This is a genomic window from Mycobacterium sp. IDUB_28, assembly GCF_055419285.1.
Genome location: NZ_JBVAXK010000005.1, coordinates 328770 through 386172 on the forward strand (window position 1 = coordinate 328770; position 57403 = coordinate 386172).

Below are 57403 nucleotides of genomic sequence, written 5' to 3' on the forward strand. Positions count from 1 at the left end.
TGAGTTGCTGGCGCTGGGTTCGCTGGTCGCCGAGGGCAAGCTGGTCCGGTTCTCCGGGCAGGACACCCGCCGCGGCACCTTCTCCCAGCGGCATTCGGTGATCATCGACCGCAGCACCGGCGCCGAGTTCACCCCGCTGCAGCTGCTGGCCAGCAACAAGGACGGCACCCCGACCGGCGGCAAGTTCCTGGTCTACGACTCCCCGCTGTCGGAATACGCGGCCGTGGGCTTCGAATACGGCTATACCGTCGGCAACCCGGACGCGGTGGTGCTGTGGGAGGCGCAGTTCGGCGACTTCGTCAACGGCGCGCAGTCGATCATCGACGAGTTCATCAGTTCCGGTGAAGCCAAGTGGGGCCAGCTGTCCACCGTCGTGCTGCTGCTGCCGCACGGACACGAAGGCCAGGGCCCCGACCACACCTCCGGACGAATCGAACGGTTCCTGCAGCTGTGGGCGGAGGGGTCGATGACGATCGCCATGCCGTCCACCCCGGCCAACTATTTCCACCTGTTGCGCCGGCACGCCCTGGACGGGGTGATGCGGCCGCTGATCGTGTTCACGCCGAAGTCGATGCTGCGCAACAAGGCCGCGGTCAGCGACATCAAGGAATTCACCGAGATGAAGTTCCGGTCGGTGATCGAGGAACCCACCTACGACGAGGGCGACGGCGACCGCAGCAAGGTCACCCGGATCCTGCTGACCAGCGGCAAGCTCTACTACGAGCTGGCCGCCCGCAAAGCCAAGGACAAGCGCGACGACATCGCGATCGTGCGCATCGAGCAGTTGGCCCCGCTGCCGCGCCGGCGGCTCGACGAGACCCTGGACCGCTACGAGAACGCCAAACAGTACTTCTGGGTGCAGGAGGAGCCTGCCAACCAGGGCGCGTGGCCGTCGCTGGGGCTGACGCTGCCCGAGGTGCTCCCGGAGAAGCTCGGCGGGATCAAGCGGATCTCCCGTCGGGCCATGTCGGCGCCGTCCTCGGGCTCGTCGAAGGTGCACGCGGTGGAGCAGCAGGAGATCATCGACACCGCGTTCGGCTAGCCGTCTGCTCGTCGGGGTTGATTCTGCGCTCAGGGTGACGAAGTTCGAGTAACGCCCGCCGCCAGCGCAGAATCAATGCCCCGCAGTCACCCGGGACCGCCGGTACCGACTAATCTCTACCCGGAACCGACACGAGGGAGAGTGCCCATGGAGGGGTTTGCCGGGAAGGTCGCCGTGGTGACCGGCGCTGGTTCGGGCATCGGGCAGGCGTTGGCCCTGGAGCTGGGACGCTCGGGTGCCAGTTTGGCAATCTGCGATGTCGACGCCGAAGGACTGGCGCAGACCGAGGAGCAGCTGAAAGCCATCGGCGTGCAGGTCAAGGCCGATCGGCTCGACGTCACCGAGCGCGAGCGCTTCCTGCTCTACGCCGACGAGGTCGCCGAACATTTCGGCAAGGTCAATCAGATCTACAACAACGCCGGCATCGGTCACACCGGTGACGCCGAGGTCGAGCAGTTCAAAGACATCGAACGGGTGATGGACGTCGACTTCTGGGGTGTGGTGAACGGCACCAAGGCTTTCCTGCCGCACCTCATCGCCTCCGGAGACGGGCACGTCATCAACATCTCCAGCATCTTCGGCCTGTTCTCGGTGCCGGGCTACTCCGCCTACAACTCGGCCAAATTCGCGGTGCGCGGCTACACCGAGGCGCTGCGCCAGGAGATGCGGCTGCACGGCCACCCGGTGGGCGTCACCACCGTGCACCCGGGCGGCATCAAGACTGCGATCGCCCGCAACGCCACCGTGGGCGAAGGCCACAACCGCGACGATCTGGCCGAACTCTTCGACAAGCGGTTGGCCAACACCAGCCCGAAGCGGGCTGCGAAGGTCATCCTGCAGGCGGTGCGCAAGAACAAGGCGCGGGTGCTGGTCGGTCCGGACGCCGTCGCCTTGGATCTGATGGTGCGCGTCACCGGTTCGGGTTATCAGCGCCTCACCGAAATGTTCATCAGCCGGGTGATCCCGTCCGAGCGCTGACGCCCGCGTCGATGCTGCGTCCAGGGCGGCGAAGTTCGAGTGCAGCCCGCCGCCAGCGGCGTCAACGCCCCAGCGGGTGCTCGCCCAACCAGGCGTCGGCCACTGCCTGCGGATCGCCCCCGCCGGCCACTCTGCGGCGCATCTCGACCAGCGCGGCGGTGTCCAATACTCCCGCGATCTCATTGATTGCCAGCAACTGTCGCTTGCTCAGCTCGTTGCGCCGGTACAACGGCACCACATTCTCCGCCCGGATCAGCGCAGGTTTGCCGTCCGCCAGCGCAACCAGGTTCGTAGGCACCGCGGGGTCGGCGGTGCTGGCCCAGGCCGCGGTCAGCTCGCCGGCCTGAAGAGCCGCGAACATCGTTGCGCTGTCCGGGAATTCGCGGAGCACGGGCAGCCGGCAGGTTCCCACTGTCGAGGGCGGCTGGCGGTTGGCGACGCTGCCTATCCGCAACCCGTCACAGTGCGCGTGTAGCAGGCCGAGGTCGCTGCCGCCCCACCCGGCCGCGGTCGCCCCGGTGACGACCAGTTCGGGTTTGTCCTCGGCCGCGGTGGCGAAGTCGCCCGCCGCGATCCCTTCGGGCAGAGCCGCATTCATCGCGCGGTAGACCTGGGCGTCGGACTGCGCGGAATCGTCGGACGCGGCCGCGCCGCGGTGCGCCGAGGTGTCCGACCGCCCTCCGGTGTCCGGCGGCGGCAACGCTCCGGGCTGCAGGCTCTGCAATACCGTGCCGGTGAAGGCGGGGACGATGGCGAACGAGCCATCATCCAGTTTGGCCATCGGATCAGTCGCAGTATCGACGCGTGCCGCAAAACCGTAGAAACGCAGCGCCGAAACATACAGTGCCGCAAGAAGTTTCGAGTCGGGGGTGGAACCCACCACCAACTCCCGGTCGGTGGCGCCCGATGAGCATCCGCTGAGCACCACCAGGGCCAGCAGCAGCGCGGCCAGCCTGCCCATGCCTACCCTCAATCGGAGAAGTCGGCGGCCAGAGCCACCGCTTTGGCCACCGCGTCGCCGACCCGCCGGTCCAGCGGACTCGGCACGATCCGGTCGATGGCCAGGTCTTCGCTGGCCACCGAGTAAATCGCCTCGGCCGCGGCAACCATCATCTGCTGGGTGATACGGCGTGCCCCGACGTCCAGAGCGCCGCGGAATATCCCGGGGAAGGCCAGCACATTGTTGATCTGGTTCGGGAAGTCACTGCGCCCGGTGGCGACGACGGCGGCGTACCTGGCCGCGACGTCGGGATGGATCTCCGGGTCGGGGTTGGACAGGGCGAACACAATGCCGTTCGGCGCCATGGTGGCGATCAGCTCTTCGGGCACCAATCCCCCGGACACACCGAGGAAAACGTCGGCGCCGTCGAGCGCCTCGACCAGTCCGCCGGTGCGCCCACTCGGGTTGGTGCGACGCGCCAGTTCATCCTTGACGACGTTCATGTCGTCGCGGCCGCTGTGCACGATGCCGCGCGAGTCGAGCACCGTGATGTCTGAGATTCCGCTCGCCAGAAGCAGATTCGTGCACGCGACACCCGCGGCCCCGGCACCGGAGACCACCACCCGTACCGCGGCCATGTCCCGGCCAAGCACCTTGGTGGCACCCATCAGCGCCGCCAGCGCGACGATCGCCGTGCCGTGCTGATCGTCGTGCATCACCGGGCAATCCAGCGCCTCGATCGCCCGTCGCTCGATCTCGAAACAGCGCGGCGCGGAGATGTCCTCGAGATTGACCGCGCCGAACGTCGGGCGCAGCCGCACCAGGGTTTCGACGATCTCGTCGGGATCCTTGGTGTCCAGCACGATCGGGATCGCGTTCAGGCCGCCGTATTCCTTGAACAGCGCGCACTTGCCTTCCATCACCGGCAGCGACGCGGCCGGGCCGATGTCACCCAGACCGAGCACGGCGCTGCCGTCGCTGACGACGGCGACCAGCCGGTTGGCCCAGGTGTAGCGGGCGGCCAGGGTGCGATCGGTGGCGATCGCGCGACTGACCTGCGCCACGCCCGGGGTGTAGGCGATCGACAACGCACGCTTGGTATCCAGCGGTGCCGTGAGTTCCACCGACAGCTTGCCGCCGACGTGTGCCTCGAAGATTTCCTCGTCGGTGATCACGACCTGCGGTGTTTGCTCGGGAAGACTTGTCATCATGTCAAGCGTCTCAGACACAGCCCTCAGCGTACTCAGCCCGGCCGGCGATCCCCGAACCGCTGTCGCGTACCCGCCTCAAGCGAGCAGGCTCAGATCAGCTTCAACTCCGTGACGGCGTTGCGCTCGTCGGCCAGCTCGCCGGTGGTCGCGTTGATCTTGCCGCGGGAGAATTCGTCGATCTCCAGACCCTGCACGATCTCCCACTTGCCGTCCTTGGTGGTGACCGGGAACGACGAGATCAGGCCTTCGGGCACGTCGTAGGAACCGTCGGAGTACACGGCCATCGACACCCAGTCGTCCTTCGGGGTGCCCAGCAGCCAGTCCCGCGCCGCGTCGACGGTCGCCGATGCGGCCGAGGCGGCCGAGGAGGCGCCGCGAGCCTCGATGATGGCCGCGCCGCGCTTGGCGACGGTCGGGATGAAGTCGTTCTCGACCCAGTTCTGGTCGTCGACCACCTCAGCGGCGTTCCTGCCACCGATCTCGGCGTGGAAGATGTCGGGGTACTGGGTGGCCGAGTGGTTGCCCCAGATGGTGACCTTCTTGATGTCGGTGACCTTGGCGCCGGTCTTCTTGGCCAGCTGGGAGATCGCCCGGTTGTGGTCCAGGCGGGTCAGCGCGGAGAACCGCTCCTTGGGGATGTCGGGAGCATTGCTCAGCGCGATCAGCGCGTTGGTGTTGGCCGGGTTGCCGGTCACCCCGATCCGGACGTCGTCGGCGGCGACCTCGTTGAGCGCCTTGCCCTGGGCGGTGAAGATCGCGCCGTTGGCCTCCAGCAGGTCGCCGCGCTCCATGCCCTTGCTGCGCGGCCGGGCGCCGACCAGCAGAGCCAGGTTCACCCCGTCGAAGATCTTGTTCGCGTCGGCGCCGATCTCCACGCCGGCCAGCAACGGGAACGCACAGTCGTCGAGTTCCATCACGACACCCTCGAGCGCCTTGAGGGCGGGCTCGATCTCGAGCAACCGCAATTCGATCGGGCGGTCCGGGCCCAGCAGCGAGCCGCTGGCCAGACGGAACAACAGGCTGTAGCCGATCTGGCCGGCGGCACCGGTGACGGCGACCTTGAGAGGACTTGCGCTCACGTCGGTTCTGCTCCTTTGACGGATCCTCGTTCGACGGATCCTCTAGACGGGTTTGGCGTCGAAACTAGCGCACCGGCGCCGTCGCGAATCCGCCGGTCCATGCCGTGGCTGGGAATCCGCTGTCTGACCGGCTGTAGGCACTGATGAAAGGCGCCTGAACGCGTACGATGACCACCGCCGGTCAGACCTGTCCAGCGATCGGAGGTCGATGTGTTCCCTGGATTCGACGCATTGCCCGAAGCGCTCAGACCGGTCGCCCGGCAGAAAACGCAACACGTTCACCCGGTCCCCGATCCGCCGGTGCCGACCCTGGTCGACTGCGGTGTCTACGTCGACGGCGCCCGGCTGCCCGGCAAGTGGGCGCCCGCCGAAGCGCTGGCCAAAGTTCGAGAACTCGGACAGTCCGCCTTCGTGTGGGTCGGGTTGCACGAACCTGACGAGGCCCAGATGCAGCAGGTGGCCGACGTCTACGGATTGCACCCGCTGGCGGTCGAGGACGCCGTACACGCCCACCAGCGGCCCAAGCTGGAGCGCTACGACGAGACTTTGTTCCTGGTCCTCAAGACGATCAATTACGTGCCGCACGAGTCAGTGGCGCTGGCCCGGGAGATCGTGGAGACCGGCGAAATCATGATCTTTGTCGGCGCGGACTTCGTGGTCACGGTCCGCCATGGCGAACACGGCGGCCTGCACGAGGTCCGCAAGCGGATGGACTGCAATCCCGAACACCTGCGGTTGGGTCCCTACGCGGTGATGCACGCGATCGCCGACACCGTGGTGGACCACTACCTGGCGGTGACCAGCCTGATGGAAGACGACATCGACGCTATCGAGGTGGTCGCCTTCGCGCCGGAGCGCTCGATCGACGTCGAGCCGATCTATCTGCTCAAGCGGGAGGTCGTCGAGATGCGCCGCTGTGTCGCGCCGCTGTCGGCCGCATTCATGCGGATGCAGACCGACAACAAGGACCTGATCTCCAAGGAGGTCAGGCGCTACCTGCGCGACGTCGCCGATCACCAGACCGAGGCCGCCGACCAGATCACCAATTACGACGAAATGTTGAACTCGCTGGTGCAGGCCGCGCTGGCCCGCGCGGGCATGCAGCAGAACATGGACATGCGCAAGATCTCGGCCTGGGCCGGTATCGTCGCCGTGCCCACCATGGTCGCCGGCATCTACGGGATGAACTTCCACTTCATGCCGGAGTTGGACTCCAAGTGGGGCTACCCGTCGGTGGTCAGTCTCATGGTGATCGTCTGCATGTTCCTCTACTTCAATTTCCGGCGCCGAGGCTGGCTGTAACCCGAGCTAATTGGGTTGCGCGGCAGGACGATTCGGGTCCAACACGTCGACGCCGTCGCTGAACCAGGCCTGGCGCATCGCTTCGGCACCTTTGAGCCGCACCCAGGCAGCCTCGGTCGCGGTGACCGGCGTCGCGGAAAGGAATTCCACCGGCGCCCGCGGTGCCTGCAGCGGCAGGTCGGCAATCTCGCTGTGCCCCAACAACACCGCGGTGAACGGCGCGCCCGACCACAGTGGCGCACCCAGGTCGATCAGCGCGTCGGCCACCAGCACCATGCCTTCCACCGCCGGGGTCGCGGCCACTATGGCCAGGCTGCGCGCCAATCCGGCGACCGGTCCCGGATCACGCAGCCGCAGCACCACTTCGGCACGCGGGCCGCGAAGCTGGTCGGTGACCAGCTCGGTCGGATCGGTCATCGCAGCCCGCGAACATCCCAGGGTGACGTAGTGCGTCACGCCGGCCGCGCGGAACCGCAACACCTCGATGGGTTCGGCACCGAGGAAGGTGACACTCGCCGAATCCGGTTCGATACCGGCGAAGTGACTGCGCAGGTGGCCCCGCACCGCGTCGAGTGTCACTTGACGCGCGGCAGCGTGAGGTTCACGCCGGTGTCGGCGTCGAACACAGCGATTTTGCCGGGATCGAAGGCCAATTCGATCTGCTCGCCCATGGCCGCCTTCGATTCAGCGGAAACCCTTGCCACGAACTGATTCTCGTTGACCTCCGATTCGGCGGCCACTTCGTCCAGCCGGGCCGAGTGAACTTCGGGACCGGCCGTGGTGAAGTACACATACTTGTCCGACCCCAGCGATTCGACCAGGTCGACGCCGGCCGGGAACACCAGCGAACCGATCCGCTGATAGCCGTCGATCAACGCGGCATCGGCGATGTGCTCGGGGCGCACCCCCACGATGACGTTGTCCGGTGCGGCGTGCGATGCGATCACATCCTGCACCTCGGGGGACAGCGTCACCTCGCCGAACGGCAGCTTCAGCCCGAGGGTCGTCAACGTGGCAGGGAAGAAGTTCATCGCCGGCGAGCCGATGAAGCCGGCGACGAACAGATTCGCCGGCCGCTCGTAAAGCTCAGTGGGCGTACCGATTTGCTGGGCCAGACCGCTGTGCATCACCACCACCCGGTCGCCCAGCGTCATCGCCTCGGTCTGATCGTGGGTGACATAGACGGTGGTGGTACCCAGCCGCTTCTGCAACCGGGCGATCTCGCCGCGCATCTGCACCCGCAGCTTGGCGTCGAGGTTGGACAACGGCTCGTCCATCAGAAATGCCTTGGGGTGGCGCACGATTGCCCTGCCCATCGCGACCCGCTGCCGCTGGCCGCCGGAGAGCTGCGCGGGCCGGCGATCCAGCAGGGCAGTCAGATCCAGGATCTTCGCGGTCTCCTCGACCTTCTGCGCGATGTCGGCTTTCTTCAGCTTGGCCAGCGTCAGCGGAAACGCGATGTTCTGGCGCACCGTCATGTGCGGGTACAACGCGTAGGACTGGAACACCATGGCGATGTCGCGGTCCTTGGGCGCTTTCTCGTTGACCCGCTCCCCACCGATACGCAGCTCGCCCGACGAGATGTCCTCGAGTCCGGCAATCATGTTCAGCGTGGTGGTCTTTCCGCAGCCGGACGGACCGACCAGGATCAGGAATTCGCCGTCGGCGATGGTGATGCTCAGGTCCCGCACGGCCACGTGACCGTCGGCGTAGCTCTTGTGCACATGTTCCAGCACGATCTCGGCCATCGCGTCAACTATCCCTTCACAGCCCCAGAGGTCAACCCGGCGACGATCTTTCGCTGAAAGACCAGTACGAAGACGATGATCGGAACCGTGATGACGATCGCTCCCGCCGCGATCGATCCCGTCGGCTCCTCGAACTGCGAACTGCCGGTGAAGTTCGCGATCGCCACCGGCGCAGTCGTCGCAGCCTTGGTGGCGGTCAGCGACAACGCCAGCAGCAGGTCGTTCCAGGCGAAGATGAACACCAGGATGGCCGCGGTCACCAGGCCGGGTGCCGCCAGCGGCGCGATCACCTTGACCAGCGCCTGCGCCGGGGTCGCGCCGTCCATCTTGGCCGCCTTCTCCAAATCCCACGGGATTTCCCGGAAGAACGCCGACAGCGTGTAGATCGCCAGCGGCAGCGCGAAGGTGATGTAGGGCAGGATCAACCCCGGCCAGGTGTCGAACAACCCGATCGCCCGTTCGATGTCGAACAACGGCGTCACCAGCGAGATCGCCGGGAACATGGTGATCAGCAGCGTCATACCGATCAGCAACCGCTTACCTGGGAATTCAAGGCGCGCAATGGCATACGCGGCCATGGCACCGAGCAGCACCGCGATCACGGTGGTGATCAACCCGATTCCGATCGAGTTGATCAGCGCCGAGCTGAAGATGTCGCCGCGGAAGATGCCCCGGTAGTTGTCCAGCGTCACCTGGGCCGGAATCAGCTTGCCGTCCTTGACATTCGATGTCGGTTTCAGGGAAAGACTGAAGATCCACAGCACCGGCAACAGTGCGTACACCAGCACCAGTGCGTCGACGACGACCCAGAAAGCGACGCGACGGCCCTCGAACCGTTCAACGGCCATCGGCAGCACTTCCCGGAGCCGCCGCACCGAACAGCTTGATGAAGGTCAGCGCGATCATCCCGACGCAGGCGAAGATGAGCACGCTGATCGCCGAACCCAGGCCCAGATTGAAGCCTTTGAACAAGTTGTCGTAGCCCAGGATCGACACCGAGCCGGTGTTGTTGTCGCCCGCGGTCAACACGTAGATGTTGTCGAAGATGCGAAATGCGTCCAAGGTGCGGAACAGCAGCGCGACCACCACCGCGGGCTTGATGATCGGCAGGGTGACCTTCGTCAGCCGCTGCCAGGCGCCCGCGCCGTCGACGTGCGCCGCCCGGAGCAGGTCCTCGGGGACCAACGCCAACCCGGCCAGCAACAGCAGCGCCATGAAGGGCGTGGTCTTCCACACCTCGGCGAGCACCACGATGCCCAGCGACGGAATCTGATGGGTCAGCGGCGCGCTTCCGTCGGGCAGCAGACCGGCCAGGTAACCGGTGCCCGGCGTCCACGCGTAGTACCAGCTGTACGACGCGACCACCGTGACGATTCCGTACGGGATCAGCACCGCGGTGCGCACCAGCCCCCTGCCGAACAGGGTGCGATGCATCACCAGCGCCAACGACAGACCGAGGATGAACTCGACCGCCACCGAGACCACCGTGATCCCCAGCGTCACAGCCAGGGCGCTCCACCAGTACCGGTCGGTCAGGACGGTCTGATAGTTCTCCAGGCCCACGAAGACGGTGTCCTCGGGCGTGGCCAGGTTGTTGCGCTGCAGGCTCAGCCACATCGCGTAACCGATCGGATAGGCCGTGACGGCCAGCATCATCGTCACTGCCGGCGCGACCAGCAGGTACGCCAGCCGCCGCTCCGAGGCGGTCACGGCAGCAACCCCTTGCCGTCGAGGGCCTTCTGCACTTCAACCACCAGGTCGTCGGCGGTGCGCTCGGGGTCGATCGCGGTGATGGGGCTCAGCGCCGACGCCAGCCGGATGGACAACGCCTGGTAGGCGGGGGTCGCGGGCCGCACCGCGGCCTCGGTCAGCTGTTGGCGAATGATGCCGTACATCGGGTACTTCGCCTGGAACTGCGGGTCGGAGTACAGCGAGACCCGCACCGGCGGCAGACCGCCCTCCATCGACACGTACTTCTGGTTCTGCAGGTCGCGCAGGCACCGGACCGCTTCGAAGGCCTCAGCCCGGTGGCGGGTGGTCGACGCCACGGCCAGGTTCAATCCTCCGATGGTGACTCTGGCCGGGCGACCGTCCAGGCCGGGGTAACGCGCAAAGTCGAACACCTTGCGGCTGGCCGCGTAGGCGGTGCGGAACTGCTCGTCGCTGGGTGCGAATGTGCCGAGCTTGTTGACACTGCCGGCCAGCTCGGGCAGCCGGTCCAGGCGCAGGAACGGCACCCCACCCTTGACCGCATTCTCCAGTAGCGACGCCAGGACGTAGGGCCAGTTGACTTCCAGTGCGGCGCGGCCCTGTTCGACCGCCAGGCGCGCGGTGCCCTCGTCGCTGCGGGTGATGGACGGGTCGGCCCCCGGCGCGGTGGCCACCGATTTCATGATCCGCAGCGCGGTCACGGTGGCGGCGCGGTGCTCGGGGGTGTCGGTCAGGGTGACGTGCTTGCCGTCCTCGGCGAGCACCCGACCACCGGCGCTGGCCAGCAACGTGTTGAACCACACCACCAGACCTTCGCCCTCGTTGCCCTGGCCGGCAATCCAGCTGGGCTGGCCGGCTGCGTGCAAGCGGGCCGCCTCGGCCAGCATGCCGCTCCAGTCGCGCGGCGGCTGCACCACCAAATCTGCTCGGTACCAGAGCAATTGAGTGTTAGTGGTCAGCGGCGCGGCGTACAGCCGATGATTCCAGGTGGCCGTCTGCAGCGGGCCCGGCAGGGTATCGGCCACCGCGTCGGACTCGGTCAGCCCGGACGGGTCCGCCGACAACGGCAGCGCCCAGCCCGCCTCGGCGAACTCCGCGGTCCACACCACGTCGAGGCCCATCAGGTCCAGGGTGTGATCGTTGCCGGTCAGCCGGCGGGCCAGCTGCAGGCGCTGTTGGTCGGGCGACCTGGCCAGACTCACCTGAGCGATGCGGTAGCGTCCGCCGGCTTGCGCCGTGCATCGCGCCGCCATCGCGGTGTAGGTAGTCCCGTCAGTGGCCGGGGTATACAGGCTGATCGCCAGGCCGGAATTCCCAGAGCCGCACGCCGCGGTCACCGACGCGACGGTGAGCGCCGCCAGCGCGGCCGCCCCCCAACGCCGCAACAGCAACCTTCCGCCCCAGCGTCAGATCGCCAGGCGCGCCAGCAGGTCTCGTGCCTTCTCCGCGTTCTGCGGATCGCAGAGCACGTCGTAACGCCCGGCCACCAATTGCATGGTCGAGCTGAAGTCCCTGGTCCCGCGCGCCATCGCGTAGGGCACCGCTGAGGTGATCAAACCGAAGAAGACTCCGGCGACCAGGCCGGTGACCAGCGCACCCCACGGGTTCGGGCTGAAGAAGCCCAGCACCAGCCCGATGAACAGCCCGAGCCACGCGCCGCTGAGCACGCCACCACCCAGCACCTTGCCCCAGGTGAGCCGCCCGGTCACCCGTTCCACCTGCATCAGGTCGACGCCGACGATCGTCACCTGCTGCACCGGAAACTCTTGATCGGACAGGTAATCGACGGCGCGCTGCGCCTCAGCGTAAGTGGGGTACGACCCAACCGGCCAGCCGTTGGGCGGGGTGGGCAATCCGGGCACATTGCGCCGACCCGCGGCACCACGGCCCGCCGCGGGCCCGGGTTGTTCGGGCTGGAATGGGCTAGTCATCGGTCCTCATTCTTTCACGTCCCTGGTCCACGCACTATGCAGCGGGCCCGGCCGCGTCCGCAACGGTCCGGATATCCCCTGGCCACCGGCCCGTGCGCGGGTAAAGTCGACCACCATGACAGCTCCCCGCGACGACGGCGCGGCCTACGGGGGATCCTCGTCCCCGTACGACGAAACCCAGTGGGCAGTGCCAGGGTCCTCGCAACCGGCCCCGAGCTACCCGCCCCCCTACCCGTCGACGCCGCCGCCCGGCTACGCACCTCCGCCGAACTATGGCGCCATGCCGTATCCCGCTGCGCCGCCTCCTCCGGCCTACCCGGCTCCCGGTTACCCGCCCTATCCGGGACCGATCAGTCCCTACTACCCCGCCGCCCCCGGCAACAACGGCATGGCCCTCGCGGCGCTGATCACCTCGATCGTGGGTGTGGTGATCGGCATTCCGCTGATGTTGTTCTGCTTCATCGGGGCGGCGCTGCCCATTACCGCCGTGGTGCTGGGCGTCGTCGCACTGAACCAGATCAAACAAACCCAGCAGCCCGGACGCGGCATGGCGATCGCGGGCATCGCGGTGGGTGGGACGACGCTGGGGCTCGGCGCGGTGTTTTTCATCATCTACCTCGTCGCGATGGCCGCTGCCAGCCGCTGATCGCACACCCCGCGCGACCCGTTCGGCGGACTCGCCACGCGTGACCGCCGAGGGCGCTCCTAGGCTCTTATCTATGGGATCCGTCAACAGGGTGTACGTGGCGCGGCTGCCGCGCATGATGGTGCTGGGTCCACTCGGGGAATCCTTCGGACGGGTCCGCGACGTCGTGATCGGCATCAGCATCGTGCGTCAGCAACCCCGGGTACTGGGGCTGGTCGTCGACCTGGCCACCCGGCGCAGCATCTTCATCCCGATGCTGCGAGTCGCAGCAATCGAGCCCAGCGCGGTCACGCTGAGCACCGGCAACGTGTCGCTGCGTCATTTCGAGCAGCGGCCGGGTGAGGTGCTCGCGGTGGGCCAGGTGCTGGACACGCAGGTCAAGGTCAACGATCCCGACCTGCCGGAGTTGGCCGGACTGGACTTCGTGGTCGCCGATCTCGGGATCGAGCAGACCCGGACCCGCGACTGGGTGGTGAGCCGGGTCGCGGTGCGCACTCATCGCCGGCTACGACGGCGCGGGCCGGTGCACGTAGTGGACTGGCAGAACGTGCACGGCCTGACGCCGTCGGCGCTGGCGATGCCCGGGCAGGGTGTGGCTCAGCTGCTGGACCAGTTCGAAGGGCGCAAGGCGGTCGACGTCGCCGACGCCATCCGTGGCCTGCCGTCCAAACGCCGCTACGAGGTGTTCAGTGCCCTCAACGACGAGCGGCTGGCCGACATCCTGCAGGAGCTGCCCGAACTCGACCAGGCCGAGGTGCTGTCCCAGCTGGGCACCGAGCGCGCCGCCGACGTCCTGGAGGAGATGGATCCCGACGACGCGGCCGACCTGCTCGGCGTGCTCAATCCCACCGACGCCGAAGTGTTGCTGACCCGGATGGATCCCGACGATTCCGACCCGGTGCGACGGCTGCTCAAGCACTCCCCCGACACCGCGGGCGGTCTGATGACCTCCGATCCGGTGGTGCTCGCCCCGGACACCTCGGTCGCCGAGGCGCTGGCCCGGATGCGCGACCCCGACCTGACCGCCGCGCTGGCGTCGATGGCGTTCGTGTCGCGGCCACCGACGGCCACTCCGACCGGGCACTACCTGGGTTGTGTGCATCTGCAGCGGCTGCTGCGCGAGGCGCCGGCCGAACTGGTCGGCGGAATCGTCGACAGCGATCTGCTGACCCTCACACCGGAGACCCCGCTGGCCGCGGTGACCCGGTATTTCGCTGCCTACAACCTGGTATGTGGACCGGTGGTCGACGATCAGAACCATCTGTTGGGTGCGGTGACCGTCGACGACCTGCTGGATCACCTGCTACCGCATGACTGGCGGGTGGACGTGCCGCAGCTCGACCCGGCCGGCCGGCCGGCACGACCCGGAGGTTCATCGGAGTGAGCAAGTCCTCGACCCCGCGGGGCCTGTACACCCCGCGCACGTCGCGCCGATTCACCCCCCGGCTGGATCCCGAGGCCGTAGGGCAGATCACCGAATCCATCGCCCGGTTCTTCGGCACCGGCCGCTATCTGCTGCTGCAGACGGTGTTCGTGATGATTTGGATTGCCCTGAATCTGTGGGCCGTGCGCTGGCGGTGGGACCCCTATCCGTTCATCCTGCTCAACCTGGCGTTCTCCACCCAGGCGGCCTATGCGGCCCCGCTGATCCTGCTGGCCCAGAACCGGCAGGAGAACCGCGACCGCGTGGCCCTGGAAGAGGATCGGCGCCGCGCCGCCCAAACCAAGGCCGACACCGAGTACCTGGCGCGCGAACTGGCCGCGCTGCGGCTGGCCGTCGGCGAGGTCGCCACCCGCGATTACCTGCGCCACGAACTCGAAGATCTGCGCGACATGCTCGCGAATCTGGCGGCCGGGGCGCCGGACGGTGACGCCGTGCGGGTGCCCGACGGTGCCGAGCGGCGAGCTAAGAAATCGAGCTGAGAAACCTCTGAACCATTGCGCAACTCCCGTTACAAGAGTTATGTATGGTGATCTAGTTCACGAAGCTAACAAGACGCTAACAATCAGGTCAGCTTTCCCGGCGGCTCATGAATCGAGGACGGTCGAGGTGCGCATAGGGGGACGCTGGGGTGTTGGCCCGGCCGTCGCGAAAGTGCGGCAGGGGGCACTTCACGTGACGAGGACGCCGGCTTTCGGCGTCGTGATGATCTCCCCCCTGATCTTCGCCGGCGCGGTCAGCGGCGCGGCGCCCGCGATGCACGGCAAGCTGCCGTCGCGCACCGCGATCGCACCGGTCGCCGCAGTGGGCCCGGCTCCGCACGTCGACCTGTCCGGCCCGACGGTCATCTCCGTGCAGCGGGTGCCGACCAGCTTCCACGTCGCCGCCGCGCACAGTTCCGCGCCACCGCCCCCGACAGTCGTCAATTCCCCTGGCGCTCTTGGCATTCCGATCATGGCTTTGTCTGCATACCGCAACGCCGAGCACAAGATGTCCACGCTGGAACCCAATTGCGGGGTCAGCTGGAATCTGCTCGCCGGGATCGGCCGCATCGAATCCGGCCACGCCGGAGGCGGCGCCGTCGATGCCCGCGGCACCGCAACCAACCCGATCTACGGTCCGTCGCTGGACGGCTCCCTGCCCGGCAACGAGGTGATCGTCCAGAGCAACCAGGGCAACCGGGTGACCTACGCCCGCGCGATGGGACCGATGCAGTTCCTGCCCGGCACCTGGGCGCGTTACGCCATCGACGGTGACGGCGACGGCATCCCCGATCCGCAGAACCTGTTCGACGCGACCATGGCCGCTGCCCGGTATCTGTGCAGTGGCGGGCTCAACCTGCGGGACCCGGCGCAGGTGATGGCCGCGATCCTGCGTTACAACAACTCGATGTCCTACGCCCAGAACGTGTTGGGCTGGGCCGCCGCCTACGCCACCGGTGTGGTCCCGGTCGACCTGCCGCCGATCACCGGGCCGCCGCCGCCCATCGGCGATGCTCACCTCGAGCGGACCGAAGGCCTGGGACCCAACCTGCCGCTGAATGTGACCGGACTGGGCGTGAACGACCCGCTGGGGCAGCACATGCCGTTGATCGACTTCGGTCAGCCGCAGATCGTGGCGCAGTACCCCAACCTGAACGGTCCGCCGCAAGCACCGGCGTGGCCCTGGCTGCCGCCGGCCCAACAGCCGGCCCCGCTCCCGACGAACACCCCGGGATGCACGCTGATCTGCATCAGCTCGCAGAACCCCGAGGCTGTTCAGCCCGGGATGGCGCCGGTTCCCAACGGGGGCATCGTGCTTGCGCCGGCTCCGCCGCCGGCCGCGCCGCCGTTCCCGGACCCGTTTGCTCCGCCCGCCGCCCCGGCGCCGATGGCACCGCCGACCCCGGCCGCTCCGGCCCCTGCCGCTCCGGCCCCGGCAGGCCCGGCACCGGCCCCGCGGGCGCCCAACGCGTCGCCGTCGCCCAAGCCGGCCGGTCCGCAGCAGCCCAGCCCGCCGGCGCCCGGCGAGCCGGCGCTCGGCCCGGTCAGCTGACCGTCCGGGAGCCCGCGCCGCACGCCGCCTAGACTCGGCGGTGATGTCCGGAACCCGAGATGACGCCGACGATCTGACCACCGCGATTCGCACCGCGCTGGCTAGAGTGATCGACCCCGAACTGCGGCGCCCGATCACCGAACTCGGGATGGTCAAAAGCATCGACCTCGGGCCCGACGGTGGCGTGCACGTCGGGATCTACCTGACCACCGCCAGCTGCCCGAAAAAGTCCGAGATCAGTGCCCAGGTCACCCAGGCGGTCAACGACGTGCCCGGCACCGGCGCGGTCCAGGTGAGCCTGGACGTGATGAGCGACGAGCAACGCACCGAGTTGCGCAAGCTGTTGCGCGGCGACGCCGCCGAACCCGTCATCCCGTTCGCCCAGCCCAGCTCGCTGACCAGGGTGTACGCGGTCGCCTCGGGCAAGGGCGGGGTCGGCAAGTCCACCGTCACGGTCAACCTGGCCGCGGCGATGGCCGCCCGCGGGCTGTCCGTCGGCGTGCTTGACGCCGACATCCACGGCCACTCCATCCCCCGGATGATGGGCACCACCGACCGGCCCACGCAGGTGGAGTCGATGATTCTGCCGCCCATCGCCCACGAGGTGAAGGTGATCTCGATCGCCCAGTTCACCCGGGACAACACGCCGGTGGTGTGGCGCGGGCCGATGCTGCACCGCGCGCTGCAGCAGTTCCTGGCCGACGTGTACTGGGGTGACCTGGACGTGCTGCTGCTGGACCTGCCGCCGGGCACCGGTGACGTCGCCATCTCCCTGGCCCAGCTGCTGCCGAACGCGGAGATCCTGGTGGTGACCACGCCGCAGGCCGCCGCCGCCGAAGTGGCCGAACGGGCCGGCAGCATCGCCATCCAAACCCGGCAGCGCATCGTCGGCGTGGTGGAGAACATGTCCGGGTTGACGCTGCCGGACGGCACCACGCTGCACGTATTCGGCGAGGGCGGCGGCCGGCAGGTCGCCGAACGGCTGTCACGTGCCGTCGGCGCGGATGTGCCGCTGCTGGGTCAGATTCCGCTGGATCCGGCGCTGGTGAGCGCCGGCGACGCGGGGGTGCCCGCGGTGCTCACCGCGCCCGACTCCGCGGTAGGCAAAGAACTCGGCCGGATCGCCGACAGCCTGTCCTCGCGGCGGCGCGGCCTGGCCGGCATGTCGCTCGGGCTGGACCCCACCCGGCGCTGACCACGGGGCTACGTCGCGTCGGTGTCGAACGGGGTGCGTTCGGGCGGAGGCGGCGGGGGCGTCTTGTTGGGCTCCGGCGTGCTGGCGGGTTGATCGAAGTTACCGGTGAAGATCGAGTCGTCGCCGTCGAGCAGGTGTTTGGTCAGCGCCGCGCGTGGGGTCATGCCGCGCAGCTTCTGCAACTCCCCGATCTGGCCGCGCAGATCGTCGAACTCGGGCCCGATGTCTTCGCGCAGCTGGTTGGTCATGCCGCTGAGGTAATCGCGGGCCTGGCGCAGCGCGCCGGTGGTCCAGCGGATGGCGCCGGGCAACCGTTCGGGTCCCAACACCACCAGCCCGACCACGAGCAGGACGAGCATCTCGCCCCAACCGATGTTCGCGAACATCAGCTGAGACGGTGATGACCCGCGGCGCCCGGCTGCGCCGCGCTTGCGATCATCAGGGTCGAATGGTGATGACCCGCGGCGCCCGGCTGCGCCGCGCTTGCGATCATCAGGGTCGAATGGTGATGACCCGCGGCGCCCGGCTGCGCCGCGCTTGCGATCATCACGAGCTCGTGTCGGCGTCTGGTTTGACGGTCAGGGTGACCGGGCGTCCGTCGCGGACCACCTCGATCTGAGCGTCCTGGCCGATGGTGAGCTGCCGGACCGCCACGACCGCCTCGTCGGAATCGGCGACTTTGCGCCCGCCGATCTTGACGATCACGTCGTTCTCCAGGATGCCGCCCTTCTGCGCGGGCCCGCCCGCCTTGACATTGGCCACCTGGGCGCCCGAGGCGATCGCGTTGCTCACCGAGCGGGTGCTGATCCCCAACGTCGGGTGCTGGATCTTTCCGTCCCTGATCAGGGTTTCGGCCACCAGCTTCATCTCATTGACCGGGATGGCGAAGCCGAGCCCGCTGGCGCTGTCGGACAGCGACTTGCCGGCGCTGTTGATACCGATCACCTGGGAGTCCATGTCGATCAGGGGCCCACCGGAGTTGCCGTGGTTGATCGAGGCGTCGGTCTGGATGGCGTCGAGCACGGTGTCGGTGTCCGAACCCTCGCCGGACAACGGCACCGGGCGGTGCAGCGCGCTGACGATGCCGTGGGTGACGGTGCTGCGCAGGCCCAGCGGCGCGCCGGCCGCAATCACCTCATCACCCACCCGCACCTTGTTGGAGTCACCCAGCCGCGCCACGCTCAGGTTGTTGACGTTGTCGACTTTGAGCACGGCAAGGTCGGTCTTCGGGTCGCGCCCGACCAGGCTGGCCGGCACCTCTTTGCCGTCGTTGAAGACCACGGTCAGTTTGAACTGGCTGGGATTGTTGGCGGCCTCGGAGATCACGTGGTTGTTGGTGACGATGTAACCGCGCCCGTCGATGACGACGCCGGAACCCTGCATGCCCTCCTGGTCGCTTTTGGCTTCGATGGTCACCACCGAGTCGGCCACCGCGGCAGCCACCTTGGTGAACCGGCCGGCCGGTTCCTCGGCGTTGCCGGCGGTCGACAACGTCACCTTAGAGGTGGTGAACGCCTCGACCACCTCTGCCGTCTTGCGGCCGATCACACCACCGAGCGCGCCGATCACCAGCGCGATCAGCAGCAGCACCGCCAGCGCGAGGTAGGACACCTTGCCGCCGAACAGCACGTCGCGCACTCCGAGCTTGCCGGTGTGCCGCTGCTCGGCGTGTGTGACGACCGGCGGCAGCGCGGGGGTGCCCAGCGCTGCGCCCGCCGCGGGGTCGCGCCACGGATCGTCGGGCTCGTCGTCCCCGTCGCCGTTCTTCTCGGCGGCCAGCGCGGTGGCGTCGATCGGATGCCGTTGCAATGTTTCGGTGGCACCGAACGGCCGGCCGAAGGCGTCGGCCAGCACCGGGTCGGTGGGCCGGTCGTGCGGCCGGAACTCGGACTGGTCCCGGTACTTCGGCGGGCGCACCCGCTCGGCCACGAAGGATCCCTGCTGACCGGCCGGGCGGCCGAACGTCTGACGGGAGGACGGGTCGACCGGCGGCCGGTAGATGGGGCGCGGTGCCAGCCGTTCGGTGTCCTGGCCGATGTTGTTGCCTTCGTCGGAGGTCACAGTTCCTCTTCTAGATCCATTGCTGAGCCCGACACGGGCATGTCCGCATCCACCCTAGTATCCACGCGTCACCGCGGGGCGGCGTGAACCGCGGCAGGCAAAGCTCAAGCTAGCTGCGCTTCCGCTGATCACCGGGGTCGGCGAACGGGTCGGAAAATGGCGCCGAACCCTGGTGCGGACTGTGCGGGATCTGCGACAGCAACCCGAGTAGCGAACTGGGGACGCGGATCGGGTGAGAGTCGCGCAGCGCGGCGCGCGCGCGAGTGTGATCGTCGACCTCGGCGGCACATTCCTGGCACAGCGACAGATGATGCGCGGCGCGCAAGTGTGCGTTCATCCGCAACTCACCGTCGACATAGGCCGCGATGGCCTCGATGGACAGGTGCTCGGTGGACCGGAACTGACGCGGCGCACCGATCGGGGCGTCACTCTGGGAGGCGAACTGAGCCGGCAGCCAGGAGAACGCGCGCCGGAACACATGCCCCCGGTCGGTCATCACTGAATCCCTTCGCACCCACACTAGCCCTCGATACCTCGAATGTAGCGCGGCGCGGTGCTCGATAACCATGTTCAGCCCTTATAACCACCGGATTCGGAACCAGTTGGCAACCATGCGGTAGCCGAACCGGCTCACGACAGGTTCAGCTGGCCGCTCGTGCCGACGGGTCGTAGGAGCCCAGGCCGTGCCCGGGATGGGCGGCCAGGTAGTCGCGCAGGGCTTGCCGCCCACGGTGGATCCTGCTGCGCACGGTGCCGAGCTTCACGCCCAGCGTGGCGCCGATCTCCTCGTAGGACAACCCCTCGATGTCACACAACACCACCGCGGCGCGGAATTCCGGCGGCAGCGAGTCCAACGCGGCCTGCAGATCGGGTCCCAGCCGGGAATCGTGGTAGATCTGCTCGGGGTTCGGCTCGTCGGCGGGAACCCGGTCGTAGTCGTCGGGCAGTGCTTCCATCCGGATCCGGGCGCGGCGCCGGACCATGTCGAGGAACAGGTTGGTGGTGATGCGGTGCAGCCAGCCCTCGAAGGTGCCGGGCTGGTAGTTCTGGACCGAACGGAATACCCGGATGAAGGTCTCCTGAGTCAGGTCCTCCGCGTCGTGCTGGTTGCCGGTCAGACGGTAGGCCAGGCGGTACACCCGGTCGGCGTGCTGGCGCACCAGCTCGTCCCACGACGGCAAGGTGGACTTGTCTCCCGTTGCGTCGAAGACGGCTGTGCCCAGCAGCGCGTCCGACGGCTCCACCCACTCGTCGTCGCGGACCTGCTGCGGGTGGGACATGCTGGTCGGGCTCATGGTGGTGATGGTCTGCTCCTCTGGACTTCCCCTGCCATCCAACGTCGACAGTTCGTCAACCGCGGCAACGCGCAGTTGCCACTGGGTATTCCCCATTTCGTCGCTCCAACCCACACCGCGTTCCATACCGCTCACCGTCGCCTACCCGAGTGTGGTTGAGGTATGAGCAATCTGAGCTTTGGCTGAGAAACCATACTGTTACCTGCGTTTTCCAGCGCTGATGGCGACCGGAGTGACGTTCATCGCGCCGCCGGCTCCGCGCGTGTCCGGGCGGCGCACACCGGGCGCGCCTGACCGACGGCGCAGCCGGTTCGGCATACTCTGCGGACATGTCCACTACCGACGATTCCGCCGGCCGGGTGACCCCCAGCAGAGCTGATGCGCTGGTGGCGCACGCCGAGAAATCGATATCCGAGGATGCGATCCTGACCGGCGCTCGGGAGCGGGCCGCCGACAGCGGAGCCGGCGCGGTCACCCCGGCGGTCGGTGCGCTGTTGAGCGTGCTGGCCAAGCTCAGCGGGGGCAAGGCGGTCGCCGAGGTCGGCACCGGGGTGGGCGTCAGCGGGTTGTGGCTGCTTTCCGGCATGAGCGACGACGGCGTGCTGACCACGATCGACATCGAGCCCGAGTACGTCCGGCAGGCCAAGCAGGCGTTCACCGAAGCGCAGGTGGGGCCGTCGCGTACCCGGCTGATCAGCGGGCGTGCCCAAGAGGTGCTGACCCGCCTCGCCGACAATTCCTACGACCTGGTCTTCATCGACGGCGATCCGATCGATCAGCCGGAGTACGTGGTCGAGGGCGTGCGACTGCTGCGGTCGGGCGGGGTGATCGTGGTGCACCGGGCCGCCCTGGGTGGCCGCGCCGGCGACCCGGAGGCGCGCGACGCCGAGGTGGCGGCGGTGCGCGAGGCCGCGCGACTGATCGCCGAAGACGAGCGCCTCACCCCGGCGCTGATCCCGCTGGGCGACGGCCTGCTGGCCGCCGTCCGGGAGTGAGTTACAGCGCTCCGAGCAGCGTCTCGGCGAGCGCGAACGGGAAATGCACGGTGGCCGTTGTGACCTCGCGAACGCCGTCGCGCACCGCGTTGACGATGGTCGCCGGGTCGCCGCTGAACAGCGCCGTGCCCACGTCGTAGCCCGCGAACTGCGGCGCGGTGATGAAGTTGCGCACGTCGACGAACAGCTGAGTCGGCAGGTTCGCCGGCCCGACGGGCGCGCCGTTGTAGCTCACCATGGTCCAGCCGGTGCCGGGACTGCCCTGCACCACCACCGTCCCGGTGTTCGGCAGCGAGCCGGTGACCAGCAGCAACGGATTGGGATTGTCGACCATCATCATGGTGCCGGTCTCGATGGCCAGCGCGCTGGAGTAGGCGGCGACCGTGTGACTCGGCTGTGTCAGGGCGGCGTTGTACATGGTCTGCACCGCGTCGTTGAAGTTGCTGGCGAAGGTCAGGCCGGTGGGGTTGACGGCGGAGATGCCCAGCATGGGGAAGGCGGGGAAGCCGAGCGTCCACACCACGGGTCCGGCCAGGTAGAGCAGGCCGGCCGGGATCTGCGGCATGTCTTCCAGGAGGCCGGCGTTGATCTCGTTCAGGCCGGGCAGGATGACTTGCGATATCGGCTGCGTGCCCAGCCCCACGAGGTAGGAGGCCGTCTCCTGCGTCCTGATCATCTGCGACGAGAAGATCCCGGCGAAATCGGGCTGTTGGCCGTTGAGCAGGTTGGCAATGGCCTGCGCCTGCTGCACGCCCACCGCGGTCAGCGGCGGCCCGGGCACCGCCGTGTCGAGCAGGTTGGCCACATTGCTGGCGGTCTGCCCGTGCCGGATGAACTCGATGGTGACGGTCTCGGTGCTCGGCGGGATGAAGGTGGGCCCACCCTGGCCGATGAACAGTCCGGGGTAGCCGCGCGCCCCGATCGGCCCGGTGGTGAGCCCGGTGCCGCCGGCCCCGCCGTAACCACCGTTGCCGAACAGCAGGGCCTGACCGCCCGCGCCGCCCGCACCGCCGGTACCACCCGCAAGAGCCCCGCCGGCACCCCCGAGCCCACCATTGCCCATCAGCCAACCGCCGACCCCGCCGGTGCCGCCGACCCCGCCGCCGAATCCGGCACCACCCATGCCGCCGGTCCCGATCAGTCCCGCATTGCCGCCGTTGCCGCCGGTCGCCAGCACCCCGCCGGTGGGGCTGTAGCCGGCGCCGCCGTCGCCGAACAGGATGCCGCCGGCGCCACCGGTCGGGTTCGCCAGCGTTCCCGCGGCCCCGTTTCCGATCAGATCCCGCCCGAACAGCAGGTTGGTGGGTGCGTTGATGATCGGGTCGACCGCCTGGCCGAACGGGCTGGCTATCCAGGCCTGACCGACCGTGTGAACCGGGTTGTAGATGAGCGTCTGGAACCCGTCGGAGACGATGTCGTTGATCGCCGCCAGGGGCGCCGCGGCCGCTCCACCACCGAGCAGGGTGGCCTCCAGCTGCTGCAGGGCGGCGGCTTCGGCAGCACTGTATGACGTCGCGGCGGCACCCAGGTTCTGCACGAACTGCTGGTGGTAGGCGGCTGCCTGCGCCGCCGCTGCCTGGTATTCGCCGGCGTGGGTGCCGAACAGCGCGGCGATCGCGACGGAGACTTCGTCGGCCGCAGCCGAGGCTGGCAGTAGCGCGCTGAGGTTGCCGGTGCTCAGTGCCGATCCGATCTGCGATGCGCTCGCGGTCGCCGACTCGATGCCGTCCAGTGCCACGGTGACGAATGACATTTCGCTACTCCTCGATGCGTAATTGGCCCGACGGTCATTTTGGCACCTGAACGGCGAAAAGTTGCGGAAATCGACCAAAGTCGCCAGCCGCCGTCGCCCGCGACCTTGACGACGACTGAACAGACGTTTAGTGTCCTGAACATGCGTTCAGTCGACTTGACCGCAGCCGCCCGGATCCGCGACGCGGCCATCGCCCAGTTCGGCGAGCACGGTTTCGGGATCGGCCTGCGCGCCATCGCCGAAGCGGCCGGAGTGAGCGCCGGCTTGGTCATTCATCACTTCGGCTCCAAGGACGGTCTGCGCAAGGCCTGTGACGACTACGTCGCCCAAGAGATCCGTGACTCGAAATCCGAGGCGATGAGGTCCAGTGATCCGGCCACGTGGCTGGGGCAGCTGGCCGAGATCGAGTCTTATGCACCATTGATGGCTTATCTGGTACGCAGCATGCAGTCCGGTGGTGAGCTGGCGAAGATGTTGTGGCGAAACATGATTGACAACACCGCGGCCTACCTTGAAGAGGGTGTGCAGATCGGCACCATCAAACCGAGCCGCGATCCACAGGCCCGCGCCAAATACCTGAGTATCACCGGCGGCGGCGGATTCCTGCTGTATCTGCAAATGCACGACACACCCACCGATCTGCGCAAAGTTCTGCGCGACTACGCCGAGGACATGGTGCTGCCCGCCCTCGAGATCTATTCCGAGGGCCTGCTGACCGACCACACCATGTATGACGCGTTTCTGGCCAACGAGAAAGGAGATTCCGATGTCAGCTGACCACCCGGCACCCATCGACATTCGCGGCCTCACCAAGAAATTCGGCAACGTCCGCGCACTCGACGGTCTGGACCTGTGTGTCCGCCAAGGTGAAGTGCACGGCTTCCTGGGCCCCAACGGCGCCGGCAAGTCGACCACCATCCGCATCCTGCTGGGCGTGGTCCGGGCCGACGGTGGCACGGTCCGACTACTGGGCGGCGATCCCTGGACCGATTCCGTTCAACTGCACCGCCAAATCGCCTATGTGCCAGGCGATGTCACGCTGTGGCCGGCCTTGACCGGAGGCGAGACCATCGACCTGCTCGCTCGCATGCGCGGTGGCATCGACCAACAGATGCGCGCCGAACTGATCGAGCGGTTCGAGTTCGACCCGCACAAGAAGGTGCGGGCCTACTCCAAAGGCAACCGGCAGAAGGTATCCCTGATCTCGGCGTTCTCGTCGCGTGCCGAACTGCTGCTGCTCGACGAACCCACCAGTGGGCTGGACCCTTTGATGGAGAACGTCTTTCAGCAGTGTGTCGCTGAGGCACGCGACCGCGGCGTGACGGTGCTGCTGTCCAGCCACATCCTGGCCGAGACCGAGGCACTGTGCGAACGGGTCACCATCATCCAGTCCGGCCGGACCGTCGAGAGCGGATCGCTGGAAGCCATGCGGCACCTCAGCCGCACTTCGATCAAGGCCGAACTGAGCCGCGACCCGGGCGATCTCACCCGCATCAAGGGAGTCGAAGACGTCAGCATCGAAGGCAACACGCTACGGGCCCAGGTAGACAGCGAAAGCCTGGGCGAGCTGATCCGGGTGCTCGGTGACGCCGGGGTGCGCAGCCTCATCAGCCAACCCCCCTCGCTCGAGGAATTGTTCCTGCGCCACTACCGCACCACCGGGGGCCGGCACGAACGCACGGAGGTGCCGGCCCGATGAGTACTGCCGTCCTGCAACGTCCCGCACCTGCCGCGCGGCGCAGCACGAACTTCACCGGGACCCTGAAACTGTTGCGGCTCTACCTGCGTCGAGACCGGATCGTGCTGCCGCTCTGGGTATTTCTGCTGTCGGCTCCGCTGGGCAGCGTATACATCGGCAGCATCGAAAAGGTCTATCCCACCGCAGCAGAGCGGGCTGCCTTCGCGGCGTCGATCACGGCCAGTCCCGCCCAGCGCGCGCTCTACGGTCCGATCTACGACGACGGCCTCGGCGCCGTCGGCATCTGGAAAGCCGGCATATTCCACGTTCTGATCGCGGTGGCGGTCATCCTCACCGTGATCCGGCACACCCGCGCCGACGAGGAATCCGGGCGCGCCGAGCTCATCGACTCCACCGCGGTGGGCCGCTACGCCAACCTCACCGCCGCATTGCTGTTGTCGTTCGGCGCGTCGCTGGCCACCGGTGTGATCGGCGCGGCCAGCCTGCTCGCCACCGACGTCGACCCGGCCGGGTCGGTAGCCTTCTGCGCGGCGCTGGCCGCCTCGGGCCTGGTCTTCACCGCGGTCGCCGCGGTCGCCGCGCAGCTGTCCCCGAGTGCCCGGGCGGCCCGCGGCTTCGCGTTGGCGGCGCTGGGTGCCGCGTTCACCCTGCGGGCGGTCGGCGACGCGGGTTCCGGTGCGCTGTCCTGGCTTTCGCCGTTGGGGTGGTCACTGCAGATCCGGCCGTATGCAGGCGATCGCTGGTGGGTGCTGCTGCTGCACTTGGCGGCGACCGCGCTGCTGACCGGCGTGGCTTATCGATTGCTGGCCGGCCGCGATGTCGGCGCCGGTTTGATCGCCGAACGCGCCGGACCCGGCACGGCACCGGCCACGTTGGGCAACGCGTTCGGGCTGGCCTGGCGCCTGGACCGCGGCGCGCTGCTGGTGTGGACGGCGGGACTGTCGCTGTACGGCCTGTTGATCGGCAGTGTGACGCACGGGATCGGCGACGAACTCGGCGGCGGCGCCACCGCACGCGACATCGTGGTGCGCATGGGCGGTACCAGTGCCCTGGAGCAGGCCTTCATCGGGATCGGTTTCGTGATGCTCGGCATGGTGGCGGCCGCGTTCGCCATCTCGCTGTCGCTGCGACTGCACCAGGAAGAAGCCAGCCAGCGCGCCGAGACGGTGTTGGCCGGGTCGGTGTCGCGGACCCGACTGTTGGCCAGCCACCTGGTGCTCGCACTGGCCGGATCGGCGTTCGCCATGTTGTTGGCCGGTGTGACAGCCGGACTCGCTTACGGCCAGGCGGCCGGTGACGTGGCCGGCAAGCTGCCCGCGGTGATCGGCACCGCGGCTGTGCAGCTGCCTGCGGTGTGGCTGCTGGCAGCGGTCACCGTCGTCTTGTTTGGGTTGGTACCGCGGTTCACCCCGGCCGCATGGGGCGTGCTGGTCGGGTTCGTCGCGGTGTATCTGCTCGGTTCGCTGTCCGGGTCGCCGCAGTGGTTGCTCGATCTGGAGCCGTTCGCGCACACCCCCCGGGTCGGCGGCTCAGACTTCACCGCGGTGCCCCTGCTGTGCCTGCTGGCCCTTGACGGAGTGCTGATCACGGTGGGAGTCATAGCTTTTCGACGGCGAGACATCCGGCCGTGAACACCGCGGCGCGGCTCATATCATCCTCGGCGCTCGGTTTGATCGCCTTCGGCGCCATGCTGTTCATCCCGGCCGGCACGTTCCACTATTGGCAGGCGTGGGTTTTCCTCGCGGTGTTCGCCGTCGCGTCGCTGGGGCCCACCAGCTATCTGGCCCGCACCAATCCGGCTGCCCTGCAGCGACGTCTGCGCGTCGGCCCGGGAGCCGAAACCCGGACGATCCAGAAATTCGTCATTGCCGGCATCTTCGTCGGGTTCGGCGGGACCCTGGTGGTCAGCGCGCTCGATCAGCGGTTCGGCTGGTCGTCGGTGCCGACGGTGGTTGCGCTGACCGGTGACGTGCTGGTCGCGGTCGGTCTGGGCATCGCCATGCTGACTGTCGTCCAGAACAACTACGCCGCGTCGACCGTCACGGTAGAGGCGGACCAGTCGGTGGTCACCAACGGCCTCTACGGCGTGGTGCGGCACCCCATGTACGTCGGGAACCTCGTGCTGATGGTGGCCATACCGCTGGCGCTCGGCTCCCTCTGGGGCCTGCTGTTCATGGTCCCGAATACGCTGCTGCTGGTGATACGCATCCTCGACGAGGAGCGGGCTCTGACAGCGCAGCTACCCGGGTACCGCGAGTACACCCAGCTGGTGCGATACCGGCTGGTTCCGCACCTCTGGTAGCGGGCCTAAGGTTGCGGACGTGACCCCGCAACCGGCACCCGCGCTGGACCGTCCGTGGCGTCGCCCGGGGGCGCTGCGCTATGCCCGCGACAAGCTTCGCGGCATGGCCAAACCCCCTGTCACCGTCACCGACCCGCCGTCGGACCTCGTCGTGGACCGGGACGTCGAGGTACCCACCCGCGACGGAACGGTGTTGCGCATCAACGTCTTCCGCACCCAGGCCGGGCCGCGTCCGGTCATCCTCAGCATCCACCCCTACGGCAAGGACAAGCTGCCGACCAAACGGCGCAAGCGGTGGACCTTCTCGCCGCAGTACCGGCTGCTGCGGCAAACCAAGCCGGTGAGCTTCTCGGCTTACACCAGTTGGGAGGCACCGGATCCGGCGTGGTGGACCGCTCGCGGTTTCGTCGTCGTCAACGCCGATAGCCGCGGGTGCGGCCATTCCGAGGGCACCGGCAGGTTGCTGTCGCGGCAGGAGGCCGAGGACACCTACGACGTGGTGCAGTGGCTGGCCGGACAACCGTGGAGTGACGGCCGCGTGGTCATGCTCGGTGTCTCCTACCTGGCGATCAGCCAGTTCGCGGTGGCCGCGCTGCAGCCACCGGCACTACGCGCGATCTGCCCGTGGGAAGGGTTCACCGACGCCTACCGCGACCTATTGTTCCCCGGCGGAATACGCGAGTCGGGCTTCACCCGGTTGTGGTCACGCCAGGTGCAGCGCGCGACTCGTCAAACCTATGACCTGACCCGGATGCAGGACGAGCACCCGTTGCGCGACGAGTTCTGGCGCTCACTGGTACCCGATCTGTCGGCCATCACGGTCCCCATGCTGATCTGCGGCAGTTTCTCGGACAACAACCTGCACAGCCGGGGCTCCATCCGGGCGTTCACCCGGGCCGGGTCGCAGCACGCGCGGCTCTACACGCATCGTGGTGGCAAGTGGGCGGAGTTCTACTCCGCCGAAGTGCGCGCCGAACAGCTGAAGTTCTTCCGCGACGTGTTGGACGGTGCGCCGCCGACCCGCAGCGTGCGCCTCGAGGTACGCGAAGATCGTGACACCATCGCCGCGGTGCGTGAGGAAACCGAGTGGCCGCTGACCCGCACCCGTTGGCGGACACTGTATCTCGCGGGCGCTGGTCAGCTGTCAGCTGAGCCGCCGCGAGCGGCAGGCAGCGTCACCTTCGAAAGTGGTTCTCGTGCCGCACTGTTCACGTGGACCGCGCCGACAGACACCGAGCTGACCGGCCCGATGGCGCTGCGGCTGTGGATTCAGCTGGACGGGTGTGCTGATGCGAATCTGTTTGTCGGAGTCGAGAAATGGCGCGATGGTCGGTATGTCGGATTCGAGGGGTCCTACGGATACGGCCGCGACCGGGTCACGACCGGGTGGCAGCGGGCCTCGCTGCGCAGGCTGGATCCCGCGCTGTCCCTGCCGTGGGAACCCGTGCCAGCATGCGATCAGCCGGAACCGATTCCGGCCGGTGCGGTGATCCCGGTGGATGTGGCACTGGGGCCGTCGGCCACGCTGTTCCGCGCCGGCGAACAGCTGCGACTGGTGGTGGCCGGGCGGTGGCTGTGCCCGCGCAATCCGCTGACCGGTCAGTTCCCGGCGGCCTATCCCGGCCCGCCGCGTGGCCTGGTGACGTTGCGCTGGGGGCCGCGCTACGACGCGCACCTGCTGATCCCGGAAATCCCCTGAGCAGGGGTCAGACCCAGACTCCCTTGCCGACGGCAACCACCCCGCCGGAACTGATCGCGAATCGCTCCCGATCCCTGTCCAGATCGACGCCCACCATCTCACCGGGCCCGACGACCACGTTCTTGTCCAGGATCGCGTGGCGTACCACCGCGCCGCGCCCGACGCGCGCCCCCGGCATGATCACGCTGCCCTCCACGATCGCGCCGTCCTCGACCACGACGTTGGAGGACAATACCGAATTGCGTACCGAGGCCGCCGAAATGATGCTGCCCGCTCCCACCACCGACTCCTGGGCTGAGCCGCCGTTGACGAATTTGGCCGGCGCCAGGTTTTCCGAGGCGCCGAGGATCGGCCAGCGCCTGTTGTACAGGTTGAACACCGGATGCACCGACACCAGATCCATGTGCGCGTCGTAGAACGCGTCGAGGGTTCCCACGTCCCGCCAGTAACCCCGGTCCCGGTCGGTGGCGCCCGGCACGTCGTTGTCTTTGAAGTCATAGACCGCGGCCATGCCGTCGGCCACCAACCGCGGAATGATGTCGCCGCCCATGTCGTGATCGGAATGGTCGTCGTCGGCATCGGCACGGATCGCGTCGATCAACACCTTGGTGGTGAAGATGTAGTTGCCCATCGACACGAAGGTGGCGTCCGGATCGTCCGGGGTGCCGGGCGGGTCCATCGGCTTCTCGACGAAATTGCGGATCCGGCCGGATTCGTCGGCGTCGATGCAGCCGAACGCGCTGGCCTCGGCTCGCGGCACCCGGATGCCGGCCACCGTGGCGCCGGCGCCGCTGTCGACGTGGAAGCGCACCATTTGCTCGGGGTCCATCCGGTACACGTGGTCGGCGCCGAAAACCACGATGTAGTCCGGATCTTCGTCGTAAATCAGGTTCAGCGACTGATAGATCGCGTCGGCCGAACCGGTGTACCAGCGCGGTCCGAGGCGCTGCTGGGCCGGGACCGGGGTGATGTACTCGCCGGCCAGACCGGACAACCGCCAGTTCTGCGAGATGTGCCGGTCCAGTGAATGCGACTTGTACTGCGTGAGAACGCAGATCCTCAGGTAGCGCGCGTTGACGAGGTTGGAGAGGACGAAGTCGATCAGCCGGTAGCCGCCGCCGAAGGGGACTGCAGGCTTGGCGCGGTCGGCCGTCAAAGGGTACAGGCGTTTGCCTTCACCGCCGGCCAGCACGATGCCCAGCACCTGTGGCGATTCCCTCATGCGCTTCAACCTATCGGCACCTGCGGACCCCTGCCACCGATCCCTCGCTCGCCCGAGAGCTCGACGACCGGATAGGTCAAGGATATTCGGCTCGCCGGCCGGCTCCACAGCAGCCCGCCATCCGCGCTCCGCCGCGCCCGAACTACGGTGCGGGTATGCGGGTGGCGATGATGACTCGGGAATACCCTCCGGAGGTCTACGGCGGTGCCGGAGTGCATGTCACCGAGTTGGTATCCCAACTGCGCAAGTTGTGCGCGGTCGACGTGCATTGCATGGGCGCGGAGCGTCCCGATGCCACCGCCCACCAGCCCGATCCGCGGCTGCGCACCGCCAACGCCGCGCTGTCCACCCTGTCGGCAGACCTGGTGATGGCTAACGCTGTCAGCGCGGCCGCCGTGGTGCATTCGCACACCTGGTACACCGGGTTGGCCGGACATCTGGCCAAACTGCTCTACGGCATCCCGCACGTGCTGACCGCGCATTCGCTCGAGCCGATGCGGCCGTGGAAGGCCGAACAGCTCGGCGGTGGCTACCAGGTGTCGTCCTGGGTGGAGAACACCGCGGTGCTGGCCGCCGACGCGGTCATCGCCGTCAGTTCCGGGATGTGCGACGACATCCTGCGCGTCTACCCGACGCTGGATCCCAACCTCGTGCACGTAATCCGCAACGGCGTCGACACCGAGGTCTGGTATCCCAGCGGACCGGTCCTCGCCGGCTCGGTGTTGCCAGAACTCGGTGTTGACATGCAACGACCCATCGTGGCCTTCGTCGGACGGATCACCCGGCAGAAAGGTGTCCCGCACCTGGTGGCGGCCGCGCACCAGTTCAGCCCGGAGGTCCAGGTGGTGTTGTGTGCCGGCGCGCCCGACACCCCGGAGATCGCCGAAGAGGTGCGGTCGGCGGTGACCGACCTGCAGCGCAGCCGCGCCGGGGTGTTCTGGATACGGGACATGTTGCCCCAGCACAAGTTGCGCGAAATACTCTCGGCTGCATCAGTTTTCGTGTGCCCGTCGATTTACGAGCCGTTGGGCATCGTGAATCTGGAGGCAATGGCCTGCGCGACGGCGGTGGTGGCGTCCGACGTGGGCGGGATCCCCGAAGTCGTCGCCGACGGCGTCACCGGCTCCCTGGTGCACTACGACGCCGACTACCCCGACGCCTACGAGGCGCGTCTGGCCGAGGCGGTCAATGCATTGATCGCGGATCCCGAGAGGGCCGAACAGTACGGCCACGCCGGGCGTCAGCGCTGTATCGAAGAGTTTTCCTGGTCACACATCGCCGAGCAGACCCTGGACATCTACCGCAAGCTGTGTGATTAGCGCAGCCGGCCGGCACGCTGACTCAGCTGGTGACGCCCTTGAGTTCGTCGCCCAGCGCGGCGGCTTCGTCGGGTGTCAGCTCGACAACCAGCCGGCCACCGCCTTCAAGTGGTACCCGCATCACGATGCCGCGCCCCTCTTTAGTCGCTTCGAGTGGACCGTCGCCGGTCCGGGGCTTCATCGCCGCCATCGAGTGCTCCCTCCAGATTCGATCTGGCCCGCACCCGCGGACCTGGTCGGCGCCGAGCATGCCCCGACAGTGAATTTCCAGCCATACCCGACATTGAACTGACAAATCACCACTCTATTGTTCCCTATCGCGGTGACCACGTGCACAAAGGCCCACTTCTGGCGGCAACGGTGGTTGTCAATCCGCGTTGGGCGGCACCCAGCAGGTGCCGATGTGGTCGTCCACCATGCCGGTCGCCTGCATCAGCGCGTAGGCGGTGGTGGGCCCGACGAAGCGGAACCCGCGGCGTTTGAGCTCGCGCGCCATCGCCTTTGATTCGGCACTGGTTGAAGGTATTTCAGCAAGGTCGGTGAACCGGGGACGGGCGGCCGGCGCGAACGACCACAGCAGCTCGGACAGGTCCTGCGGCGATCCGAGTTCGAGGGCGGCGCGTGCGTTGCCGACGGTCGCCTCGATCTTGGCCCGGTTGCGCACGATCGTCGGGTCGGTCAGCAGGCGCTGTACGTCGGCCTCGGTGAAACGGGAGATCTTCGCGACGTCGAACCCGACGAAGGCGCGGCGGAAGTCGGCCCGTTTACGCAGGATGATCAGCCACGAGAGGCCGCTCTGGAAAGCTTCCAGGCTCATCCGTTCGAACAGCGCCGTGCCGTCGGTGAGCCGCCGGCCCCACTCGTAGTCGTGGTAGTCGCGGTACAACTCGGCGTCCGGCCCCGGCGGCAGTTCCGCCCAGCCGCAGCGAACCCGGCCGTCGCTCACGGGCGGGTCACGTCGGCCCGGAACGATCCGACCCGACGGCGTCCGCGTCGGTCAGGTCGACCACCCCGGCCCCGGTCTCGGCGCTGGAGGCCTGCAGGGCGGCGACCTGAGCGCGCAAGGTGTCCAGTTCCCGGCCGAGGCGCTCCAGCACCCAGTCCACCTCGCTGGTCTTGTAACCGCGCAGCACCTGGGTGAATTTGACCGCATCGACGTCGGCGCCGGTGACACCGAACGCCGGCAGGACGGTCGCTGTGGTGGCCCGCGGCAGGGGCGGCAATGGCTCGCCGCGGCCGAACAGCAGGCTTGCCGCGCCGAACAACACGATCGCCACCAGGATCAGGACCACCAGGTAGAGCAACACCAACGCCACGGGACTGATCTTGCCCTATGACCTGACCCGGGACCGACAGCCGTTCAGCGCGGCCGGAACACGTTCATCGGCGGCCGATCGGCCAGCGACACCGGCCAGGTGTGTTGGGTGTAGCCGTCCCCGACCGGGAAGAACTGCGTCAGGCCGACGCCGGAGTCGGGAATCCCGCACCGCGACAGCAGGGTGGCGATCACCTGACGGCTCATCGCGCCCAACTCCTCGATCGGACGGTTGCGGTGCTGCCGCACACCCAGGTTGACCTGCGCGATCGCGTCCAGGCCCAGCCGGTCGAAGGTGTCCACCAGCAGGCCGATCTCCACGCCGTAACCCGGGGCGAACGGCAGCGCGGTGAGGAGCTCACGGCTGGCCGCGTATTCCCCGCCCAGTGGTTGCAGCACGCAGCCCAGCTCGGGCCGCAGTGCGGCGAGCAGCGGTCGGGCCACGAGTTCGGTGACGCGCCCGCCGCCGGTGGCATTGCCGCCGGTCAGCGGTCGCCGGTAGAAGCCCTTGACCAGTGCGATGTCCTGGCCGGTGAGCAGCGGGCCGACCAGGTACGGCACGAACATCGGGTGCGGGTTGACCAGGTCGGAATCGATGAACACCACGATGTCGCCGCTGGTGGCGGCCAGCGAGCGCCACAGCGCCTCCCCTTTGCCGGGGCGGGCGGGCAGCTCGGGCAGCGCCTGCTCGCGGCTGACCACGCGGGCGCCGGCGGCGATGGCGCGGATCTCGGTGTCGTCGGTGGACCCCGAATCCAGCACGATCAGCTCGTCGACCAACCCGTCGACCAGCGGGGAGATGCTGTCGATCACCGATCCGATGGAGTCTTCTTCGTTGAGGGCCGGCAGCACCACCGAGATCGTCCGCCCGGCCTTGGCGGCAACCAGCTCGCCGACCGTCCAGCGCGGCAGGTTCCAGCTGCGGTCGGCCAGCCAGGCGTCCCCGGGTTGCGCCGAGAGCCGGGCCAGGTCCAGCTCGGAAGCCGTCATGCCAGTCCTCTCACGGTGCGCATCGGCGCGCGCGTCCCCTGGATGGAGGCCACCATCTCCAGTACCCGCCGGGTGGCCGCGACCTGGTGCACCCGGAACATGCGCGCTCCGGCGGCCGCCGCGAGCGCGGTAGCCGCCAGCGTGCCCTCGAGCCGTTCGGTCACGTCCACACCCAGAGTCTCCCCGACGAAGTCCTTGTTGCTCAACGCCATCAGCACCGGCCACCCGGTCTCGACGAGTTCGGCCACGTGCCGCAACAGGATCAGGCCGTGGAACGTGTTCTTGCCGAAATCGTGGGTGGGGTCGATCAGCACCCGGTCACGGGCCACTCCGACCGCAACGGCCCGCTCAGCGGCGGCGGTGACCTGGCGAATCACGTCGTCCACCACCCCGCGGGTAGTCGTACCGTAACTCACCCGGAAGGGTCGCGTCCTGGGCAGCGCACCGCCGGTGTGCGAGCACACCAGGCCGACGCCGAATTCGGCGGCCACCTCGGGCAGGCCCGCGTCGCTGCCCGCCCAGGTGTCGTTGATGATGTCCGCGCCGGCCGCACACGCCAGCCGGGCCACCTCGGGGCGCCAGGTGTCGACGCTGATCAGCTGGTCGGGATAGGCGCCGCGCAGCCATTCGACGAACGGCACCAGTCGGGCGATCTCGGTGTCGGGGTCGACCATCTCCCCCGGTCCGGCCTTGACCCCGCCGACATCGATGACGTCGGCACCCTCGGTGATCGCCCGGTGCACGGCGTCGCGGGCAGCCTCCTCGGCGAAGGTCGCGCCCTGGTCGAAGAACGAGTCCGGGGTGCGGTTGACGATCGCCATGATCAGCGCGCGATCAGCCGCGACGGGGCGACCGCAGAAGGTTGACGACACGACTCCATGGTGCCCGGTCACCGGCGTTGACTCTGCGCTCAGGGCACGGTCTACTCGCACTTCCCCGCCCCAGACGCAGAGTCGCCGGGGGTGCGGGTCAGCCCTGCGGGCGCTTCCCCGCCGCAACCTCGCCCGGGTAGTCCTCGTAGTACTCGACATAACCCTCTTTGCGCCCGGCCAGCACGTACAGCGGGTCCTCGATATCGGAGCCGTAGGCCTGTTTGCGTAGTTCCACCTTGCGGCTCTTGAACGTGGTGGTGTGCTCCAGCGACTCCACCAACCGCACGAACAACGGCAACGCATAGGCCGGCAACTTGTCATACACCGCCCCGGCCAACGATTTCCCGTCGAAATCCTTGCCGTCGCGCAGCTTGACCGCGGCCATCCCGGCACGCCCGCCGGTATCGGGCACCTCGACGCCGAAGACAGTGCACTCCTCGACGTTCTTGTCCGACGCCACCGCCGCCTCGACCTGTGTGGTCGCCACGTTCTCGCCTTTCCAGCGGAACGTGTCGCCCAGCCGGTCGACGAACGCCGCGTGGAACATGCCCTGCGGCCGCATCACGTCGCCGGTGTTGAAGTACGTGTCGCCCTCTTTGAACGCGTTGCGCACCAGCTTCTTCTCGGTGGCTTCCTTGTCGGTGTAGCCGTCGAACGGCTGCAGCCGGTTGACCGGGCTGAGCAGCAACCCGGGCTCGCCGGCGGGCACCCGACGCACCCGCCCGTTGTCGTCGCGCACCGGCTCGCCAGTGTCCGGGTCGTATTCGACGTAGGCCAGCGGCATCGGCGAAATACCGGTGGTGCGGGGCATATTGAAGAAGTTGATGAACGCGGTGGTTCCTTCGCTGGCGGCGTAGAACTCACACACCCGCTCGATGCCGAAGCGCTTGGTGAATTCGTCCCAGATGTCCGGGCGCAGCCCGTTGCCGGCGATGACGCGGACCTTGTGCTGGCGGTCGGTGGGCTTTTCCGGCTGGTTGAGCAGGTAGCGGCACACCTCGCCGATGTAGATGAACGCGGTGGCGTCGTAGGCGATCACCTCGTCCCAGAAGCGGGACGCCGAGAACGACTTGCCCAGCGCCAGGGTCGCCCCCGAGTTGATCACCGACGACACCGCGACCGTCAGCGCGTTGTTGTGGTAGAGCGGCAGGCAGCTGTACAGAGTGTCGGAGGCCTTCAACCGCAACCCCAGCCCGCCGAACGCGCCGAGGGCCTTGAGCCACCGGTAATGCGTCATCACGCTGGCCTTCGGGTAGCCGGTGGTGCCCGAAGTGAAGATGTAGAACGCGGTGTCGCGGGCCCGCACCGACGACGCCGCGGCCGGGTTGGTCGCGGGCGCGGTGGTGGCGAAGCGCTCCAGGTCTTCGATGGTCAGCACCTCACCGGCCGAACCGCCGGACTCACTGACCGCACTGACCAGGTCGGATTCGGCAATGAGCACCTTGGCGTCGAGCAGGCCCAGGCTGTGCGACAGCACGTCGCCACGCTGGTGGTAGTTGAGCATGCCGGCGACCGCGCCCAACTTCACCACCGCCAGCATCGTGAGCACCGCGTTGGGCGAATTGCGCAGCATCACACCGACCACATCACCCGGGCCCACACCTCGCGCGGCCAGCACGGCGGCGTAGCGGTTGGCGGTCGCGTTGGCCTCGCGGTAGGTCAACTGCTGATCGCCGAACTTCAGGAAAACCCGGTCGGCGTAGCGGGCCGCGCGCTCCTGGAACACCGCGCCGATCGAGGTCTTCGAACTCGGCCGCGGCAGCAGGCCGGTCTTCACCGCGCGCAGGATCGAGGGCGTGTCGGCCACCAGAGCGGGCAGCCGAAGAGCGATATCGGTCAGTTTGACGCGTGTGTGTGACTCGTGCTCGGCCACGTGGTCCCTCGATTCCCTAGCAAGCCCGCTGATACCCAATACATACAGCCCGGCCCGGCCGGGCTGTCACGCTGGTGCGCACGCCTGCAGCGCATCGCCGACCTTATCGACCACCACCAGCCGGTCGACCGCTGCCTGCGAGATGTAACCGCTGTCGAGCAAACCGAAGATCCAGGCGCGCACCCCGTCGTAATGCCCCCACGGGTCCAGGATCACGATGGGCTTGTCGTGCACCCCCAGATATCCCTCGGTCCACGCGCTCAGCAATTCGTCCAGGGTGCCGACACCGCCGGGCAGCGCGATGAACGCATCTGCCCGTTGCTCCATCACCTGCTTCCGTTCGCTGAGGGTGTCGGTGACAATCAGCTCGTCGGCCTGCTGGTCGGCCAGTTCACGGTCCAGCAGCATGGTCGGGATCACCCCGACGGTCCAGCCGCCGGCGGCCCGCGCCGCGGCGGCCACCGCGCCCATCGCCGACACGTGGCCGCCGCCCCACACCAGCGTCCAGCCCTGCTGCGCTATCCCCTGACCCAGCGCGGCGGCGAGTTCGAGCAACTCCGGGTGCGTCGGCGTGGCAGCGCAGTAGACGGCCACCGCCCGCCGGCCGCCGTCGCTGTTGTCTGAGGGCATCACCGCAACGTAGACCAACTGCGCAGTTGCCATAAAGTCGAACAGTGCCGATCCGCTGGAACGTCCCGCAACACACCGAGGCGCTGGAGCGGCTGCACGGCGCGTTGCGGGAATCCGGGGGCGGGATCGTGGTCGGACCCGACGGCGTCGGCAAGTCGACGCTGGCCCGACTGGCCGCCGAACGCTGCTGCGCCGAGCACCCGAACACCGTCACCCGCTGGGTCATCGGGACCCCCACCGAGCAGGTGGTGCCCTTCGGCGCCTTCGGACATCTGATCGAATTCGCCGACATCGGGAAACCGGCCGCACTGTTGCGGGCCGCCCGGACGTCGCTGACCCGGGCCGCCCAGGAGAGCGATCTGCTGCTCGTCGTCGACGAGGCCCACGACCTGGACATCCTGTCGGCGACCCTGGTCTACCAGCTCGCCCGCGCCGGCACCGCCCGGATGATCGTCACCGCGCGGGCGGACGCGGCACCGGCCGCCATCGCCGCGTTGTGGACGGACGGCCTGCTGGACCGCATCGACATCGCTCCGCCGGGTGGGCTGACCACCGCGGCGGAGGTCGACGAATTCCTCGCCGAGCTGCCGGCGCCGGCCCGTTCGGTGCTGGACTACCTGGCCCTGGTCGAGCCGCTGACGTTGGCCGATCTCGCCGTGCTGGCCGGCGAGGGCGCGGTCGAGGAGGCAACGGACCTCGGCGCCGCCGAGACCCGGGTACGCAATGACGACGAGCCGGTCGCCTACATCGCCCATCCGCTGTTCGGCGAGCGCGTCCGGGCGACCTCGGGTGGCGACGTGCTGCGACGACGGCGCACCGAGCTGGTCGAGTTGCTCTCCGGACACCCGTGCGAGCACCCCAGCGACCGGTTGCGGCTGGCGTCGCTGGCGCTGGACTGCGACGCGTTGCAGCCGGTCGCCGAGGTGGTCGCCGCCGCGCAAGAGGCGCTGCGGCTCGGCGATCTGTGGCTTGCCGAACGGTTGGCGCGCGCCGCGCTGGACCGATCGGGCGGGCTGGATGCCCGGCTGGTGCTGGGCCAGGCACTGGCCTGGCAGGGACGCGGCCGTGACGCGGGCCAGGTGCTGGCGGCGGTTCAGCCTGCCGACTTGTCCGAAGCCGATCTGATGGCCTGGGCGGTGCCGCGGGCGGCCAACCAGTTCTGGATGTTGGGCGAGCCGGAGAAGGCCACCGCGTTCCTGCAGACGACCCGCAATCGGGTGACCGAGCCGGCCGCCCAGAATGTGCTGGACGGGCTGACCGCTACCTTCGCCATGAACTCGGGAAATCTGCAGCGTGCCCTCGCCGTGGCCACCGACGTGCTGGCCGCGCCGTCGGCCGGCGACATGGCGGTGGCGTGGGCCGCCAGTGCCGCCGCGTTGTCGTCGGCGCGGATGGGACGCTTCGCCGATGTCGGGGCCCTGGTCGACAAGGCAACGGCAGCAGAGCATCCCGGACTGCTGCGGTTCACCGCGGGACTGGCACAGATCACCTCGCTGCTGATGGCGGGCGAGGTCGCGCAGGCGCAGACCCTGGCTCAGCAGTTCACCGACTTCGCCGAACTGCAGCAACCGGGCCGGGCCATCGGTGAGGTGTTGATCGCCCTGGTGCTGAACGTCCGAGGTGAATTCGGTGCTGCCGCAAAGCTGTTGGAGCCCGCCGCCGCCGAGCTGGAACGTTCGGGCTACTCCTGGGGTCCGCTGTCGCTAATCTTGTTGACCACCGCCATCGCGCGCCGGGGTGACATCCCGGGGTCGGCGAAAGCGTTGCGGCGCGCGGAGAACCGGCACGGGACCAAGTCGGCGCTGTTCGCCCCCGAACTCGGTCAGGCGCGCGCGTGGACCAGGGCGACGGCGCGCGACCGGATGGGTGCGACGTCGGCGGCGCGCGACGCCGCCCGGATGGCCGAACGCGCCGGGCAGTCGGCGGTGGCGCTGCTCGCCTGGCATGACGCCGTCCGGCTCGGCGATGTCCGGGCCGTCGAGCCGGTCACCCGGCTCGCCACTGAAATCGACTGCAAGGTAGGCGAAATCGTCGTCCGGCATGCGCGCGCACTGGCCGGCCGGGACACCGCCGGCCTGCGAGCGGTGGCCGACGAATTCGCCGCGATCGGGATGGGCGCGGCAGCGGCCGACGCCGCGGCTCAGGCGCAGGGCTGAGGCCGCTGCTCAGCGCGCAACGACGCGGACCGGGCCGTCGAGTCCGCGGCAGCGAGGTGCGCCACAGCCTGCTACCGGCTCAGGTAGCGGCGCAGTATCTCTACTGACGCCGCAATGTTGGCGACGGGCACCCGCTCGTCACGCTTGTGTGCCAGATTGGGATCGCCGGGACCGTAGTTGACCGCCGGAATGCCCAGTGCCGCAAAGCGGGACACGTCGGTCCACCCGTACTTGGCCCGGACCTGTCCCCCTGCGGCCTCGACCAGAGACTTCGCCGCGGGATGCGTGAGGCCCGGAAGGGCGCCCGCCGCGGAGTCGGTCAGATCGATCTCGACGTCCAGCCCGTCCAGCACCTCGTGCACGTGGTGTAAAGCCGCTTCGGGCGAGCGGTCCGGGGCGAACCGGAAATTGATCGTGACCGCCGCCGCGTCCGGGATCACATTGCCGGCGACGCCGCCGTCGATACGCACCGCCGACAGGCCCTCGCGGTAGCCGCACCCGTCGATGTCCACGCTGCGCGCCCGATAGCCGGCCAACCGGTCCAGCACCGCACCGAGTTTGTGAATTGCGTTGTCGCCCAGCCACGATCGGGCCGAGTGCGCCCGGGTACCGGTGGCGCGGACCACCACCCGCAGGGTGCCCTGGCAGCCTGCCTCGATCCAGCCGTCGGTGGGCTCACCCAGGATGGCCACGTCGGCGGACAGCCACTCCGGCAACTCGCGCTGGATGCGGCCCAATCCGTTGGCCGCCGACTCGATTTCCTCACAGTCGTACATCACCAGGGTCAGGTCGTGCACCGGGTCGGCGAGGGTGGCCGCCAGATGCAGAAAAACCGCATCCCCGGCTTTCATGTCGGCGGTGCCGCAACCGTGCAGCTGGCCGTCCACCAGCCGGCTGGGCAGATTGTCGGCGACCGGAACGGTGTCCAGATGCCCGGCCAGCAACACCCGCGTCGGACGGCCCAGCGCCGTGCGCGCCAGTACCGCGTTGCCGCTGCGGACGATCTCGAAGCGGGGCGCCTGGGCACGCAGGGCCGCCTCCACCTCGGCGGCGATGCGCGCCTCGTCGCGCGATTCACTGGGAATGTCCACCAACGCCGCGGTCAGCGCCACCGGGTCGCCGCACAAGTCCAACACGGCACCAAGTATGCCGAGCAGTCGCAAAAGCCCCTATTTTGACCGGCAAATGGGTGCTTTTGTGTCTGCTCGCGCGGGAAAGTAACCTGACCGCCGTGACTGGAGCTGCAGGCATCGGCCTGGCGACGCTGGCATCCGACGGATCTGTCCTGGACACGTGGTTCCCCGCACCGGAACTGACCGAGTCCGGCGACAGCGCCACCTCCCGGTTGGCCCTTTCCGACGTGCCCGCCGAACTGGCCGCGCTGGTCGGACGCGACGACGACCGCCGTACCGAGACCATCGCCGTGCGCACTGTGATCGGGTCGCTGGACGATCAGGCCGCCGACGCGTACGACGCCTACCTGCGGCTGCATCTGCTGTCGCACCGCTTGGTGGCGCCGCACGGGCTGAACGCCGGCGGTTTGTTCGCAGTATTGACCAACGTGGTCTGGACGAACCGCGGCCCCTGCGCCGTCGAGGGTTTCGAGGCGGTGCGGGCGCGGTTGCGCCGGCACGGGCCGGTGACGGTCTACGGCGTCGACAAGTTCCCCCGCATGGTGGACTATGTGCTGCCCACCGGGGTGCGGATCGCCGACGCCGACCGGGTGCGCCTGGGTGCGCACCTGGCGCCGGGCACCACGGTGATGCACGAGGGTTTCGTCAACTTCAACGCCGGCACCCTGGGCGCATCGATGGTGGAGGGCCGCATTTCGGCGGGTGTCGTGGTGGGTGACGGCTCGGACGTCGGCGGCGGCGCTTCGATCATGGGCACCCTGTCCGGCGGCGGCGAGCAGGTGATCTCGATCGGCAAACGCTGCCTGCTGGGCGCCAACGCGGGCCTGGGCATCTCGTTGGGCGACGACTGCGTGGTGGAGGCGGGGCTGTATGTCACCGCCGGCACCAAGGTCAACACCCCCGACGGCAGCACGCTCAAGGCAGCCGAGCTGTCCGGCGGCAACAACCTGCTGTTCCGACGCAACTCGCTGAGCGGCGCGGTCGAGGTGGTGCCGCGCGGTGGCCAGGGCATCGCGCTCAACGCGGACCTGCACGCCAACTAACGCGCGTCGAGTTCGGTCCCGCTGGTTTCCGGCAGTCGGTAGACCGAAATCAGGCTCAGTCCCGCCAGCGTCAGCAACAGGTACGCGATGCCGGCCGCGCCATAGGCTGCCAGCAGCCAGCCCGCGACCAGCGGTGGCACCGCACCGCCGGCGATACCCGCCAGATTGATGGACAGCGCCGTCGCGGTGTAGCGGTAGCGGGTGGCGAACAGTTCGGGGACGAAGGACGCAATCGGTCCGAAACAGCTCGCGGACACGGCGTACATGCCCAGAATCGCCACCGCGAACAGGACCGGGTCACGCGAATCGATCAGCGGCATCACCGCCACCGCCCAGGGCAGTGCCGCGGCCCAGCTGACCAGCAGCACGCGGCGCCGCCCGAACCGGTCGCACAGGGTGGCCGTGAGTGCGGCGAACACCAGGCAGGTCAGCCCGCCCAGCACCCCGACGGCCAGGATCAGGTTGCGGGAATACCCCAGTTGGGTGTGCGCGTAGCTGGGCAGATACGCACTGGCGAGATAGGTGAAGGCGAAGCACCCCAGCACGCTGCCGCCGGCCAGCATCACCTCGGTGCGTTGCAGTCGCAGCACCTCGGTCAGCGGGGCCACGGCCGCGTGGGTTCGCTGACCGGCGAACACCGGCGTCTCGCCGACGTTCAGGCGCACGTAAAGCGCGATGGTGATCAGCACCGCGCTCAGCAGGAACGGAATCCGCCACCCCCATTGCAGGAAGGCGTGGCTGCCTTCGCCGATGGTGGCGTTGACACCCAGGAACGTCAGGCTGGTCAGCACCAGCGCGATGCCGCCGCCGAGCACGGTGAACATTCCGTAGAACCCGCGCCGATCGACCGGCGCGGATTCGGCGCTCAGCAACGCCGACCCGGCCCATTCGCCGCCGACGGCGAACCCCTGCAGCACCCGCAGCACGATCAGGATCAGCGGGGCCGCCAGGCCGACGGTCGCCGTGCTGGGCACCAGACCCACCGTCACGGTGGACAGCGCCATGATCAGCAGGGTGGCGACCAGGGTTCGCTTGCGGCCCAACCGGTCCCCGAAATGTCCGAAGACGGCCGCGCCGAGCGGTCGGGACAGGAACGCGGTGGCAAAGGTGCCCATTGAGGCGACAGTGGCCATCGTCGGACCCAGGTGCGGGTAGAACACCGTGGGAAACACCAGGGCTGCTGCGGTGCCGTAGATGAAGAAGTCGTAGTACTCGACGGCCGAGCCCACCAGACAGGACAGGGCCACCGCTCGCATCGGGCTGGACGCGGGAGCTGCGGCTTCAAGCGTGGTTGGCGGCACCCTGAAAACGGTAGCGGCCCGCAGGTGCGCGTTTGCCTGGGAAGTGCTGGCAGGATGCTGCGAGCCGGTGCGCTGCGGTCACCACCGCCACCACCGACACCACCGCCGAAGTGGCCTCCGTGCTGTTCCGTCAGCCCTCGTCGATCAACTGCTTTTTGAGCACCTTGCCCAGCGCGTTGCGGGGCAGCGAGTCCACGATCCGCACTTCGCGAGGCCGCTTGTGCGCTGACAGTTGTTGGGCGACATGGTCTATCAGCTCGGCAGGATCGGCCTGGCCTACCACGTAGGCCACGATCCGCTGGCCCAGATCCGCGTCGGGCAGGCCGACCACCGCCACCTCGGCCACGTCGGCGTGTCCGAGCAGCACGGTCTCGATCTCGCCTGCCCCGATGCGGTAACCGCCCGACTTGATCAGGTCGACCGACTCCCGGCCCACGATCCGGTGCATGCCGCCGTCGTCGACGACGGCGACGTCGCCGGTGCGGTACCAGCCGTCCGCGGTGAATGCCTCAGCGGTGGCCTCGGGGCGGTTGAGGTACCCGTCGAACAGGGTGGCGCCCCGAACCTGAAGTTTGCCAACGGTTTCCCCGTCGTGCGGAACCGGATCGCCGTGGTCGTCGACCATCCGGGTCTGCACGCCGGTCAACGGCCACCCGACCCAACCGGGGCGCCGTTCCCCGTCGGCCCGGGTGGACACGGTGATCAACGATTCGGAGGCACCGTAGCGTTCGATGGGCCGGTGCCCGGTCAACGCTTCCAGGCGTTCGAACACCGGCACCGGCAGCGCCGCACTACCGGACACCAAAAGTCGTGCTGCTCTTAGTGATTCGGCTGCCGCAGGCTCGGCCGCCAGCCGCGACCAGACCGTCGGCACCCCGAAGTACAGCGACCCGCCCGCGGCCGCGTACCCGTCCGGCGTCGGTTTTCCGGTGTGCACGAACCGATTCCCGACCCGCAGCGAGCCGAGCAGTCCGAGTACCAGACCGTGGATGTGGTACAGCGGCAGGCCGTGCACCAGCACGTCGTCGGGTGTCCACTGCCAGGCCTCGGCCAGCGCATCCAGATCCGCCGCGATGGCCCGCCTGCTCACCTGCACGCCTTTGGGCAAACCCGTTGTGCCCGAGGTGTATACCACCATCGCCAGCGCATCCGGTGCCGGTTCGGCGTACCGGTGCCAGGACCGCGCATGCAGGCGGACCGGAACGTGTTGCAGGCCATCGGGATCGTCCGGCACCGGACCCAGCCAGGCCTGGGCGCCGGAGTCGGTGAGCATGTGCCGGCGCTCGGCCACGCCGACGTCGGCGGGCACCGGCACCACCGGCACGCCGGCGATGAGGCAGCCGACGATCGCCAGGACCGTGGACGCCGTCGGAACGGCCAGTACCGCGACCATCCGCGCGCCCGCCACCCGCTCGGCGACCGATGTCGCGCCGCCGACCAGGTCGCTGCGGCTGAGCCGGAAGCCGTCGATGCTGACCGCGTCGGGGATGTCGTCGGCGGTGGCGACCGCAGGATTCAGCGAGGTCAGCAGCACGTGAGCGAGGCTACCGGGTCAGCCACGCTCGTCCCAGATCTTCATCAGGGTGGACAGGATCTCCTCGCCGCGGCCCAGGCCGGCGAGGTGGCTCTCCTCGGGCAGGTGGAACAGTTCGGCGTCGGGCAGCCGGGCGACCATGTGCTCGCCGTGCGAGAACGGGATGATGTGGTCGTGGTCGCCGTGCCACCATTTGACCGGTACCTGCACCTCGTCGAGGTGGAATCCCCAGTCCCGCGCAAACAGCATCACGTCGTTGAAGGGCGCCGCCAGCTGCCGGCGGCTGCCGTTGAGCAGGTCGTCGAGGAACATCGCCTTGAATTCGGGACGGGTCAGCAGGTGCCGATCGGCCTCAGGCGAAAGCAGCGCGTAGATGTCAAGCGCGGTCGAGGCGACCGGCCGGATCCCCTGGATCAGCATGCTGGCGCCGATCCGCAGCGGGTTGCCACCGAACTTCAGCAGTGGTGCGACCCGCACGCCCAGTGTCATCGCGCCGCCGCTGATGCCGTCGGGACCCTGCGTCGGCGCCACGCCGCCGAGCACCCCGACCGCGACCACCCGGTCAGCCAGCCGCGCGCCGCATGCCAGCGAATAGGGTCCGCCCCCGGACAATCCGACGACTGCCATGTGCTCGATGCCCAAGGTGTCGGCGATGGCGCGCAAGTCGCCGGCGAACTCCGAGATGGCTTCGTAGCGGTGCGGCGTCGAGGAGCCGATGCCGGGCCGGTCGATACCGATCAGGCGGATGTCGTGGTGTTCGGCGTAGATGCGGGCCTCGGTCGGGATCTGGCGCCGGGCACCCGGAGTGCCGTGCAGCCAGAACACCGCGCGCCCCTGCGGGGCCCCGAACTCGGCGAAACCGATCTGCCGGTTGTCGCCGACGGCGATGTTCCCCTCGAGTTTCGGACGGTCGATCGCGACGGCCATGCCGAACACCTTTCTATCGGATACGTTAACGCATTGGAAATCTTATCAGTGCAGCTCAGACGACTCGCGCCGGTCCACCTCGGTCCGGTTCCCGCCGGCTCGCTTGGCCCGGTACATCGCCGAATCCGCACTGTCGATGAGACGGTGCACCACATTCTGCACGGTCGCCGACGAGCAGACGCCGGTCGCTATACCGATGCTCACGGTGAAACCGGGGGCTGTCGCATCCGCGGCGAGCGCGGCATGTATCCGACCGGCCACCGCGCGTCCGGCGCTGGAGTCACCGCGCAGCACGATCACGAACTCCTCGCCGCCGATCCGCGCGGCGGCCGTATCCAACGATGCATCGGCGACACCGGCGCGGATGCACTCGGCGATGGTGGTGAGCACCCGGTCCCCGACTTCGTGCCCATGGGTGTCGTTGATCGCCTTGAATCGGTCGACATCCACCGTCAGCACCGTCACCGGTGTCACCGTCGCACCCACCAGGCCGTCCAGACTGTTCTCCAGGCCGCGGCGATTGTTCAGCCGGGTCAACGGATCGTGAAGCGCCGCAACGGCACCGGTGCGCAGCGTCAGCAGATACGCCTGCATCACGACGGGAAATCCCAAGACGATCGGCACGACTATCAGCAGGTTGATGGTGGTGACGTTGCCGGGAAACAGATGCTGGCGCAACGATTCGGCGTAGCACCAGCCGATCGACCCCGCCGAGAACATCAGATGCGCTGTCAGCGCCCGCGGCCCGTGCAGGACAACGATGTAGAAGCCGTTGATGGCCAGCACCGTCAAGCCGGGCATGGCCAGGAACGTCTGACTCACGTTGACGACGGTGCCGAGGATGCACAGATTGGAAACGAGGATGAACAGCGCCGAAACCCGCTCGGAGGGGAACGGTCCGAACGCCCACCCGATGCCTGATACCGCCGCCACCGCGACGATGAAATAGCTGACTTCGGGGATCTTCAGGTAGGGGTAGACGGCGGTGAGGATGCTGATGCCGGCGTAGAACACCATCAGGATTCCCATGAACACCTGGTGTAGCCGCAGCAATCCGCGGTTGCGCAGCTGCTGCACCGTCCAGTCGAAACCCGACGGCTGGTTCCACCAGCCGACCACGAAGTCTCTGAACGCCCTGCGCACCGGCCCGACGCCCCCTCTCTGTCCAGGGCAGTCTAGGACGGCATCGGCGCGGCGCTAGGCGTTCAGCACCCGTTCGCCGATGATCCGCTGGTCGCGCAGTTCGGCCAGTGCGTCGTCGGAAAGCCCGAGCGCACGCAGGATTTCGTCGTTGTGCTGACCGAGGGTGGGCGGGGCGGTGCGGTGGTGCCGACCGGGCCCGGGTGTGATCCGGAACGGCCAGCCCGGAAAGCGGCGCGGTCCGGTGACGGGATGCTCGAACCGTTCGTAGAAATTCCGGGCGGCGAGCTGAGCGAACTCGTACATCTGGTCGCCGGTGACCACCTGCTCGGCCGGAATGTCCTGTGCGCGAAGCTGTTCGACGATGACCTGTGCTCGCTGAGTACGGGTCCAGGCGGTGACCAGTTCGTCGAACACATCGTGGTCCAGGGACGGGTCGTCGGGCAGCGACAGCGCCACCCACGTCCCGTCCTGGGTCGGGTAGACCCCTTGCAGGTAGCCGCGCCGCCGATTGCCGGCACGGGGGCACACCACACCATTGCGCGAGTACTCGATCACCGGTTCGGCGGTCACGCAGGCGGCGACCTCGATCTGGGCGACCTCGATCAGCTGGCCCTGTCCGGTGCGGCGCCGGTGTTCCAGCGCGGCCAGCAACGCGACCCCGGCGTGCACGCCGACGATCGGATCGGCCGGACCCTGCAGGTTGCACGGCGGCCCGTCGGGGTAGCCGGTCACCGCCGTCATCCCCGACGTCTGCTCGATGTTCAGCGCCCAGCCGACGTAGTCGCGCCACGGCCCGTCCAGTCCGAAGCCGGGCATGCGGACCGCGATCACATCCGGGTTGAGCGCCACCAGCGACTGGTAGTCCAGGCCGAATTGCTCGACCACGCGCGGGGAGAAGTTCTCCACCACGATGTCGGCCTGCGCGGCCAGCCGGTGCGCGATGTCGCGCCCGCGCCGGGTGTTCAGATCCAGGGTGAGGTCGCGCTTGTTGAGGTTGGTGGCCTGCCACAGTGCGCTGCGCTCGTACCAGTCCTCACCCTCGAAGGGATAGGCACCGGAATAGCGGTGGCCGTCGGGACGCTGGATGGACTCGATCTTGACGATGTCGGCGCCGAACGCACCCAGATAGCAGGTGAGGTAGGCGCCGGCCCAGAAGGTACTCAGATCTAGCACGCGCAGTCCCTGGAAAGGGGATTCCGGCGGCGGGGGCGGCGCAGTGGCGCAGTGCGGCGGGGCAGCATCACCGGCGCCCATCCGAAAGGGCGGACCGGGGCGGCGAAATCCGTTGCCCTCGATGAAGAATCCGCGCTCGGCGTACTGCGGCGAATCCAGGATGGTGGCGCCGTCGTTGACCGGGGCCGCCGGGATCCGCATCGCCTGGCTCAGTTCGACGAGTTCGGCCACCGTCTGCGCGGCGAGCAACGGCGCAGCCTTGGCGAAGAACTCGGCACGCTCCGGGCCGCCCAGCATGATGGCGATCTGGTGCTCACCGAACTCCGGCAGTCCCAGCATCGCGCACACGTCGAGCCAGTGCTGCCCGGTCAGACAGTTGATACCGACCCACCCGTCGGCTGCGCGCACCACACCAAGCATCGGTGCCGCCCGGACATTCGGTTCCAGCCCAAGGCTTTTCATCCGCTCGGCCATCAGCATCGGATACGGCAGGGTGGACAGCAGCGACTCGAACTCCGAGACGTCGACCTGCCGGAAGCCCGTCGATCGCAACGCGGTCAATGCGGCCATCCCACCGTAGACACCGGCGACGTATTCCGAGATCCGGGCACCGGCCTGCACCGGCGGGCGCTGCGGATCCCGGGTGCTGATCCAACCGGACACCGCCTGAATGGTCAGCGGGGTGGCGAGGCGGTCACGCCACGGCCCGGTCTGTCCGAAGGGAGAGATGCTCAGCAACACCAGGTTCGGGTTGATCCGCGCCAGCGTGACGGTGTCCAGGCCCCAGCCCGCCAGCGTGCCGGGTGCGTGGTTCTCCACGAGTACGTGGGTCCGCGCGATCAGGCCTTCGGCGGTCGCCCGGTCACCTGGCTGAGCGAAATCCAGTGTGATGCACTGCTTTCCGGCATTGAGATATTCGAACAGACCACTATGCTGCGGGTCGGGTATCCCGCTGGGGAAAGGCCCCCACCGGCGCAACGGATCACCGTCCGGAGGTTCGATCTTGACGACCTCGGCACCGAGGTCGGCGAGCAACTTGGCGGCGTACGGTCCGGCGATCTCGGTGGCGATTTCGACCACGTGCAGCCCCGACAGGGGCCCGGTCACGCGGGCACGCCGATGGCCATCGACTCCATGTACTGGTGCACCCCGCCGATCCCGCCGCCTTCCCGGCCCAGCCCGCTCAACTTGAATCCGCCGAACGGCGCCGCGCCGGCACCACAACCGTTGACCGCTACCTGTCCGGTCCGGATCCGGCGGGCGACGCCCACCGCCCGCTCCACGTCACCACTCCACACCGCGCCGGAAAGGCCGTAGCGCGAGTTGTTCGCGATCGCGACCGCATCGTCGTCGTCGCGGTAGCGCACCACGCTCAGCACCGGCCCGAACACTTCCTCCTGGGCAATCACCGAATCCGGCTCGACCTCGGTCAGGATCGTCGGCTCGAAGTAGAACCCGACGTCCAAGCCGGCCGGCCGGCCGCCCCCCGTCGCCAACCGGGCTCCGCCGTCCAGCGCGCCGGCCACGTGGGCCGCCACCCGGTCGCGTTGCGCGTCGCTGATCAGCGGGCCCATCTGCACCGCGGCGTCGGTCGGGTCACCCACTTCGACCTCGCGGGCCAGTGCCACCAACCGGTCCACGACGTCGTCGTGCAAGGCATCGGGCAACAGCAGCCTGCTCTGCAGAATGCAGGCCTGCCCGGCGTGCAGCGAGCAACAGTCGAACAGCAGCTGCTGCAACATCTCGTCGGTGACCTCGGTGTCGTCCAGGAGGATGCACGCCGACTTGCCCCCCAGTTCCAGGAGAATCCGCTTGAGGGTGTCGCCCGCGGCCGCCATCACCTGGCGCCCGACCACCGAACTGCCGGTGAAGCTGACCATGTCGATCCGCGGATCGGTGGTGAGCAGCTTCGCCGCGTCGACGCCGGACGGGGTGACGACGTTGACCACCCCGGGCGGGATGTCGGTGTGCTCGTCGATGAGCCGGGCCAGCGCCAGCCCGGCCAGCGGGGTCAGCGGCGAAGGCTTGAGGACGACGGTGTCGCCGGCGGCCAACGCGTGGTTGAGCTTCATCACGTTGAGGCAGTGCGGGAAGTTCCACGGCGTCAGGATCGACACCACACCCAGCGGCTGGTGCCGGAGCAGCGTGGTCCCGGCACCGATCCCGGTCACAGCGTCGTCGGCCAACTGGGTGGCCAGCTGGGCGGCGTGCATGGACATGAACGCCGCCCCGTCGACTTGCATCAGCCGCTCGTTCTGGATGCAGCCCCACTCCTGCTGAGACAGCGCGAAGAAGTCGTCGGCGTGCTTGAGCAGCGCCTCCCCGAGTTGGGTGAGGCACCTCGCCCGGTCTTCGGGTGTCGAACCGGCCCAGGGGCCGTCGTCGAATGCGCGCCGTGCCGCGCCGATCGCATCGCCGACCTGGCCGGTGCTCGCGTCGGGTGCGGTGGCGATGACCTGCTCGGTGGCCGGCGAGATGTCGTCGTAGCGACCGTTCTCCGGTTCGACCCAGCGCCCGTCGATGTAGAGCTGGTAGCTGTCCACGAGCGCCGGTAACACAGCCATCTGCTTCCTCACCCCAGGGATCGATGATTCGGTCATCTATTCCCCTGGTGTACACCCGCCGAACCCGGGCGTCAATCACTGCACAACTGAATTCTGCGCTGTTTCATGGTGTTGCGGGCGTGTTGACAGCGCGATTACCAGCAGAGTAGACACAATGCACAAGACACTTTCGATAAATGTGTCGGATCGGAGGAACGCCCCGCCGTGCACACCGACATCCCGCTGCACTCACCGGAGTTCTATGCCGGCGACCCGTATCCGGCCTACCGGGAGCTGCGTGCGACATCGCCGGTGCATTGGAACGACGTGACCGGATTCTGGGCGCTGCTCAAGTACGAGGACATCCGGTTCGTGTCGAGCAACCCGGCGCTGTTCACTTCCACCAAGGGCATCAGCATTCCGGACCCGGACATGCCGAACCCGGTGCAGGACGGCAACCTCATCTTCACCGATCCGCCGCGGCACCGGCAGATGCGCAAGCTGATCAACGCCGGCTTCACCCGGCGCCGGGTTTCGGTGCTCGAGCCCAAGATCCGCGAGATCGTGCGCGGCATCCTCGACGAGGTCGAACCCGGCACGGTGCACGAATTCGCCGAGGAGATCGCCGCCCCGCTGCCCACCCGGATGATCGCCGAGCTGATCGGTGCGCCCGCCGAGGATTGGGAGCAGTTCCGGACCTGGTCGGACGCGGCCACCGGGACCGCCGACCCCGAGATCGAACTCGACGCGTTCGTGGCCATGGGCCAGCTGTTCGAGTACTTCCAGAAGCTGATCGCCGCCCGGCGCGCCGATCCACGCGACGACCTGCTCTCGGTGCTGGCGGCGGCCGAGATCGACGAGCACCGGCTCAGCGACGAGGATCTGCTCAACTTCGCCTTCCTGCTGCTGGTGGCCGGCAACGAGACGACCCGCAACCTGATAGCGCTGGGCACCCTGGCCCTGATCAACCACCCCGACCAGGCCCGCCTGCTGGTCGAGGACCCCACGTCGATTCCGGTCGCAGTGGAAGAGATGCTGCGGTGGAACAGCCCGGTGGTCAGCATGTCGCGGGTGGCGACCGCCGACGTCGACATTCGCGGCCGGCTGATCCGGGCCGGCGACGTGGTGACGATGCTCTACGGGTCGGCCAACCGCGACGAAGACGTATTCGGGGCTGACTCAGAGGACTTCAAGGTCACGCGCCATCCGAATCCGCACATCGCGTTCGGCTGCGGTGAACATTCCTGCATCGGTGCGCAATTGGCGCGGCTGGAGGCGACCGTGCTGTTCGAGGAGTTGCTGCGGCGCTTCCCGCGCCTGGACCTGGTCGGCGACGTCGACCGGATGAAGGCCACGATGGTGCCCGGGGTCAAGCGGATGCCGGTACGGCTGGGGGTCTGAGACATGGATCTCGAATACACCCCGGAACAGCAACGGCTGCGCGCCGAGATGCGTGCCACACTGCAACAGGTGATGACACCCGAACGCGTCGCGGCGATCGGCAAGAACATCGAGGGCGGCCCCGCTGTCCGGGACTGCGTACGCGCGCTGGCAGCGGCCAACCTGCTTGGCGTGGGATGGCCTAAAGAATATGGTGGACAGGGTTTTTCGGCAATCGAGCAGTACATCTTTGGCGAGGAGGCCCGCCGGGCCGGGGCACCGATCCCGTTGGTGACGCTCAATACCGTCGGTCCGACGTTGATGCAGCGCGGCACCGAGGAGCAGAAGCAGAAGTTCCTGCCGGCCATTCTGGACGGCAGCGTCGAATTCGCGATCGGTTACTCCGAACCCGGCGCAGGCAGTGACCTGGCCTCGGTGCGCACCACCGCCGTCCGCGACGGCGACGAATACGTCATCAACGGCCAGAAGATGTTCACCAGTGGCGCGGCCTACGCCGACTACATCTGGCTGGCGGTCCGCACCGATCCGAATGTGAAGAAGCACAAGGGAATCTCGATTCTGATCGTGCCGACGTCGGCGCCGGGTTTCTCCTGGCAGCCGCTGCACACCATGCCGGGCATCTCGACGTTCTACACGTTCTACGACAACGTGCGGGTTCCGGTCAGCGCGCTGGTCGGCGAGGAGAACCAGGGGTGGGAACTGATTACCACCCAGTTGAATTTCGAACGCGCCGCGCTGGGCAACCTGGGCGCACTCGAGCCGTTGTTCGAAAAGACGGTGGCCTGGGCGACCGAGACCGAACTCGACGGTGCCCGCGTCATCGACCAACCCTGGGTCCAGCTGGCACTGGCCCGGGTCGAAGCTGAGGTCGCTGCCTACAAGCTGGTCAATCTGCGGGTGAACGCCGCGATGACCAAAGGTGTGCTGAACATGGGTGAAGCTTCGGCGGCGAAGGTGTTCGGCACCGAACTCACCCAGCAGGTGGCCCGTCAGCTGCTCGAGGTGCTCGACGGCAACGGAGTGCGCCGCGGCGCGGACGCTCCGCTGCGGGGCGCCCTGGAATCGGCGTACCGGCAGGCCGTGATCAACACGTTCGGCGGCGGCGCCAATGAAATCCAGCGTGACATCATCGCGATGGCGGGACTGCGCATGCCGCGCGCACCTCGTGATCTTCGCGCGGCCGCAGACAAAGGAGGATCGACCTAAGTGACCGACGCAGAAGTGCAAGACAGGGTGCGGGCCCTGGTCGGCAAACCGACCGGCGGCACCGGAAAGCCCTCGGTGGCTCCAGATCCGGTCAATCAGCCGATGATCCGGCACTGGGCCTGCGCCATGGACGACCTGAATCCGGTGTACATCGACCCTGATTTCGCGGCGACCTCGCGGTTCGGTGGCATCGTCTCGCCGCCGGTGATGCTGCAGACCTGGACCATGCCCTCGCCGAAGCTGGACGGGATCGGGGACCGCGGGGGCGCGCCCGTCGAAATCAGAAGCAACCCAACGGCTTTCCTGGACGAGGCCGGATACCGCAGTACGGTGGCCACCAATTCCGAATTCGAGATCGAGCGTTATCCGCGGCTGGGCGACCTGATCAGCGCGACGACGGTCTACGAGTCGGTGTCGGAGGAGAAGAAGACGGCGCTGGGCACCGGGTTCTTCCTGACCTGGCTGACCACCTATACCAATCAGGACGGCGAAGTGCTTGGGCGACAACGTTTCCGGGTCCTGCGATTCAAGCCGGCCAACTGATGGCCACCCGGATGGCGCCCACCATCAGCGCCGACACCGAGTTCTTCTGGAACGGATTGAAGCAGAACAAACTCCTGATCCAGCGCTGCAGCGGCTGTGCGACCCTGCGGCACCCGCCCCGGCCGATGTGCGCGCAGTGCCGCTCGCTGGAGTGGGAGCCGATCGAGGCGTCCGGGCGCGGCACGGTGTACAGCTACGTGATGCCGCACCAGCCGCGCGTCCCGTTCTTCGACTACCCCTACATCGTGGTGTTGGTCGAACTCGAGGAAGGGGTTCGGCTGGTATCCAACCTGACCGACATCGATCCGGCTGAGGTGGAAGTCGGTATGCCGGTGCAGCTGTACTTCCAGACCTACGACAACGACTTGACGCTGCACCAGTTCCGGCCGAGTCGGTAGCCATGGATTTCACCTTCACCGAAGAGCAGGAAACCATCGCCAAGCTGGCCCGGGAGATCTTTGATCGCCGGGCCACACCGGAACGGCTCACCGAACTGGAGGCCGGTGACACGCGCTACGACGAGGCCCTGTGGAAGGAGCTCGCCACCGTCGACCTGCTCGGGACCGCACTGCCGGAATCGTTCGGCGGCAACGGTGGCGGCTTCGTGGAACTCGGCGTGCTGCTGGCCGAAGTCGGGTGGGCGGTGGCCCCGGTGCCGGCCTACCCGACGCTGGTGCTGGGCGCCGACCCGATCGCCCGGCACGGCAATCCCGGCCAACAGCACCGTTTCCTGCCCGATGTCATTGCCGGGCAACGCATCCTGACGGCGGGCCTGGCCGAACCCGGCCGGTCCGACCCGACACGTCCGGCCACCACCGCCCGCCGCGACGGCGCGACCTGGCGCCTGGACGGGGCCAAAGAACTGGTGCCGGCTGCGCAACTGGCCGACACGGTGCTGATTCCGGCAGCGGTCGACGACGGGGACGTCGCGGTGTTCCTGGTGGCGACAGACGCACCCGGGGTCGAGGTCCGGGCGGTGCCGACCACCGATCGCGAACCGCACGCCGACGTACTCCTGGCCGGTGCAACCGTTTCCGACGACGACCGGATCGACGTCGACGTAGCGGCGCTGTACACGCGCGCTCTGGTCGCGCTGTGCGCGGTCCAGCTCGGCGTCGCCGACCGGGCCCTGCACATCGCCGCCGAATACACCACCGGGCGGGAACAATTCGGCCGGCCGATCGGCAGCTTCCAAGCCGTGCAACAGCGGATGGCCGACGCCTTCATCGATGTCGAGGCGATCCGCTGGACCACCTGGCATGCGGCGTGGCTGATCGGCGCCGGGCAATCCGCCGACCGGGCGGCCCGCATCGCCAAATTCTGGGCCGCCGACGCCGGGGCCCGGGTCACCGCCACAGCCCAACACGTGCATGGCGGCATCGGGATCGACACCACCTATCCGCTGCACCGCTACTTCCTGTGGGCCAAGCACAACGAGCTGACCCTGGGCCCGGCCTCCCAGCAACTTGCCCGCCTCGGCGCGACCTATTCGGAAGGACGCTAGATGACGACCACCGCCAGCCGGACCAGCACGTTGAAGTGGGCTGACATCGAGGTCGGTGACGAGCTCAGTCCCCTCGAAATCACTGTCGACACCACGAAGATCGTGGCCGGGGCGATCGCCTCACGCGACTTCATGCCCGTGCACCACGACCGCGACTACGCCAAGAAGCAGGGCTCCCCCGACCTGTTCATGAACATCCTGACCACCAACGGGTACTGCGTGCGGTTCCTCACCGACTGGGCCGGCCCCGAGGCGATGGTGAAGAACCTCGCGATTCGCCTTGGCGTGCCGTGCTTTCCGGGCTCCACGCTGAGCTTCACCGGCAGCGTGTCCGCCAAGAACCCCGGCCAGGACGGCGAGAATTTCGTCGAGGTCACCTTCCGCGGCTCCAACAATCTCGGCGATCACGTCTCGGGCACCGCGGTGCTCAGTCTGCTGGACGGGCCGCAGGCATGAGCAGCACGCAACGGGGCACCCTCGCCGGCCACTGTGCAATAGCCGGGATCGGGCAGACCGAGTTCTCCAAGGAGTCCGGCCGCAGCGAGCTCCAATTAGCTTGCGAGGCAGTCAGTGCCGCGCTCGACGACGCCGGTCTGGCGCCGGCCGATGTCGACGGCATGGTCACCTTCACCATGGATTCCAGTGACGAGATCGAGATTGCCCGCAACGTCGGCATCGGCGATCTGAGCTTCTTCAGCCGGGTACACCACGGCGGTGGCGCGGCCGCCGGCACCGTGGTGCACGCCGCGATGGCGGTCGCGACCGGCGTCGCCGACGTGGTGGTGTGCTGGCGGGCCTTCAACGAGCGCTCGGGTTTCCGGTTCGGCGGCAGCGGGCGCACCAGTGCCGAGACGCCGCTGTTCATGGCGCACTATGCGCCGTTCGGTCTGATCACGCCGGCGGCGTGGGTGGCGTTGCACGCCCAGCGCTATATGTCCACCTACGGCGTCACCAACGAGGACTTCGGGCGCATCGCCGTCGTCGACCGCGCGCACGCCGCCCGCAACCCCGACGCGTGGTTCTACGAGCGTCCGATCACGCTGGAAGACCATCAGAACTCGCGCTGGATCGTCGAACCCGTGCTGCGCCTGCTGGATTGCTGCCAGGAGAGCGACGGTGGCGTGGCGCTGGTGGTCACCAGCGCCGAGCGGGCGCGCGACCTGCGTCGACCGCCGGCGATCATCGCGGCGGCCGCCCAGGGCGCGGCAGCCAACGGCGAGATGATGACCAGCTACTACCGCGACGACATCACCGGACTCCCGGAGATGGGCGTCGTCGCCCACCGGCTCTGGCGTGACTCCGGGCTCAAACCGGCCGACATCCAAACCGCGTTCATCTACGACCATTTCACGCCGTTCGTGTTCACCCAGCTGGAAGAACTCGGCTTCTGCGGGCGCGGCGAGGCCAAGGACTTCGCCACCGTGGAGCGGCTGTCGCTGGGTGGTGAGTTCCCGATCAACACCAACGGCGGCCTGCTCGGCGAGGCGTACATCCACGGCATGAACGGCATCACCGAAGGTGTCCGGCAGGTCCGCGGCACGTCGTACAACCAGGTCGAGGGTGTCGAGCACGTACTGGTCACCTCGGGCACCGGGGTGCCCACCAGTGGGCTGATCCTCGCCCGGGACGGCTAGCCCGATGACCCAGGCTTCCACTTCCACCGCGACGCGTGACCTCATCCTGGAATCCGCGTATGCCTGCTTCCGCAAGCACGGGCTGTTGAAGGCGACGATCGTCGACATCGCCCGAGAGGCGGGGGTGTCCCGCAGCACCATCTACGAGTATTTCCGCGACAAGGGCGAGATTCTGGAGGCGTGCGCCGAACATGCCTCCGAGCAGTTCTACCGGGAGATGTCCCGGGCGATGGCGCCGGGCAGTTCGCTGGAGGACAAACTCGCCAATGCTGCGGTGTTCGTCACCCAGGCCCGCAGGGCCATCGCCTCTGAGGAGTACTTCGACGAAGATGCGATCAGCCTGCTGCTGACCAAGGACGCCGCGGTGCTGTTGCGGGAATGCATCGACTTCTTCGCGCCCTACCTGTCGGCCGCGAAACTCACCGGTGAGGTCCGCAAAGACCTCGACGTCGAATCGGCCGGCGAATGGTTCGCCCGAATCCTGTTCTCGTTGTTCAGCACTGCCTCACCGATCCGCGATATGGGCGATCCCGCAGTGGTGGCCGAATTCGTCAGCGCGCACGTGGTGCGCGGATTCGCCAGCGACACCACGCGTCGCGGCCCGTTGCGGAGTCGGTGAGCCGAGCCCGGCCGTCGGCGTCACTTTTGCCCGCCGGCAGGGCCGAGGCGCAATAGTTATCCTCACGCTGAACGTAACGGCAAGAGTTGCAGCGGTTTTGCGTCCGGTTAGGCTGCGATCGTGGTCGATCATCCCTCGTCGTATCTGGTGCTGGCTTCCCAGCGCAGCGGGAGCACCCTGCTGGTCGAATCGCTGCGCGCGACCGGGGTGGCCGGCGAACCACAGGAGTTCTTTCAGTACCTGCCCAGCACCAGTCAGTCC

55 protein-coding genes (2 of these 55 only partly in view) are annotated in these 57403 nt (G+C 68.0%); 26 read left to right on the forward strand and 29 right to left on the reverse strand.

Annotation, left to right across the window (positions count from 1 at the left end; genetic code table 11):
- Positions 1 to 1042: the final stretch of a multifunctional oxoglutarate decarboxylase/oxoglutarate dehydrogenase thiamine pyrophosphate-binding subunit/dihydrolipoyllysine-residue succinyltransferase subunit gene (locus ACZYZ9_RS13180; RefSeq protein WP_463826689.1), read on the forward strand. Its footprint begins 2702 nt before the window's first position; the window shows 1042 of its 3744 coding nt (coding positions 2703–3744); its start codon lies off the left edge, out of view; the stop codon is at positions 1040 to 1042.
- Positions 1043 to 1189: 147 nt separating this feature from the next.
- A complete protein-coding gene (locus ACZYZ9_RS13185; protein WP_463826690.1) occupies positions 1190 to 2020 on the forward strand; it encodes an SDR family NAD(P)-dependent oxidoreductase in 831 nt (276 codons plus the stop codon).
- A gap of 61 nt (positions 2021 to 2081) precedes the next feature.
- Here ACZYZ9_RS13185 and ACZYZ9_RS13190 read toward each other — a convergent pair whose 3' ends face one another.
- From ACZYZ9_RS13190 to ACZYZ9_RS13200, 3 genes are all read right to left on the reverse strand, one after another.
- A complete protein-coding gene (locus ACZYZ9_RS13190) occupies positions 2082 to 2981 on the reverse strand; it encodes a glycine betaine ABC transporter substrate-binding protein (RefSeq protein ID WP_463826691.1) in 900 nt (299 codons plus the stop codon).
- Positions 2982 to 2989: 8 nt separating this feature from the next.
- The gene (locus ACZYZ9_RS13195; RefSeq protein ID WP_463826816.1) at positions 2990 to 4171 is read right to left on the reverse strand and encodes an NAD(P)-dependent malic enzyme; all 1182 of its coding nucleotides are present in this window, start codon (positions 4169 to 4171) and stop codon (positions 2990 to 2992) included.
- An 89-nt stretch (positions 4172 to 4260) separates the two neighbouring features.
- Positions 4261 to 5250 carry a malate dehydrogenase gene (locus ACZYZ9_RS13200; protein WP_463826692.1) on the reverse strand — a complete coding sequence of 330 codons (990 nt, stop codon included), beginning with the start codon at positions 5248 to 5250 and terminating at the stop codon, positions 4261 to 4263.
- 210 nt (positions 5251 to 5460) lie between these two features.
- Between ACZYZ9_RS13200 and corA the strand changes: the two genes are divergently transcribed.
- On the forward strand, positions 5461 to 6552 hold the full coding sequence (gene corA / locus ACZYZ9_RS13205; protein ID WP_463826693.1) for a magnesium/cobalt transporter CorA: 1092 nt from the start codon (positions 5461 to 5463) through the stop codon (positions 6550 to 6552).
- Positions 6553 to 6558: 6 nt separating this feature from the next.
- On the opposite strand, the gene ACZYZ9_RS13210 is transcribed toward corA, so the two are convergent.
- The 6 genes from ACZYZ9_RS13210 to ACZYZ9_RS13235 are packed head-to-tail and all read right to left on the reverse strand — an operon-like array spanning position 6559 to position 11941.
- Positions 6559 to 7131, reverse strand: a complete 573-nt coding sequence (locus ACZYZ9_RS13210) for a suppressor of fused domain protein (protein WP_463826694.1) — start codon at positions 7129 to 7131, stop codon at positions 6559 to 6561.
- Entirely contained in the window at positions 7128 to 8300 is a 1173-nt protein-coding gene (locus ACZYZ9_RS13215; protein ID WP_463826695.1) for an ABC transporter ATP-binding protein, read from the reverse strand. The genes ACZYZ9_RS13210 and ACZYZ9_RS13215 overlap by 4 nt, the downstream gene beginning before the upstream one ends.
- 8 nt (positions 8301 to 8308) lie before the next feature.
- Positions 8309 to 9148: a carbohydrate ABC transporter permease gene (locus ACZYZ9_RS13220; RefSeq protein ID WP_463826696.1), complete on the reverse strand. Its 840-nt coding sequence runs from the start codon at positions 9146 to 9148 to the stop codon at positions 8309 to 8311.
- Entirely contained in the window at positions 9138 to 9956 is an 819-nt protein-coding gene (locus ACZYZ9_RS13225; RefSeq protein WP_463826817.1) for a carbohydrate ABC transporter permease, read from the reverse strand. Before ACZYZ9_RS13225 ends, ACZYZ9_RS13220 begins: the two co-directional genes overlap by 11 nt.
- A gap of 50 nt (positions 9957 to 10006) precedes the next feature.
- Complete coding sequence (locus tag ACZYZ9_RS13230; protein ID WP_463826697.1) at positions 10007 to 11401, reverse strand: extracellular solute-binding protein; 1395 nt, start codon at positions 11399 to 11401, stop codon at positions 10007 to 10009.
- 15 nt (positions 11402 to 11416) lie between these two features.
- The gene (locus tag ACZYZ9_RS13235) at positions 11417 to 11941 is read right to left on the reverse strand and encodes a YflT domain-containing protein (RefSeq protein WP_463826698.1); all 525 of its coding nucleotides are present in this window, start codon (positions 11939 to 11941) and stop codon (positions 11417 to 11419) included.
- Between the two features lie 115 nt (positions 11942 to 12056).
- Between ACZYZ9_RS13235 and ACZYZ9_RS13240 the strand changes: the two genes are divergently transcribed.
- From ACZYZ9_RS13240 to ACZYZ9_RS13260, 5 genes are all read left to right on the forward strand, one after another.
- Positions 12057 to 12587, forward strand: a complete 531-nt coding sequence (locus ACZYZ9_RS13240) for a DUF4190 domain-containing protein (RefSeq protein WP_463826699.1) — start codon at positions 12057 to 12059, stop codon at positions 12585 to 12587.
- A gap of 73 nt (positions 12588 to 12660) precedes the next feature.
- Positions 12661 to 13971 carry a magnesium transporter MgtE N-terminal domain-containing protein gene (locus ACZYZ9_RS13245; RefSeq protein WP_463826700.1) on the forward strand — a complete coding sequence of 437 codons (1311 nt, stop codon included), beginning with the start codon at positions 12661 to 12663 and terminating at the stop codon, positions 13969 to 13971.
- Entirely contained in the window at positions 13968 to 14510 is a 543-nt protein-coding gene (locus ACZYZ9_RS13250) for a DUF1003 domain-containing protein (protein ID WP_463826701.1), read from the forward strand. Before ACZYZ9_RS13245 ends, ACZYZ9_RS13250 begins: the two co-directional genes overlap by 4 nt.
- A gap of 127 nt (positions 14511 to 14637) precedes the next feature.
- On the forward strand, positions 14638 to 16062 hold the full coding sequence (locus ACZYZ9_RS13255) for a lytic transglycosylase domain-containing protein (RefSeq protein ID WP_463826702.1): 1425 nt from the start codon (positions 14638 to 14640) through the stop codon (positions 16060 to 16062).
- Positions 16063 to 16105: 43 nt separating this feature from the next.
- A complete protein-coding gene (locus tag ACZYZ9_RS13260; protein ID WP_463826703.1) occupies positions 16106 to 17257 on the forward strand; it encodes an Mrp/NBP35 family ATP-binding protein in 1152 nt (383 codons plus the stop codon).
- Between the two features lie 8 nt (positions 17258 to 17265).
- Here the strand turns inward: ACZYZ9_RS13260 and tatB are convergent, their stop codons facing one another.
- The 4 genes from tatB to sigE form a co-directional block, all read right to left on the reverse strand.
- Complete coding sequence (gene tatB / locus ACZYZ9_RS13265; protein WP_463826704.1) at positions 17266 to 17643, reverse strand: Sec-independent protein translocase protein TatB; 378 nt, start codon at positions 17641 to 17643, stop codon at positions 17266 to 17268.
- Between the two features lie 160 nt (positions 17644 to 17803).
- A complete protein-coding gene (gene htrA, locus ACZYZ9_RS13270; protein ID WP_463826705.1) occupies positions 17804 to 19318 on the reverse strand; it encodes a serine protease HtrA in 1515 nt (504 codons plus the stop codon).
- A 109-nt stretch (positions 19319 to 19427) separates the two neighbouring features.
- Positions 19428 to 19814, reverse strand: a complete 387-nt coding sequence (gene rseA / locus ACZYZ9_RS13275) for an anti-sigma E factor RseA (protein ID WP_463826706.1) — start codon at positions 19812 to 19814, stop codon at positions 19428 to 19430.
- A 145-nt stretch (positions 19815 to 19959) separates the two neighbouring features.
- Positions 19960 to 20739: an RNA polymerase sigma factor SigE gene (gene sigE, locus ACZYZ9_RS13280; protein ID WP_463826707.1), complete on the reverse strand. Its 780-nt coding sequence runs from the start codon at positions 20737 to 20739 to the stop codon at positions 19960 to 19962.
- A gap of 203 nt (positions 20740 to 20942) precedes the next feature.
- Between sigE and ACZYZ9_RS13285 the strand changes: the two genes are divergently transcribed.
- Positions 20943 to 21608: an O-methyltransferase gene (locus ACZYZ9_RS13285; protein ID WP_463826708.1), complete on the forward strand. Its 666-nt coding sequence runs from the start codon at positions 20943 to 20945 to the stop codon at positions 21606 to 21608.
- Position 21609: 1 nt separating this feature from the next.
- Here ACZYZ9_RS13285 and ACZYZ9_RS13290 read toward each other — a convergent pair whose 3' ends face one another.
- Positions 21610 to 23361, reverse strand: a complete 1752-nt coding sequence (locus ACZYZ9_RS13290) for a PE domain-containing protein (protein ID WP_463826709.1) — start codon at positions 23359 to 23361, stop codon at positions 21610 to 21612.
- A 141-nt stretch (positions 23362 to 23502) separates the two neighbouring features.
- Here ACZYZ9_RS13290 and ACZYZ9_RS13295 point away from each other — a divergent pair, with 141 nt between their 5' ends.
- From ACZYZ9_RS13295 to ACZYZ9_RS13315, 5 genes are read left to right on the forward strand one after another with little or no spacing between them, the layout of a single operon-like run.
- Positions 23503 to 24138 carry a TetR/AcrR family transcriptional regulator gene (locus ACZYZ9_RS13295; protein WP_463826710.1) on the forward strand — a complete coding sequence of 212 codons (636 nt, stop codon included), beginning with the start codon at positions 23503 to 23505 and terminating at the stop codon, positions 24136 to 24138.
- Positions 24128 to 25060 (forward strand): ABC transporter ATP-binding protein, encoded by a 933-nt coding sequence (locus ACZYZ9_RS13300; RefSeq protein ID WP_463826711.1) that lies wholly within the window; start codon positions 24128 to 24130, stop codon positions 25058 to 25060. The genes ACZYZ9_RS13295 and ACZYZ9_RS13300 overlap by 11 nt, the downstream gene beginning before the upstream one ends.
- A complete protein-coding gene (locus ACZYZ9_RS13305) occupies positions 25057 to 26691 on the forward strand; it encodes an ABC transporter permease (protein WP_463826712.1) in 1635 nt (544 codons plus the stop codon). The genes ACZYZ9_RS13300 and ACZYZ9_RS13305 overlap by 4 nt, the downstream gene beginning before the upstream one ends.
- Positions 26692 to 26747: 56 nt before the next feature.
- Entirely contained in the window at positions 26748 to 27362 is a 615-nt protein-coding gene (locus ACZYZ9_RS13310; RefSeq protein WP_463826818.1) for a methyltransferase family protein, read from the forward strand.
- A 43-nt stretch (positions 27363 to 27405) separates the two neighbouring features.
- On the forward strand, positions 27406 to 29061 hold the full coding sequence (locus ACZYZ9_RS13315; protein WP_463826819.1) for a CocE/NonD family hydrolase: 1656 nt from the start codon (positions 27406 to 27408) through the stop codon (positions 29059 to 29061).
- 7 nt (positions 29062 to 29068) lie between these two features.
- Here ACZYZ9_RS13315 and glgC read toward each other — a convergent pair whose 3' ends face one another.
- On the reverse strand, positions 29069 to 30283 hold the full coding sequence (gene glgC / locus ACZYZ9_RS13320) for a glucose-1-phosphate adenylyltransferase (protein ID WP_463826713.1): 1215 nt from the start codon (positions 30281 to 30283) through the stop codon (positions 29069 to 29071).
- Between the two features lie 155 nt (positions 30284 to 30438).
- Between glgC and glgA the strand changes: the two genes are divergently transcribed.
- Positions 30439 to 31602 carry a glycogen synthase gene (gene glgA, locus ACZYZ9_RS13325; RefSeq protein ID WP_463826714.1) on the forward strand — a complete coding sequence of 388 codons (1164 nt, stop codon included), beginning with the start codon at positions 30439 to 30441 and terminating at the stop codon, positions 31600 to 31602.
- Between the two features lie 22 nt (positions 31603 to 31624).
- Here glgA and ACZYZ9_RS13330 read toward each other — a convergent pair whose 3' ends face one another.
- The 7 genes from ACZYZ9_RS13330 to ACZYZ9_RS13360 all read right to left on the reverse strand — a co-directional run bounded on the left by ACZYZ9_RS13330 (position 31625) and on the right by ACZYZ9_RS13360 (position 37282).
- A complete protein-coding gene (locus tag ACZYZ9_RS13330) occupies positions 31625 to 31792 on the reverse strand; it encodes a DUF3117 domain-containing protein (protein ID WP_003406247.1) in 168 nt (55 codons plus the stop codon).
- Positions 31793 to 31969: 177 nt separating this feature from the next.
- Entirely contained in the window at positions 31970 to 32548 is a 579-nt protein-coding gene (locus ACZYZ9_RS13335; RefSeq protein WP_463826715.1) for a DNA-3-methyladenine glycosylase I, read from the reverse strand.
- A 7-nt stretch (positions 32549 to 32555) separates the two neighbouring features.
- A complete protein-coding gene (locus ACZYZ9_RS13340) occupies positions 32556 to 32918 on the reverse strand; it encodes a DivIVA domain-containing protein (RefSeq protein WP_463826716.1) in 363 nt (120 codons plus the stop codon).
- A 44-nt stretch (positions 32919 to 32962) separates the two neighbouring features.
- Positions 32963 to 33907 carry a glucosyl-3-phosphoglycerate synthase gene (locus ACZYZ9_RS13345; RefSeq protein WP_463826717.1) on the reverse strand — a complete coding sequence of 315 codons (945 nt, stop codon included), beginning with the start codon at positions 33905 to 33907 and terminating at the stop codon, positions 32963 to 32965.
- Positions 33904 to 34779 (reverse strand): dihydropteroate synthase, encoded by an 876-nt coding sequence (folP, locus tag ACZYZ9_RS13350; protein WP_463826718.1) that lies wholly within the window; start codon positions 34777 to 34779, stop codon positions 33904 to 33906. The genes ACZYZ9_RS13345 and folP overlap by 4 nt, the downstream gene beginning before the upstream one ends.
- Before the next feature lie 97 nt (positions 34780 to 34876).
- Positions 34877 to 36652 carry a long-chain-acyl-CoA synthetase FadD6 gene (gene fadD6, locus ACZYZ9_RS13355; RefSeq protein WP_463826719.1) on the reverse strand — a complete coding sequence of 592 codons (1776 nt, stop codon included), beginning with the start codon at positions 36650 to 36652 and terminating at the stop codon, positions 34877 to 34879.
- A 66-nt stretch (positions 36653 to 36718) separates the two neighbouring features.
- Entirely contained in the window at positions 36719 to 37282 is a 564-nt protein-coding gene (locus ACZYZ9_RS13360) for a TIGR00730 family Rossman fold protein (protein ID WP_463826820.1), read from the reverse strand.
- Positions 37283 to 37326: 44 nt separating this feature from the next.
- On the opposite strand from ACZYZ9_RS13360, the gene ACZYZ9_RS13365 reads away from it, so the two are divergent.
- Complete coding sequence (locus ACZYZ9_RS13365) at positions 37327 to 39438, forward strand: AAA family ATPase (RefSeq protein WP_463826720.1); 2112 nt, start codon at positions 37327 to 37329, stop codon at positions 39436 to 39438.
- Positions 39439 to 39509: 71 nt separating this feature from the next.
- Here ACZYZ9_RS13365 and dapE read toward each other — a convergent pair whose 3' ends face one another.
- A complete protein-coding gene (gene dapE / locus ACZYZ9_RS13370; protein WP_463826721.1) occupies positions 39510 to 40574 on the reverse strand; it encodes a succinyl-diaminopimelate desuccinylase in 1065 nt (354 codons plus the stop codon).
- Positions 40575 to 40660: 86 nt separating this feature from the next.
- Between dapE and dapD the strand changes: the two genes are divergently transcribed.
- Positions 40661 to 41614: a 2,3,4,5-tetrahydropyridine-2,6-dicarboxylate N-succinyltransferase gene (gene dapD / locus ACZYZ9_RS13375; RefSeq protein ID WP_463826821.1), complete on the forward strand. Its 954-nt coding sequence runs from the start codon at positions 40661 to 40663 to the stop codon at positions 41612 to 41614.
- Here dapD and ACZYZ9_RS13380 read toward each other — a convergent pair.
- The 6 genes from ACZYZ9_RS13380 to ACZYZ9_RS13405 all read right to left on the reverse strand — a co-directional run bounded on the left by ACZYZ9_RS13380 (position 41611) and on the right by ACZYZ9_RS13405 (position 50256).
- On the reverse strand, positions 41611 to 42870 hold the full coding sequence (locus ACZYZ9_RS13380; protein ID WP_463826822.1) for an MFS transporter: 1260 nt from the start codon (positions 42868 to 42870) through the stop codon (positions 41611 to 41613). The genes dapD and ACZYZ9_RS13380 overlap by 4 nt on opposite strands.
- 175 nt (positions 42871 to 43045) lie before the next feature.
- Complete coding sequence (locus tag ACZYZ9_RS13385) at positions 43046 to 44449, reverse strand: acyl-CoA synthetase (protein WP_463826722.1); 1404 nt, start codon at positions 44447 to 44449, stop codon at positions 43046 to 43048.
- Between the two features lie 18 nt (positions 44450 to 44467).
- Complete coding sequence (locus ACZYZ9_RS13390) at positions 44468 to 45376, reverse strand: alpha/beta fold hydrolase (protein WP_463826723.1); 909 nt, start codon at positions 45374 to 45376, stop codon at positions 44468 to 44470.
- 45 nt (positions 45377 to 45421) lie between these two features.
- Positions 45422 to 46519 (reverse strand): GGDEF domain-containing protein, encoded by a 1098-nt coding sequence (locus ACZYZ9_RS13395; RefSeq protein ID WP_463826724.1) that lies wholly within the window; start codon positions 46517 to 46519, stop codon positions 45422 to 45424.
- Between the two features lie 54 nt (positions 46520 to 46573).
- Positions 46574 to 48799: a CaiB/BaiF CoA transferase family protein gene (locus tag ACZYZ9_RS13400; RefSeq protein WP_463826725.1), complete on the reverse strand. Its 2226-nt coding sequence runs from the start codon at positions 48797 to 48799 to the stop codon at positions 46574 to 46576.
- Complete coding sequence (locus tag ACZYZ9_RS13405) at positions 48796 to 50256, reverse strand: aldehyde dehydrogenase family protein (protein ID WP_463826726.1); 1461 nt, start codon at positions 50254 to 50256, stop codon at positions 48796 to 48798. Before ACZYZ9_RS13405 ends, ACZYZ9_RS13400 begins: the two co-directional genes overlap by 4 nt.
- Before the next feature lie 204 nt (positions 50257 to 50460).
- Between ACZYZ9_RS13405 and ACZYZ9_RS13410 the strand changes: the two genes are divergently transcribed.
- The 9 genes from ACZYZ9_RS13410 to stf0 all read left to right on the forward strand — a co-directional run.
- Positions 50461 to 51636 carry a cytochrome P450 gene (locus ACZYZ9_RS13410; protein WP_463826727.1) on the forward strand — a complete coding sequence of 392 codons (1176 nt, stop codon included), beginning with the start codon at positions 50461 to 50463 and terminating at the stop codon, positions 51634 to 51636.
- Positions 51637 to 51639: 3 nt separating this feature from the next.
- Positions 51640 to 52842, forward strand: a complete 1203-nt coding sequence (locus ACZYZ9_RS13415) for an acyl-CoA dehydrogenase family protein (protein ID WP_463826728.1) — start codon at positions 51640 to 51642, stop codon at positions 52840 to 52842.
- Positions 52843 to 53385 carry a MaoC family dehydratase gene (locus ACZYZ9_RS13420; RefSeq protein ID WP_463826729.1) on the forward strand — a complete coding sequence of 181 codons (543 nt, stop codon included), beginning with the start codon at positions 52843 to 52845 and terminating at the stop codon, positions 53383 to 53385. It abuts the gene before it with no gap.
- The gene (locus tag ACZYZ9_RS13425; RefSeq protein ID WP_463826730.1) at positions 53385 to 53783 is read left to right on the forward strand and encodes a Zn-ribbon domain-containing OB-fold protein; all 399 of its coding nucleotides are present in this window, start codon (positions 53385 to 53387) and stop codon (positions 53781 to 53783) included. Before ACZYZ9_RS13420 ends, ACZYZ9_RS13425 begins: the two co-directional genes overlap by 1 nt.
- 2 nt (positions 53784 to 53785) lie before the next feature.
- Positions 53786 to 54889, forward strand: coding sequence for an acyl-CoA dehydrogenase family protein (locus ACZYZ9_RS13430; protein ID WP_463826731.1), 1104 nt, complete (start codon positions 53786 to 53788; stop codon positions 54887 to 54889).
- Positions 54890 to 55345, forward strand: coding sequence for a MaoC family dehydratase (locus ACZYZ9_RS13435; protein ID WP_463826732.1), 456 nt, complete (start codon positions 54890 to 54892; stop codon positions 55343 to 55345). It abuts the gene before it with no gap.
- On the forward strand, positions 55342 to 56523 hold the full coding sequence (locus ACZYZ9_RS13440; protein WP_463826733.1) for a lipid-transfer protein: 1182 nt from the start codon (positions 55342 to 55344) through the stop codon (positions 56521 to 56523). The genes ACZYZ9_RS13435 and ACZYZ9_RS13440 overlap by 4 nt, the downstream gene beginning before the upstream one ends.
- A 4-nt stretch (positions 56524 to 56527) precedes the next feature.
- Positions 56528 to 57142, forward strand: a complete 615-nt coding sequence (locus ACZYZ9_RS13445; RefSeq protein ID WP_463826734.1) for a TetR/AcrR family transcriptional regulator — start codon at positions 56528 to 56530, stop codon at positions 57140 to 57142.
- A 120-nt stretch (positions 57143 to 57262) separates the two neighbouring features.
- Positions 57263 to 57403 carry the beginning of a trehalose 2-sulfotransferase gene (gene stf0, locus ACZYZ9_RS13450; RefSeq protein ID WP_463826735.1) on the forward strand. It continues 663 nt past the right edge of the window, so 141 of the gene's 804 nt are visible here — the first part of the coding sequence; it begins with the start codon at positions 57263 to 57265; its stop codon lies off the right edge, out of view.

Coding starts and splice junctions, on each gene's coding strand:
- ACZYZ9_RS13445 (WP_463826734.1), top strand. CDS start 56,528: ATGACCCAGGCTTCCACTTCCACCGCGACGCGTGACCTCATCCTGGAA.
- rseA (WP_463826706.1), bottom strand. CDS start 19,814: ATGACCGACCGGGGGCATGTGTTCCGGCGCGCGTTCTCCTGGCTGCCG.
- ACZYZ9_RS13285 (WP_463826708.1), top strand. CDS start 20,943: ATGTCCACTACCGACGATTCCGCCGGCCGGGTGACCCCCAGCAGAGCT.
- ACZYZ9_RS13435 (WP_463826732.1), top strand. CDS start 54,890: ATGACGACCACCGCCAGCCGGACCAGCACGTTGAAGTGGGCTGACATC.
- ACZYZ9_RS13190 (WP_463826691.1), bottom strand. CDS start 2,981: ATGGGCAGGCTGGCCGCGCTGCTGCTGGCCCTGGTGGTGCTCAGCGGA.
- ACZYZ9_RS13215 (WP_463826695.1), bottom strand. CDS start 8,300: ATGGCCGAGATCGTGCTGGAACATGTGCACAAGAGCTACGCCGACGGT.
- ACZYZ9_RS13440 (WP_463826733.1), top strand. CDS start 55,342: ATGAGCAGCACGCAACGGGGCACCCTCGCCGGCCACTGTGCAATAGCC.
- sigE (WP_463826707.1), bottom strand. CDS start 20,739: ATGGAACGCGGTGTGGGTTGGAGCGACGAAATGGGGAATACCCAGTGG.
- ACZYZ9_RS13405 (WP_463826726.1), bottom strand. CDS start 50,256: ATGGCTGTGTTACCGGCGCTCGTGGACAGCTACCAGCTCTACATCGAC.
- ACZYZ9_RS13430 (WP_463826731.1), top strand. CDS start 53,786: ATGGATTTCACCTTCACCGAAGAGCAGGAAACCATCGCCAAGCTGGCC.
- ACZYZ9_RS13345 (WP_463826717.1), bottom strand. CDS start 33,907: ATGACGGCTTCCGAGCTGGACCTGGCCCGGCTCTCGGCGCAACCCGGG.
- ACZYZ9_RS13305 (WP_463826712.1), top strand. CDS start 25,057: ATGAGTACTGCCGTCCTGCAACGTCCCGCACCTGCCGCGCGGCGCAGC.
- ACZYZ9_RS13360 (WP_463826820.1), bottom strand. CDS start 37,282: ATGCCCTCAGACAACAGCGACGGCGGCCGGCGGGCGGTGGCCGTCTAC.
- ACZYZ9_RS13235 (WP_463826698.1), bottom strand. CDS start 11,941: ATGACTAGCCCATTCCAGCCCGAACAACCCGGGCCCGCGGCGGGCCGT.
- ACZYZ9_RS13290 (WP_463826709.1), bottom strand. CDS start 23,361: ATGTCATTCGTCACCGTGGCACTGGACGGCATCGAGTCGGCGACCGCG.
- ACZYZ9_RS13390 (WP_463826723.1), bottom strand. CDS start 45,376: ATGGCCGTCGCGATCGACCGTCCGAAACTCGAGGGGAACATCGCCGTC.
- ACZYZ9_RS13310 (WP_463826818.1), top strand. CDS start 26,748: ATGCTGTTCATCCCGGCCGGCACGTTCCACTATTGGCAGGCGTGGGTT.
- ACZYZ9_RS13195 (WP_463826816.1), bottom strand. CDS start 4,171: ATGATGACAAGTCTTCCCGAGCAAACACCGCAGGTCGTGATCACCGAC.
- ACZYZ9_RS13330 (WP_003406247.1), bottom strand. CDS start 31,792: ATGGCGGCGATGAAGCCCCGGACCGGCGACGGTCCACTCGAAGCGACT.
- glgC (WP_463826713.1), bottom strand. CDS start 30,283: ATGAGGGAATCGCCACAGGTGCTGGGCATCGTGCTGGCCGGCGGTGAA.
- ACZYZ9_RS13300 (WP_463826711.1), top strand. CDS start 24,128: ATGTCAGCTGACCACCCGGCACCCATCGACATTCGCGGCCTCACCAAG.
- ACZYZ9_RS13425 (WP_463826730.1), top strand. CDS start 53,385: ATGGCCACCCGGATGGCGCCCACCATCAGCGCCGACACCGAGTTCTTC.
- ACZYZ9_RS13380 (WP_463826822.1), bottom strand. CDS start 42,870: ATGCGAGCGGTGGCCCTGTCCTGTCTGGTGGGCTCGGCCGTCGAGTAC.
- glgA (WP_463826714.1), top strand. CDS start 30,439: ATGCGGGTGGCGATGATGACTCGGGAATACCCTCCGGAGGTCTACGGC.
- ACZYZ9_RS13225 (WP_463826817.1), bottom strand. CDS start 9,956: ATGATGCTGGCCGTCACGGCCTATCCGATCGGTTACGCGATGTGGCTG.
- ACZYZ9_RS13240 (WP_463826699.1), top strand. CDS start 12,057: ATGACAGCTCCCCGCGACGACGGCGCGGCCTACGGGGGATCCTCGTCC.
- ACZYZ9_RS13220 (WP_463826696.1), bottom strand. CDS start 9,148: ATGGCCGTTGAACGGTTCGAGGGCCGTCGCGTCGCTTTCTGGGTCGTC.
- ACZYZ9_RS13245 (WP_463826700.1), top strand. CDS start 12,661: ATGGGATCCGTCAACAGGGTGTACGTGGCGCGGCTGCCGCGCATGATG.
- ACZYZ9_RS13260 (WP_463826703.1), top strand. CDS start 16,106: ATGTCCGGAACCCGAGATGACGCCGACGATCTGACCACCGCGATTCGC.
- ACZYZ9_RS13185 (WP_463826690.1), top strand. CDS start 1,190: ATGGAGGGGTTTGCCGGGAAGGTCGCCGTGGTGACCGGCGCTGGTTCG.
- tatB (WP_463826704.1), bottom strand. CDS start 17,643: ATGTTCGCGAACATCGGTTGGGGCGAGATGCTCGTCCTGCTCGTGGTC.
- ACZYZ9_RS13415 (WP_463826728.1), top strand. CDS start 51,640: ATGGATCTCGAATACACCCCGGAACAGCAACGGCTGCGCGCCGAGATG.
- ACZYZ9_RS13295 (WP_463826710.1), top strand. CDS start 23,503: ATGCGTTCAGTCGACTTGACCGCAGCCGCCCGGATCCGCGACGCGGCC.